At 55.7% G+C, this 56,508-nt stretch carries 57 protein-coding genes; 36 read left to right on the top strand and 21 right to left on the bottom strand.

The window, feature by feature from the left end; genetic code table 11:
* Positions 1-3: 3 nt before the first annotated feature.
* Positions 4-504, bottom strand: a complete 501-nt coding sequence (locus H6G07_RS27200) for a GlsB/YeaQ/YmgE family stress response membrane protein (RefSeq protein WP_422393874.1) — start codon at positions 502-504, stop codon at positions 4-6.
* Between the two features lie 500 nt (positions 505-1,004).
* Between H6G07_RS27200 and H6G07_RS24565 the strand changes: the two genes are divergently transcribed.
* The 4 genes from H6G07_RS24565 to H6G07_RS24550 all read left to right on the top strand — a co-directional run bounded on the left by H6G07_RS24565 (position 1,005) and on the right by H6G07_RS24550 (position 6,315).
* Positions 1,005-2,933, top strand: coding sequence for a StlD/DarB family beta-ketosynthase (locus tag H6G07_RS24565; protein ID WP_073610914.1), 1,929 nt, complete (start codon positions 1,005-1,007; stop codon positions 2,931-2,933).
* Positions 2,930-3,838, top strand: coding sequence for a DUF6999 family protein (locus tag H6G07_RS24560; RefSeq protein ID WP_073610915.1), 909 nt, complete (start codon positions 2,930-2,932; stop codon positions 3,836-3,838). Before H6G07_RS24565 ends, H6G07_RS24560 begins: the two co-directional genes overlap by 4 nt.
* Before the next feature lie 79 nt (positions 3,839-3,917).
* Complete coding sequence (locus H6G07_RS24555; RefSeq protein ID WP_073610916.1) at positions 3,918-5,735, top strand: M3 family oligoendopeptidase; 1,818 nt, start codon at positions 3,918-3,920, stop codon at positions 5,733-5,735.
* 25 nt (positions 5,736-5,760) lie between these two features.
* Positions 5,761-6,315, top strand: coding sequence for a DUF421 domain-containing protein (locus H6G07_RS24550; protein WP_073610917.1), 555 nt, complete (start codon positions 5,761-5,763; stop codon positions 6,313-6,315).
* Between the two features lie 4 nt (positions 6,316-6,319).
* On the opposite strand, the gene lepB is transcribed toward H6G07_RS24550, so the two are convergent.
* The gene (gene lepB / locus H6G07_RS24545; RefSeq protein WP_073610918.1) at positions 6,320-6,877 is read right to left on the bottom strand and encodes a signal peptidase I; all 558 of its coding nucleotides are present in this window, start codon (positions 6,875-6,877) and stop codon (positions 6,320-6,322) included.
* A 529-nt stretch (positions 6,878-7,406) separates the two neighbouring features.
* Between lepB and H6G07_RS24540 the strand changes: the two genes are divergently transcribed.
* Positions 7,407-7,616: a DUF2949 domain-containing protein gene (locus tag H6G07_RS24540; protein ID WP_073610919.1), complete on the top strand. Its 210-nt coding sequence runs from the start codon at positions 7,407-7,409 to the stop codon at positions 7,614-7,616.
* Positions 7,617-7,686: 70 nt separating this feature from the next.
* On the opposite strand, the gene H6G07_RS24535 is transcribed toward H6G07_RS24540, so the two are convergent.
* Positions 7,687-8,748 carry an AI-2E family transporter gene (locus H6G07_RS24535; protein ID WP_073610920.1) on the bottom strand — a complete coding sequence of 354 codons (1,062 nt, stop codon included), beginning with the start codon at positions 8,746-8,748 and terminating at the stop codon, positions 7,687-7,689.
* Between the two features lie 377 nt (positions 8,749-9,125).
* Here H6G07_RS24535 and H6G07_RS24530 point away from each other — a divergent pair, with 377 nt between their 5' ends.
* A complete protein-coding gene (locus H6G07_RS24530) occupies positions 9,126-10,451 on the top strand; it encodes a C1 family peptidase (RefSeq protein ID WP_073610921.1) in 1,326 nt (441 codons plus the stop codon).
* A 281-nt stretch (positions 10,452-10,732) separates the two neighbouring features.
* On the opposite strand, the gene H6G07_RS24525 is transcribed toward H6G07_RS24530, so the two are convergent.
* Positions 10,733-11,494, bottom strand: coding sequence for an iron-containing redox enzyme family protein (locus tag H6G07_RS24525; protein WP_073610922.1), 762 nt, complete (start codon positions 11,492-11,494; stop codon positions 10,733-10,735).
* A 127-nt stretch (positions 11,495-11,621) separates the two neighbouring features.
* Between H6G07_RS24525 and H6G07_RS24520 the strand changes: the two genes are divergently transcribed.
* Positions 11,622-12,611: a LysR family transcriptional regulator gene (locus H6G07_RS24520; protein ID WP_199312422.1), complete on the top strand. Its 990-nt coding sequence runs from the start codon at positions 11,622-11,624 to the stop codon at positions 12,609-12,611.
* Positions 12,612-12,633: 22 nt separating this feature from the next.
* Here H6G07_RS24520 and H6G07_RS24515 read toward each other — a convergent pair whose 3' ends face one another.
* The 4 genes from H6G07_RS24515 to H6G07_RS24500 form a co-directional block, all read right to left on the bottom strand.
* A complete protein-coding gene (locus tag H6G07_RS24515; RefSeq protein ID WP_073610923.1) occupies positions 12,634-12,819 on the bottom strand; it encodes a hypothetical protein in 186 nt (61 codons plus the stop codon).
* A gap of 90 nt (positions 12,820-12,909) precedes the next feature.
* Positions 12,910-13,860, bottom strand: coding sequence for a sulfurtransferase (locus H6G07_RS24510; protein ID WP_073610924.1), 951 nt, complete (start codon positions 13,858-13,860; stop codon positions 12,910-12,912).
* Positions 13,861-13,964: 104 nt separating this feature from the next.
* On the bottom strand, positions 13,965-15,173 hold the full coding sequence (locus H6G07_RS24505) for an NAD-dependent epimerase/dehydratase family protein (RefSeq protein WP_073610925.1): 1,209 nt from the start codon (positions 15,171-15,173) through the stop codon (positions 13,965-13,967).
* The gene (locus H6G07_RS24500) at positions 15,174-15,635 is read right to left on the bottom strand and encodes a protein tyrosine phosphatase family protein (protein WP_073610926.1); all 462 of its coding nucleotides are present in this window, start codon (positions 15,633-15,635) and stop codon (positions 15,174-15,176) included.
* Positions 15,636-15,901: 266 nt separating this feature from the next.
* Here H6G07_RS24500 and H6G07_RS24495 point away from each other — a divergent pair, with 266 nt between their 5' ends.
* From H6G07_RS24495 to H6G07_RS24485, 3 genes are all read left to right on the top strand, one after another.
* Positions 15,902-16,468, top strand: coding sequence for an MgtC/SapB family protein (locus H6G07_RS24495; RefSeq protein WP_199312420.1), 567 nt, complete (start codon positions 15,902-15,904; stop codon positions 16,466-16,468).
* 49 nt (positions 16,469-16,517) lie between these two features.
* A complete protein-coding gene (locus H6G07_RS24490) occupies positions 16,518-16,808 on the top strand; it encodes a hypothetical protein (RefSeq protein WP_073610927.1) in 291 nt (96 codons plus the stop codon).
* 179 nt (positions 16,809-16,987) lie between these two features.
* A complete protein-coding gene (locus H6G07_RS24485) occupies positions 16,988-17,203 on the top strand; it encodes a hypothetical protein (RefSeq protein ID WP_139297196.1) in 216 nt (71 codons plus the stop codon).
* A 323-nt stretch (positions 17,204-17,526) separates the two neighbouring features.
* Here the strand turns inward: H6G07_RS24485 and H6G07_RS24480 are convergent, their stop codons facing one another.
* From H6G07_RS24480 to H6G07_RS24455, 6 genes are all read right to left on the bottom strand, one after another.
* Positions 17,527-18,102 (bottom strand): hypothetical protein, encoded by a 576-nt coding sequence (locus H6G07_RS24480; protein WP_139297197.1) that lies wholly within the window; start codon positions 18,100-18,102, stop codon positions 17,527-17,529.
* The gene (locus H6G07_RS24475) at positions 18,083-19,294 is read right to left on the bottom strand and encodes an urease accessory protein UreH domain-containing protein (RefSeq protein WP_073610929.1); all 1,212 of its coding nucleotides are present in this window, start codon (positions 19,292-19,294) and stop codon (positions 18,083-18,085) included. The genes H6G07_RS24480 and H6G07_RS24475 overlap by 20 nt, the downstream gene beginning before the upstream one ends.
* 316 nt (positions 19,295-19,610) lie before the next feature.
* On the bottom strand, positions 19,611-19,886 hold the full coding sequence (locus H6G07_RS24470) for a hypothetical protein (RefSeq protein ID WP_199312418.1): 276 nt from the start codon (positions 19,884-19,886) through the stop codon (positions 19,611-19,613).
* Between the two features lie 201 nt (positions 19,887-20,087).
* Positions 20,088-20,726: a hypothetical protein gene (locus tag H6G07_RS24465; RefSeq protein ID WP_084173629.1), complete on the bottom strand. Its 639-nt coding sequence runs from the start codon at positions 20,724-20,726 to the stop codon at positions 20,088-20,090.
* Positions 20,727-20,753: 27 nt separating this feature from the next.
* A complete protein-coding gene (locus H6G07_RS24460; RefSeq protein ID WP_073610966.1) occupies positions 20,754-21,386 on the bottom strand; it encodes a cadmium resistance transporter in 633 nt (210 codons plus the stop codon).
* Between the two features lie 13 nt (positions 21,387-21,399).
* Entirely contained in the window at positions 21,400-22,155 is a 756-nt protein-coding gene (locus H6G07_RS24455; RefSeq protein ID WP_084173631.1) for a cadmium resistance transporter, read from the bottom strand.
* 168 nt (positions 22,156-22,323) lie between these two features.
* Between H6G07_RS24455 and H6G07_RS24450 the strand changes: the two genes are divergently transcribed.
* Complete coding sequence (locus H6G07_RS24450) at positions 22,324-23,259, top strand: LysR family transcriptional regulator (protein WP_073610932.1); 936 nt, start codon at positions 22,324-22,326, stop codon at positions 23,257-23,259.
* A gap of 123 nt (positions 23,260-23,382) precedes the next feature.
* Here H6G07_RS24450 and H6G07_RS24445 read toward each other — a convergent pair whose 3' ends face one another.
* The 3 genes from H6G07_RS24445 to H6G07_RS24435 all read right to left on the bottom strand — a co-directional run bounded on the left by H6G07_RS24445 (position 23,383) and on the right by H6G07_RS24435 (position 25,694).
* The gene (locus tag H6G07_RS24445; RefSeq protein WP_084173633.1) at positions 23,383-24,243 is read right to left on the bottom strand and encodes a prohibitin family protein; all 861 of its coding nucleotides are present in this window, start codon (positions 24,241-24,243) and stop codon (positions 23,383-23,385) included.
* 145 nt (positions 24,244-24,388) lie between these two features.
* Positions 24,389-24,838 (bottom strand): YidH family protein, encoded by a 450-nt coding sequence (locus tag H6G07_RS24440; protein WP_084173635.1) that lies wholly within the window; start codon positions 24,836-24,838, stop codon positions 24,389-24,391.
* 208 nt (positions 24,839-25,046) lie between these two features.
* The gene (locus tag H6G07_RS24435; RefSeq protein WP_084173637.1) at positions 25,047-25,694 is read right to left on the bottom strand and encodes a Crp/Fnr family transcriptional regulator; all 648 of its coding nucleotides are present in this window, start codon (positions 25,692-25,694) and stop codon (positions 25,047-25,049) included.
* Positions 25,695-26,113: 419 nt separating this feature from the next.
* On the opposite strand from H6G07_RS24435, the gene H6G07_RS24430 reads away from it, so the two are divergent.
* The 7 genes from H6G07_RS24430 to H6G07_RS24400 all read left to right on the top strand — a co-directional run bounded on the left by H6G07_RS24430 (position 26,114) and on the right by H6G07_RS24400 (position 31,159).
* On the top strand, positions 26,114-27,346 hold the full coding sequence (locus H6G07_RS24430; protein WP_073610934.1) for an RNA polymerase sigma factor: 1,233 nt from the start codon (positions 26,114-26,116) through the stop codon (positions 27,344-27,346).
* Positions 27,347-27,649: 303 nt separating this feature from the next.
* On the top strand, positions 27,650-28,045 hold the full coding sequence (locus H6G07_RS24425) for a YciI family protein (RefSeq protein WP_073610935.1): 396 nt from the start codon (positions 27,650-27,652) through the stop codon (positions 28,043-28,045).
* 128 nt (positions 28,046-28,173) lie between these two features.
* Positions 28,174-28,884, top strand: a complete 711-nt coding sequence (locus H6G07_RS24420; protein ID WP_073610936.1) for a DUF899 domain-containing protein — start codon at positions 28,174-28,176, stop codon at positions 28,882-28,884.
* 110 nt (positions 28,885-28,994) lie between these two features.
* Entirely contained in the window at positions 28,995-29,471 is a 477-nt protein-coding gene (locus tag H6G07_RS24415; RefSeq protein WP_073610937.1) for a DUF1579 domain-containing protein, read from the top strand.
* A 34-nt stretch (positions 29,472-29,505) separates the two neighbouring features.
* Positions 29,506-29,865 (top strand): YciI family protein, encoded by a 360-nt coding sequence (locus tag H6G07_RS24410; RefSeq protein WP_073610938.1) that lies wholly within the window; start codon positions 29,506-29,508, stop codon positions 29,863-29,865.
* Positions 29,866-30,027: 162 nt separating this feature from the next.
* The gene (locus tag H6G07_RS24405) at positions 30,028-30,432 is read left to right on the top strand and encodes a VOC family protein (protein WP_073610939.1); all 405 of its coding nucleotides are present in this window, start codon (positions 30,028-30,030) and stop codon (positions 30,430-30,432) included.
* 316 nt (positions 30,433-30,748) lie between these two features.
* Positions 30,749-31,159 carry a VOC family protein gene (locus H6G07_RS24400; RefSeq protein ID WP_073610940.1) on the top strand — a complete coding sequence of 137 codons (411 nt, stop codon included), beginning with the start codon at positions 30,749-30,751 and terminating at the stop codon, positions 31,157-31,159.
* A 293-nt stretch (positions 31,160-31,452) separates the two neighbouring features.
* Here the strand turns inward: H6G07_RS24400 and H6G07_RS24395 are convergent, their stop codons facing one another.
* Positions 31,453-31,923 (bottom strand): BON domain-containing protein, encoded by a 471-nt coding sequence (locus H6G07_RS24395; protein ID WP_084173639.1) that lies wholly within the window; start codon positions 31,921-31,923, stop codon positions 31,453-31,455.
* Positions 31,924-32,400: 477 nt separating this feature from the next.
* Between H6G07_RS24395 and H6G07_RS24390 the strand changes: the two genes are divergently transcribed.
* The 16 genes from H6G07_RS24390 (at position 32,401) to H6G07_RS24315 (ending at position 46,575) form a co-directional block, all read left to right on the top strand.
* Positions 32,401-32,808 (top strand): phage holin family protein, encoded by a 408-nt coding sequence (locus H6G07_RS24390; RefSeq protein ID WP_073610942.1) that lies wholly within the window; start codon positions 32,401-32,403, stop codon positions 32,806-32,808.
* 157 nt (positions 32,809-32,965) lie between these two features.
* Positions 32,966-33,607, top strand: a complete 642-nt coding sequence (locus H6G07_RS24385; RefSeq protein ID WP_242026974.1) for an SRPBCC family protein — start codon at positions 32,966-32,968, stop codon at positions 33,605-33,607.
* A 38-nt stretch (positions 33,608-33,645) separates the two neighbouring features.
* Positions 33,646-34,065, top strand: a complete 420-nt coding sequence (locus H6G07_RS24380) for a hypothetical protein (protein ID WP_073610944.1) — start codon at positions 33,646-33,648, stop codon at positions 34,063-34,065.
* Between the two features lie 120 nt (positions 34,066-34,185).
* Positions 34,186-35,367, top strand: a complete 1,182-nt coding sequence (locus tag H6G07_RS24375; protein ID WP_073610945.1) for a zinc-dependent alcohol dehydrogenase — start codon at positions 34,186-34,188, stop codon at positions 35,365-35,367.
* A 97-nt stretch (positions 35,368-35,464) separates the two neighbouring features.
* Positions 35,465-35,758 carry a hypothetical protein gene (locus tag H6G07_RS24370; protein ID WP_199312416.1) on the top strand — a complete coding sequence of 98 codons (294 nt, stop codon included), beginning with the start codon at positions 35,465-35,467 and terminating at the stop codon, positions 35,756-35,758.
* A 90-nt stretch (positions 35,759-35,848) separates the two neighbouring features.
* Positions 35,849-36,079, top strand: coding sequence for a hypothetical protein (locus H6G07_RS24365; protein ID WP_073610946.1), 231 nt, complete (start codon positions 35,849-35,851; stop codon positions 36,077-36,079).
* A 309-nt stretch (positions 36,080-36,388) separates the two neighbouring features.
* Complete coding sequence (gene crtO / locus H6G07_RS24360; protein ID WP_073610947.1) at positions 36,389-38,089, top strand: beta-carotene ketolase CrtO; 1,701 nt, start codon at positions 36,389-36,391, stop codon at positions 38,087-38,089.
* Between the two features lie 144 nt (positions 38,090-38,233).
* Positions 38,234-38,626: a hypothetical protein gene (locus H6G07_RS24355; protein ID WP_073610948.1), complete on the top strand. Its 393-nt coding sequence runs from the start codon at positions 38,234-38,236 to the stop codon at positions 38,624-38,626.
* A gap of 275 nt (positions 38,627-38,901) precedes the next feature.
* On the top strand, positions 38,902-39,927 hold the full coding sequence (locus H6G07_RS24350; protein WP_073610949.1) for a hemerythrin domain-containing protein: 1,026 nt from the start codon (positions 38,902-38,904) through the stop codon (positions 39,925-39,927).
* 185 nt (positions 39,928-40,112) lie between these two features.
* The gene (locus tag H6G07_RS24345) at positions 40,113-40,556 is read left to right on the top strand and encodes a hypothetical protein (protein WP_073610950.1); all 444 of its coding nucleotides are present in this window, start codon (positions 40,113-40,115) and stop codon (positions 40,554-40,556) included.
* Between the two features lie 248 nt (positions 40,557-40,804).
* The gene (locus H6G07_RS24340) at positions 40,805-41,539 is read left to right on the top strand and encodes a DUF3891 family protein (RefSeq protein WP_073610951.1); all 735 of its coding nucleotides are present in this window, start codon (positions 40,805-40,807) and stop codon (positions 41,537-41,539) included.
* Between the two features lie 232 nt (positions 41,540-41,771).
* Positions 41,772-42,899 carry an iron-containing redox enzyme family protein gene (locus H6G07_RS24335; RefSeq protein WP_073610952.1) on the top strand — a complete coding sequence of 376 codons (1,128 nt, stop codon included), beginning with the start codon at positions 41,772-41,774 and terminating at the stop codon, positions 42,897-42,899.
* A gap of 40 nt (positions 42,900-42,939) precedes the next feature.
* Entirely contained in the window at positions 42,940-43,683 is a 744-nt protein-coding gene (locus tag H6G07_RS24330) for a class I SAM-dependent methyltransferase (RefSeq protein ID WP_073610953.1), read from the top strand.
* Positions 43,684-43,991: 308 nt separating this feature from the next.
* Entirely contained in the window at positions 43,992-45,206 is a 1,215-nt protein-coding gene (locus H6G07_RS24325; RefSeq protein WP_073610954.1) for an acyl-CoA dehydrogenase family protein, read from the top strand.
* Positions 45,200-45,994, top strand: coding sequence for a PIG-L deacetylase family protein (locus tag H6G07_RS24320; RefSeq protein WP_073610955.1), 795 nt, complete (start codon positions 45,200-45,202; stop codon positions 45,992-45,994). The genes H6G07_RS24325 and H6G07_RS24320 overlap by 7 nt, the downstream gene beginning before the upstream one ends.
* Positions 45,991-46,575, top strand: coding sequence for an SAM-dependent methyltransferase (locus H6G07_RS24315; RefSeq protein WP_073610956.1), 585 nt, complete (start codon positions 45,991-45,993; stop codon positions 46,573-46,575). Before H6G07_RS24320 ends, H6G07_RS24315 begins: the two co-directional genes overlap by 4 nt.
* Here the strand turns inward: H6G07_RS24315 and H6G07_RS24310 are convergent.
* Positions 46,514-47,809, bottom strand: coding sequence for a glycosyltransferase (locus H6G07_RS24310; RefSeq protein ID WP_073610957.1), 1,296 nt, complete (start codon positions 47,807-47,809; stop codon positions 46,514-46,516). The two genes, H6G07_RS24315 and H6G07_RS24310, sit on opposite strands and share 62 nt — an antisense overlap.
* 269 nt (positions 47,810-48,078) lie before the next feature.
* The gene (locus H6G07_RS24305; protein ID WP_073610958.1) at positions 48,079-48,939 is read right to left on the bottom strand and encodes an SDR family oxidoreductase; all 861 of its coding nucleotides are present in this window, start codon (positions 48,937-48,939) and stop codon (positions 48,079-48,081) included.
* Positions 48,940-49,690: 751 nt separating this feature from the next.
* On the opposite strand from H6G07_RS24305, the gene H6G07_RS24300 reads away from it, so the two are divergent.
* Positions 49,691-52,345 carry a hybrid sensor histidine kinase/response regulator gene (locus H6G07_RS24300; RefSeq protein WP_084173641.1) on the top strand — a complete coding sequence of 885 codons (2,655 nt, stop codon included), beginning with the start codon at positions 49,691-49,693 and terminating at the stop codon, positions 52,343-52,345.
* A 55-nt stretch (positions 52,346-52,400) separates the two neighbouring features.
* On the top strand, positions 52,401-53,087 hold the full coding sequence (locus H6G07_RS24295) for a type 1 glutamine amidotransferase domain-containing protein (RefSeq protein WP_073610960.1): 687 nt from the start codon (positions 52,401-52,403) through the stop codon (positions 53,085-53,087).
* Positions 53,088-53,153: 66 nt separating this feature from the next.
* On the opposite strand, the gene H6G07_RS24290 is transcribed toward H6G07_RS24295, so the two are convergent.
* Entirely contained in the window at positions 53,154-55,598 is a 2,445-nt protein-coding gene (locus tag H6G07_RS24290; protein ID WP_073610961.1) for a PAS domain-containing hybrid sensor histidine kinase/response regulator, read from the bottom strand.
* Positions 55,599-56,508: the final 910 nt, after the last annotated feature.

Below are 56,508 nucleotides of genomic sequence, written 5' to 3'. Positions count from 1 at the left end.
TAACTAAACCGCACGCTTAGCAACTGCGTAGTAGATGAACAGAGCAACAATTGCGCCCAAAACAGCGATTACCACACCACCAATGCTGAGACCTGTTGCCGTGAGGGCTAGCGATCCTGTGGTGAGCAGGGTGTAAAGGCTACCCCCCACAAATGCACCAATCACGCCTAGAATCAGCGTGCCCAAGATGCCGCCGCTCTGATGCCCAGGATAAATCGCTTTAGCAATTGCACCCGCAATCAAACCCAGTACGATCCAAGCTAGAATGTTCATTCCTTCTCTCCAAATTTTGTAGGCAATCGGTGCCTTTTCCTTACAACTAACAATAGCCAAACAAGCTGAGTCGGCGAGACCATCTAAAGAGATAGTTAGCCTTTGTCTAAAGACATACATGAGGTTTTGATCGCTAATATTGCCGGTGCTTGGCTGGCTTTTTCGCGTTTCTCCACTCAATCCTAGGGTTAAGCATGCCCAAGGCTGATGCACGTCAGGTAGCCATGCCAACCGCCAGCGCAACGCTGAGGAACCCCGTTAGGTAGTTGGGCACCAGTTTTCTGGCTGTATAAAGCATGTGATCGATTTCGGCCCCAATCCTGCCTCAGCGTTACTGGCCCGACAAACCACAGGGTAGGGGCGGTGACGGCTGATGCTTGGGCCAGCAGCGATCAAGCGCTCAATGGATGACAGTCTCTAGACAGCATTTCTAAATTAGGGCAACAAACCGTTTGCCTCCTTGGTGATAGGGTCAAACTCTAAAGCGGCTCGGTTTGGGTCAGAGCGCTGGGCAGCGGTGCTTTACTGGGCGAATGGCTCACCTGCCAAAAGGTTCAGGGTTAAGTGAATCGGGGCATCTTGAGACGATACATCTCGTCAACTGTTTTTTGTGGATGGTTCTGCTTTGACCCCTGGCGGCGTGCTGTCAGGGCCGAGATCGATTCACTGGCTATGGCGCAGCATCGGCGGGCCGCCCAAACTGACAGTCTTACGCTTAGAGGTCTAACCCCATGCCGTCTTTCACCCCCTTCGACCGGGCTCAGCCCCGGGCGGCCTACATCACCCACATCGGCAAATGTCTGCCGGGAGAGCCGATCGCCAACGATGAGATGGAAGCCTACCTGGGCCAGGTGGGCGATCGCCCCTCCCGAGTCAAGGCTCGCATTCTCAAAAGCAACGGCATTCAGCATCGCTACTACGCCCTCGATCGCCAGCAGCAGACCACCCTCAGCAATAGCCAGATGGCGGCAGCAGCGGTGCGAGACGCCCTGGGTCAGGCTGAGCTAGATCCCAAGACCATTGACCTGTTAGCCTGCGCCACCACCTGGCCTGACCTGCTGGTGCCGGGCTTTGCCAGTATGGTGCATGGGGAACTGCCGGAGCTGGCCTCGGTGGAGGCGACCTCTCACCAGGGGGTGTGCTGCGCTGGCGTGGCGGCGCTCAAATACGCGGTAGCCCAGGTGCAGCTGGGTCAAAAGCGGCAGGCGATCGCGGTATCCTCAGAACTGGCCTCACGGTTGTTTAAGCACACCCGGTTTGAGGCCGAAACTGCCCATCAGGCGGGGGCTGCTCTGCCCTTCGACACCGAGTTTCTGCGGTGGATGCTGTCGGATGGCGCTGGGGCCTGCTTGGTCAGCGATCGCCCCAGCGTCAACGGCCTCAGCCTCAAAATCGAGTGGATTGAGTCGGTCTCCCACGCCAATTCTCACCCGCTGTGTATGTATGCCGGGGTCGATAACCCCACGGAGCTGACTAGCTGGATGGACTTTTCCGATCAGGGGGCAGCGGCAGCGGCGGGAGCGCTCAATCTGCGCCAAAATATTCGCCTGCTCGACCAGGTGGTGCAGTTGGGCGTAGAGGGCTGGATCAGGCTAATCGAAGCCGGTCGAGTACACCCCGACCAGGTGGACTGGCTGCTGTGCCACTACTCGTCACATTTCTTTCGCAGTCAAATCATTAATCTGCTCGAACAGGCGGGCTGCATGATTCCTGAGGAGCGGTGGTTTACCAACCTCTACACCAGAGGTAACACCGGCTGCGCCTCGATCTACCTAATGCTAGAGGAGTTGTTTAACTCGGGCAAGCTGCGGCCAGGGCAGCAGATCTTTTGCTTTGTGCCCGAAAGTGGCCGGTTCACTACCGCCTATATGCTGCTGACAGTGGTGGAGGCGACTGGGCCAAGTCAGGGGTCTGACGCTGAGCCGACGCTGGCCGTCGCGGCGATCGCCTCCCCTGACCATCCCCCCTCGGCAACCGCCGCCCTGGAGGCCGAAACCCCTGAGTCTACGGTCTCTGAAGCGCTGCTGCGCCAGCTAATGCTGGTGTGGCTGACCTTTGAGCGCGAGCTGCGGTCTGTCCCCATCGTCAGGCGACTGCACCGGGGAGAGTTTACCCTCGCCGACTACCGGGCACTGCTGCGAGCCTTGCGCCCCCAGGTGGTCGATGGCGCTCGGTGGATTGCCCGAGCCGCGTCGAATATGACCGACTTTGAGCTGCGATCGCACCTAATCGGCCACGCCCGCGACGAACACCGCGACTTTCAAATGCTGGAGCGCGACTATGTCTCGGTCGGGGGGCAGCTCGAAGAGATTCTGGCGGCTGAGCAAAATATTGGTTCAGAAGCCCTGTCTGCCTTTATTTTTCAGCGCGCCTCCCGCGAAAACCCGATTGATCTACTGGGCAGCATCTTCATTGTGGAAGGGCTGGGCAACCGCATGGCGGGCCAGTGGGCCGCGCTCATTCAACAAAGCCTGGGGTTAGATAAGACCCAGATCTCCTTCCTCAGCTACCACGGCGAGAACGACGAGGCCCATGTGAAAAAGCTCGACGCCTTTCTCAATGCCGACTGGATGACGGTGGCGATCGCCGCCCGCATTGTCAAAACGGCCCAGGTCACTGCCCGCCTGTACCGCCTGCAACTGGAGGAGATTGACCTATGACCTATACCCCTGTGCCCCACAACCGGCAAGACCCCAGCTACTGGGATGCCATCTATGCCGACTGGGCCATCCCCCTCGACCCCACCGCTAAGGCATACATGGTCAAAGACCTGCAAAGCTGGTCGCGCTGCTACCTGCTGCTGCCGATCAAGCTCTTTGCCAACCTGGTCATGGCTTTGATTATGACGCTCAAGCGGCTGTTGCCGTTTCAGTTTCGCAACTACTGGCTGATGCACCAGTTGGCCGTCTGGTTTCTCAACACCTTCACCACCCCCGAAGCCTGCTACCTGATTGTGCGCCACTTTAGCATTGGCTCTAATATCGTCAATTTTTTAATCGACAACGGCCCCGACCCGACCCTGCCCCACGCCACCCTTTACCCCCGCCGAGTAGAGGATCTGGCCGCCAACGCCTTTTTAGAGCACGACATCACCCTCTACAACTTTGTGATCGACTATCACCGTGCCCAAGCGCAGCACCCCAATTGGCTAAAGCATGTGCGTCAGCGAGGGCTCAGCTATAGCGGCATTCGCCCGGTGTCGGTCGAGATCGACATCAGCCGACGGGGCTGGCTCCAGGTGCTCGATATGGAGTCCTCCCTGGAGCTATTCAAAATCTGCTATTCCCTCTGGGTCACTAGCGACGAGTTTGAGCGGGCGGTGCTTTCCCTTCAGTTTGACGAAAGCTTTGCCTTCTACTTTAGCCGGGTGACTGGCGACTACGCCTGGAACCACACCGTGACAAACCGCCATCCCCTGGCTCCCAACAGCTTCTTTGGGGCAGCCCGCAATCTGCTGCTGCACGGTCTGGCCTCGGAGTCGCTCCAGTGCTATTTAGAGCTAGCCATGGCAGATAGCGGCACTGAGGCTCAAGCTGCTGTCGCAATGAACCGCGTTGCTCCCTAGAGAAGCTATCCTCCAGGGGCTTAGCAGATCTTGAGAGGTTAGGTAAGCTAAAGGCAATGCCCTTTGCTCCATTGCCTTTATGCCCATCCTCCATCAAATCTGGGATAACAGCCACTTCTTCGCGGGCAGTGATGATCCCCAAATCGCCGCAACGGTTGAGCGGATCAAAGCGGAAATTGACACCCTATCCACCCTCTGCGCCCCGTTCATCGAGCATATCGAACCTGCCGAACCGCTGGTTCAGGAACAGTTTGAGCGCTTGCTAGCTCAAGTTAGAGCTGCCCACCAGCAGCGCACTGACACCGCCAAACGTCTGGGGAACCTGCGTACCTTTATCTCGTCTATTCTCAGCGTTGACTCCCGCGATGCCAGTGCCAGCGAGTGGAAACCCACCCTACAACAGCTCAGTGCCGAAATTAGCCAGGCCACTAAAGCTTTAGACATTTTTCTGCTGCGGGTTGACGACGCCTTCATCAAAGCCTTGACTGCTAATCCGGTTCTCGAAGAGCTGAGTTTTTCCCTGCTGCACCAGCGTCAGCTTAATGACCAGCTGCTCAGTCTAGCCGAGGAAAAGCTGATCACCGGCCTGGCTGTCAACGGCTTGCAGGGCTGGGGCAACCTCTACACCGAGCTATCGGGCACGTTGCAATGCACCGTGGCGGGTGACACCGTTGGCCTGGCCAAGGCCTTTAACCTGCTCAGCTCTCCCGATCGCACCCTGCGCTCCGAAGCCTGGCACGGGGTCAATGCCGCCTGGGAGAGCCGGGCCGAGACGGTGGCCGCCGTTCTCAACGCCATCAACGGCTGGCGGCTAGAGGAAACCAAACAGCGATCGCACCACCGCAGCCTGCACTACCTCGACAAAAGCTGCCACCAAAGCCGCATCGATCGCACCACCCTCGACGCCATGATGGAGGCTACCTATCAGCGGCGTAGCCTTGGCCAGCGCGCCCTGACGGCGATGGGCAAAGTGCTCGACATTCAGCCCATGGCCCCCTGGGATTTGTTTGCGCCGCCCCCGGCGGCAGTTCAGAGCAAGGGGTTTGCCTTTGAAGCGGCGATCGAGCTAGTCGCCGACGCCTTTCGCCAGTTCAGCCCCGCTATGGGCGACTTTGCCATGATGATGGCCGAAAAGGGCTGGATTGATGCCCAGCCAACCCCCAACCGGGCCACGGGAGCCTACTGCACCAGCTTTGCCGAGCCCAAAGAACCGCGCATCTTTATGACCTTCGAGGGCAGCATGAACAATGTGCTGACCCTGGCTCACGAACTGGGCCATGCCTGGCACAACTGGGTGATGCAGGATCTGCCCCGCTACAAAACCTTTTACCCCATGACCCTGGCCGAAACCGCCAGCATCTTTGGCGAAACCCTAGTGCGCGATGCCCTGTTTGAGCAAGCCAGCACCCCTGAGCAAAAGCTCAAAATTGCCTGGGAAGAAGGGTCTGCTGCGGCCACATTCTTGCTCAATATTCCAGCTCGGTTCACCTTTGAGCAAAAACTGGTTGAGTCCCGCAAGCAGGGGTTTGTGATTGCGGATAACCTCAAGACCATGATGCGCGACAGTTGGCAGCACTGGTACGAAGACAGCTTGGCCAGCTACGACGACATGTTTTGGGCTAGCAAGCTGCACTTCTCGATCGCAGGGCTGGGCTTCTACAACTATCCCTACCTGTTTGGCTATCTGTTTAGCCTGGGCATCTACGCCCAAAAAGACCACTACGGTGCTCAGTTCAATGACCTATACACCAAGCTGCTGCGCGACACCGGCACCATGACGGCGGAGGATGTAGTGCTGCGCCACCTCCAGCAAGACATTCGCCAGCCCGAATTTTGGCAGGCCAGTCTAGATATCGTCGATCGCGCCGTCAGTCGATTAGAAAGCCTGGTGGTGTAGGCTTCTATTTTCGTTCCTTTGCGCCATGACTCTCCTTCACGATCTGTGGATACCCGATGTATCCATTCTCGAAAAAATTGTTCGGCCTATCTTGGTCTACGGCTTTTTGCTCGCTGCCCTGCGGCTGGGGGGCAAACGAGAGCTAGGGCAGCTAACGGGCTTTGACTTGGTCGTGCTGCTCATGCTTTCTAACGCCGTGCAAAACGCCATTATTGGTGCCGACAACTCGGTCTTAGGGGGGCTAGTTGGAGCCACTACTCTGCTGATTACTAACTACCTGGTGGTGCGTTTAGCCTATCGCTATCCCCGCATTCAGCAGGTGGTAGAAGGCCGCTCAACGCCGCTGCTGTTGGATGGGCAAATGATTTCAAAAAATCTAGCCAAAGAACTGATTAGCGAGAAAGAGCTACATGCGGTGCTACGCCGCCAGGGGTTTGAAAACCTGGCAGAAATTAGGACCGCGATTTTAGAAACCAGCGGCAGCATCACCGTAGAGCGAGCCACTGACTTGCCCACCCCCGTCGAGGCAGAACTGCTGCACCGACTCGACCGCATCGAGCAGCGGCTCCAGCAGCTGTAGCGCTTTAGTCGAGATCGCCGAGGCGATCGGGAGGCCAAAACCTGAAGACGGCGCGGCCAATCACATGGTCGGCTGGCAAAAAGCCCCAAAAATGGGAATCAAAGCTCTTGTTGCGGTTGTCGCCTAAGACCAGATAAGAATCGTCAGGCACCGTCACCGGCCCATACTGGTAGTCGGGCTTAGCCGCAATGTAGGGTTCTGCCTGGGGCTCGCCATTGATGTAGAGCTGGCCGTTTTTGACCTCAATTACATCTCCCGGCAGGCCGATCAGCCGCTTGATGAAGGCCTCGTTTTGGCCTAGGGCATCGGGGGGCCGAAACACCACAATGTCGCCTCGCTGAGGGTCGCCAAAGTCGTAGCTTACCTTGTCGATAATTAGGCGATCGTTAATCTCCAGCGTGGGCAGCATTGAGCCTGAGGGAATGTAGCGCGCCTCGGCCACAAAGGTGCGAATGCCCAGGGCCAGTAACACGCTGAGGCCCAAGGTTTCGACAGTTTCACGCAGAATGCCCTTGCCTGTGGGGGGCGAGGGGCGGGGCGGGGTAGAGCTGGACTCGATCATGGCTGACTCACTTACAGGGGCTGAAAGCTAACTCTCTCTGGGGCAGGATCGTCGTCAACATTGACCAGACTAATCGCACCATCGTCACTGCCACAATGCTAGCGATAAATAATCCGGTGAGCATAGGTGACCTCAAGAATGCCCTGGGGGCAGCGGGGAGTAACGACGCGATCGCTGGCTATGGTCGGGCCAATTATAGACGATAGGGCCAGGGAGCTTGGCGAACAGCAGGACAAAATTACCAGTGAACCAATCCGCTGGAGAAACAGCCCTATCGCGGCTTAAATAGGTCGAACCATCCTATCGACACTATTGATTTCTACCCATTGATTCTAGGTTAGGAGCTGGGTATGTCGTTACAGTGGCATGACTGTGACAGAGCGACCGATCTAGCCCCACGCAACCGGGCTGAAACGCCGGCGACACAGGATTGCCACAACCGCTGTTTAAGCTTTGCCTTCAAACCGGCTCGTCAGTCCACTACGGCGGCTGACGGGCGACAACGCTCCCTCACATCAGGAAACTTGCTATGACCTCACCACTGCTCAGCCGGTTGGTTAGCTTCGTGCAAACCGAGTTTGGAGTTTCTAACGAAGAAGTGGCCACCGCCTTTCACCACCACGACTCTGCCACCCAACTGCCGATGATTCTCTGGCAGTATGGCTTTATTACCACTCCCCAGCTCGATGCGCTGTTCGCCTGGCTAGAGCGGGCTAGATTCCGCTCTGTCGAGGGGTAGTGGCGAGGGGTAGCGGGCAGGGCTCGGGGGAGGGAGAGGGCTGGCGATCGCAGGTCTTTCTCCCCTTAGCTCAACCAACTGAGTTAGAGCCAGAGAGTTGCCCAGAAGGGTGATAAACTTCCTCAAAAATCCGCTTGATTGCCCCCGCTAGCGGCACGGTCATCAGCAACCCCAGTACCCCCGCTAGCTGCGAGCCAAGCAACAGCAGCACCAAAATCCACACCGGGTTTAGCCCAACGAGATCGCCGAGAATTCGGGGGGCAACGGCATTGTCAATCACCTGATCGACCAGCAGGGCCACCACGACCAGCTCTCCCCCTAGCAGAGCGCTGTTAAAACTCACGATAATGGCCGCCGTCAAGATGCCCACCACATCACCAAACGGAATTAGCGCCAGCAGGCCAATGCCAATGCCAAACACCAGCCAGTAGGGAATCTTCAGCAAAAAGAAGACGGTCGTGAGACTGGTGACCATTAGCAGTGCGATCGTAGCCTGCCCCACAAAATAGTTCTTAAACTTTTCCTGAAACGCCAGCCGAATCTGGTCGCCAAAATTTCCCGGTAGCCAGCGCAGCAGCCCACTCCAAAACTCATTCCCATGCAGCAGCAGGTAGAGCGTCAGCACAGCCGTAATCAACATTTCCAAGAGGCTGTCAGCAACACCAACAATCACCTCAAGCACCTGGTCGGGTAGCTGAGCCACCTCATCGGGCAGCATTTGCGCTAGCTGCGTTGTCAGCGCTGTGACGTTCAAAGGAATGTGTTGGCCTACTAGCCAAGCGTCTAGCGCCTGAAACTGCTCGCTACCCGACTCTAGCCAGTGGGGCAGACGAGTTCCTAAATCTCCGAGCTGCAATAGCAGGGCCGGTACCAGAGTAAAGCCCAAAACCCCGACTAGCCCACCTGTCAAAAGCAAAATTAGCGCAATACTGACACCGGGTTTAATGCCGCGCTTTTCGAGCTGCTCAATGGGATAGCTCAGCAAAAACGACAGCAGCGTGGCCGCAATCAGCATGGTAAACGGCGCTTGAAAGGTCTGAAAGACCTTGTAAAGCAGCCAAATGTTCAAGATGGTTAGAGGCAGGGCAATTTCCCACACCAGCCAACGGGGCAGCTTATCAAATGCTTGCATGGTCAATGGGCGTAGCCTATTAATACGATCCTATAAACTTAAGGTAGCGTCTTGCGATTGGGGCAAACGGCGCACTGGGGTAGAGATTAGCGGTTAGCAGATGCCTTGGAGGGTCTGCCCGAGAACGCAAAAAGCGAGAGTTCCGCTCAATCCAAATTCTTGAGGGAGACATCATCCCTGGGTAATTTGCTTTGTGTCGGCTGGTGGCCTCCTCTGGGGTGAGTAGGCGCGTAGGGGCAGTAGGCGGCAAAAGCCCTAGCAGACTCAGCTTCAAACTGCTTTACCGTTCTTTAAAGGTAGTGCAACGTTGGGGTTCCGTGCTGCGCTCGCCAGGGGTACGGAGGGAATGCTTAAGGAACCATTCCTCAAGGTTAAACATGTTTACGCAGACCCGTAAGTTTCGCATTGGCGGTTATCAGCCGGGGGAAAAGCCGGACAACGTTAAGCATCACCAAATTGGGCGGTTTGGAAAAGAGGAGTTGCCAGGTCGGGTTGATTTGCGCCACCACATGACCGAGGTCGAAGCGCAGGTGGGCAATAGCTGCGTGGCCAATGCCTTTGTGGGGGCCTACGAATATCTGGCCAAGCGTGACCTGGGCGACGCCGCCGATGTCAGCCGGTTGTTTGTCTACTACAATGCGCGATCGCAGACCGGCAGCCATAACGAAGACGCTGGCACCCGGATGTACTGTGCGATCGAAACCCTGATGCAGCATGGGGCCTGCTCCGAAGACCTCTGGCCCAACGACGAAGAACTGATCTTCACTGAGCCCGACACCGGGGCCTATGACCACGCCTCCAACTTCAAAATCATGGAAGCCGAGGCCATCGACACCGACCTAGACCTCTGGCGGCACACCTTGGCCGAGGGCTACCCGATCGCCTTTGCCCTCAACACCTTTGAATCGTTTGACGAGGCTACCCGCAACAAAGGCCGCGTGCCCAAGCCTAAGCGCTCCGACAACGTGCGCGAAACCCACGGCTGGCACGCCATGCTCTGCGTCGGCTACTCCGACAAAGACCGCTTCTTTATTGTGCGCAACTCCTGGGGGCCAGAGTGGGGCGATCGCGGCTACTGCTATATTCCCTACGACTACGTCATTCACGACGACTACAACGGCCACGACTCCTGGATTATCAAATCCCTGAGCGAACTCGACTTTAGCGCCGAAGTTTGGGAAGAGGACGAGTCGTTCTTTGCCAACGATTGCTCACTCTTGCTGTACGACTTTTATATTCATACCGAAGATCCCGAAGGCTTTACCGATGCCCTCGCTGCCCTCTGCCTCACTTATGTCGAAAGCGAAGACGACTACTACTTCGACTACGACTATAACGAAGATGAAGGCAGCCCCTATTTGCTCAACATCCTCAACTTTGATCTCAGCGTTGAAGACGGCACCGAATTTGTCGCCGAGCTAGACGCCCTCTGCCAAGAATACGCCGTCGATGAAGCCTACGGTTTTGGCTACGGCAGCAGCGACGAAGCGGAGACTGAGGAAGACGAGGCTGAAGCGGAAGAATCCGAAGAAGAGTATTCTGAGGAAGACGAGGAGTCTGAGGAAGAGTACTCCGAAGAGGAGTCTGAGGAAGAATCCGAAGAAGAAGAAGTCGAGGAAGAAGAGTATTCTGAGGAAGACGAGGAGTCCGAAGAAGAGTACACCGAAGAAGAATCTGAGGAAGAATACACCGAAGAAGAATAGCCGACTAACGGTATTTTGATTTCGAACAGCATGGCTTGCAGCGGCAAGTTTTTCCGGCGCAAGCCATGCTCATGACCGCTAAAGATGGTTGGCTATGGGTGGGTAAATGCAGAGCCACTCCGATGCACCGCACTTGAACGAGAACCGCTTTTAAACAAATTTAAGCTACTTCACAAGCAACCAAAATTCATTGGTTCTTCACCCTCGCTTTTCATAGCTCAAAACTCCCAAATACTTGCTGTCTTGCAGTATGTTCCACCCTTTTTGGGCTTTTCGCAAAGCTACCGGGATTCGTATTCATGCAGCATCGCCTCGAAATACTGCACATGTCGATCGATGCCTTGCTCAACTGACCGCATCAAATCGGCAATTTTACCTGCATCTCCTGTATAACGGGTGAGTGCTGAGCGAATAGTATCCTGAAAATGCTCGACTTCCAATTCTGCGTGCAATGCTAACCAGGTTGGGTGCTTCATGCTGCGAGCATCAAAATAATACTTGAGAATTCTCTCGTTGCGGACTGATACGCATAGCTCTCGTCCGCTGAGTGCCGCTAGTGCTTCGTAAAAATTATCTGTTTTATAGCCGAAATCGTCAAAGAATGATTGCTCATACGAGACTGTCGCTGCGCTACGCCGCGATGCTTGAATTTCGGCATCGCTAAGCCCAAGCTCGTGAAGGAATTCTAGATACATCTCACTATGACCATCCTGCAAATCTGTGAAGGTATGATCGGCTAAGGACATGATCGCTCTTTTCTGATCCGGGTCAGTACAACTTCCCGCTTTGACGATGCAGAGGCCAAACCACTGATGCAGTCGATCCCGCCACAGATAGTATTGCAGGAAGACATAGTGCATGATGTCTGGGGTTATCTCTCCATCTTTAAGCAAGCTGAAAAAGCGGCTCCGATTCAGCGATTCATTACAATAGGCGATCGTTTTATCAGTGATTGCCTGCTTCTGTGCTTTGATTTCAGGGGGTAGTTCAATCTCTCGGTCTAGACGACTGGATGTAGTGGCGATCGCTGAATTTGTCTTCATAAAGCTCTCCTTCAGGGGGCATTGGCTGGTCACAGAGATCAAAGGACAGCCTTTGAACCAGGTGCCTATGGGTATCTGATCTTAGCCAGGCTTTATAGGCTATGGCATACGGATTGCATAACAAAATATGCTCGAAGATATAGTGGCAGCGGATATGGAGTTTCAACATCTCAATCAGTTTGAGCTTCGACAAATTTGCTACTTCCTTGCCGTTGTGCAGTCCAACAACAATTTCACTGAGGCCGCAAAGCGTTTAGGAATCAAGCAACCTCCCCTCAGCCAACGCATTCAAGCGCTGGAAGAATTGCTGAGTACCGACCCAAAAACGGTAGTCGTCAAGCTGTTCGATCGCAGCAAGCGTCCGATTGAACTAACTGAAGCGGGTCAAGCCTTTCTGATAGAAGCACAGCAAGCACTCATTCATCTCGATCGAGCGGTTTCCCATGCCCGACAGGCGAGTCAAGGTGAAATTGGGCGTTTAATCATCGGCATGAACAATTCGATTGCCAACACGATTCTGCCTGAGATTGTGCAATCGTTTCAGCAGCGGTTTCCAAAAGTGGAGCTAGAACTGCATGAAGTCACGATTCAGCAGGAGATCCAGATGCTTAAGAACCATCAATTAGACATAGTCTTCCAACGATCTCCTAGCTTTGAGCAGAATGATTCAGCCTTGAGTTATCAACCCATTCTTGAAGAGTATTTTGTTGTTGCATTGCCAACCAGCCACGCCCTGGCTGAGCAAGCTAAAATTCCTTTACAGGCACTAGCCAACGAGGCAATCATCTTACCTTCTCTTGATGTATTGCCCTTCTACGAGAAAATTATTACTCTCTGTAGAGAAGCGGGCTTTGAACCAAAAATCAATCGAACTGTCACAGTTACCGGAGTCGTTACACTGCTCAGCTTGGTTGCAGCCGGTGCTGGCGTTTCAATCTTACCTAACCACGTTCAAACGCTACACCGTGAGGGAGTGGCTTATCGATCGCTCCAGAACGCAACTCTAAACCGACAAATTGCTGTTGTCTGGCGACAGGAGGATACTTCCACTGTTTTACGTCAATTTCTTAGGGTTGTTCAAGAGATCGTTAACCTATCTCTCATAGATTCTTGGTAAAAGAGTGACTGATTCTGCAAGCTTAAAATAATACTTTTTCGTCTTCGTCAGCTTCGTCGGCCTCGTCCTCGGGCTGAGTGGGGGCGCAGGAAGCAACCAGATTCACGGTGTTGCTACTAACAGTCCCGTGGGTGACCGACCAAAAACTATGTGCTCCCAGGTTGAGCGGGGTCAGAACGCTGGCAACCAGCAACAGGTGTAATAGCATACAACAATAAATTCCTTCAAAGTTAAGTGGCCCTTGCCGTTGCCATAGACAACCGCCAAAGGCCACCAATACTACAACCGATCAGCGTAATTAAACATTCGGATCGCGCCCGGTGGCCACGGGTAGGTCAGGCTGGGCCGAATACTCCGTCCAAGCCCCCTCATACAGGCGCACGTTGGGATAGCCCAGCAGGTGCTTCAGCACCACATACTGAAGCGACGCTTCGCGTCCGGTGCTGCACGTCACGACAATGTCGTCTTCGGGGCTAATTTCTCGGTGGGCCAGCAGCGCGCGAATCTCATCGAGGGTTTTGAGCTGGTGAAAGTTGTCTTCACCCACGGTAAAGCTGGGCCACGGAAGGTTGTTGGCTCCCGGAATGTGGCCGTTGCGAATGAACAGGTCTTCTTCCCCGGCAAACAGCGCAGGCGGACGCGGGTCAATGAAGGTCACGCGGGCGCTGCGGTCACGCACAATCGATCGCACCTCGTCGAGCGATACGCGAATATCGCTGTTGTCTTCCAAAGCGAAGTTGCCCTTGGCATACTCAGGGAACTCCTTCGTTACCGGCAGACCGGTATCTTTGTAGGCTTTAAACCCACCGTCGAGTATCGAAACCTCACCGCCAAAGCTGCCCCGCTCTAGCAGGTAGGCCACCTGGGTGCTGCCCAAAATGCTGTTGCCCTCCGAGTAAATCACCACGTGGCTGTCGCTGTTGACCCCAGCTTCTTGAAACAGCGCTTCAATTTTCTGCTGTTCCCAAAACTGCACCGGCAAACGGCCATTGGGGCCACGGAAGGTGTTTTCAGCAATGTTCACCGCGCCGGGAATGTGGCTGTTGATGTAGTCGAGTGGGTTGGTACGCACATCAAGAATACGCAGGCTGCGATCGCTCGAATGCTGCGCCACCCACTGGGGGGTCACGAAGTCGATAGTTGTTGCCGCTGCACCGGGCTGCACCAGCCCTGACAGGGTCGCTACGGCGATAATCGCTGCCAAAAAGGCCAATAGCTGGATTTTCCAGCGCTGTAGTTGCTTAAGCATTGAACGTGTCTCCTTTTTATTGATTGATTGTCAAAGGGAAGGGTAGGGGGTGGGGATCGTCCAGGCGAAACCCCATCCCTGCAACCAACAACCAAACTTCCTCCCTACCCCCCACCCCTCACCCATTTCGACGTGGAGGGAATTTTGCTGCGATCGCACCGCTCCGCATACTTCTCCGCCACTTCGGTCACTTCGAGCAGCAGCCCTTTGCTGAGGGTGATGGGCTCCAGGCCCAGTTCGAGGAAGCAGCGGTTTTCGACGAAGAGGTCGTTTTCGGCGGCTTCTTTGCGGGGGTTGTCGAGGTAGGTGATTTCGGCTCCGGTGATGTCGCTGACCAGCTGGGCCAGGTTGCGAACCCGGTGGGTTTCGGTCATCTGGTTAAAGATTTTCACCGGTTCCCCAGGGCTGGGCGGGTTTTCGAGCGCCAGCTGAATGCAGCGCACGGTGTCTTGAATGTGGATGAAAGCGCGGGTTTGGCCGCCGGTACCGTGGACGGTGAGGGGGTAGCCGATTGCCGCCTGCATGAGAAAGCGATTGAGCACGGTGCCGTAGTCGCCGTCGTAGTCAAAGCGGTTGATCAACTGCTCGTCGAGGCGGGTTTCGCGGGTGTGGGTGCCCCAGACCACGCCCTGGTGCAGGTCGGTGACGCGCACGCCGTCGTTTTTGTTGTAGTAGAAAAAGAACAGCTGATCCTGGGTTTTGGTCATGTGGTAAACGCTACCCGGATTGGCTGGGTAGAGAATCCGCTGGGCGATGCGCTCCCCGCTTTCGGTGGGAATTTCTACATCCAGGTAGCCCTCAGGGATTTTCATGCCCGCCGTGCCGTAGCCGTAGACCCCCATGGTGCCAAGGTGGGTGACGTGGATATCGAGCCCCGACTCGACGATGGCGCAGAGCAGGTTGTGGGTGGCGTTGAGGTTGTTGTCGACGGTGTAGCGCTTGTGGCGGGGTGATTTCATCGAGTAGGGGGCGGCCCGCTGCTCGGCAAAGTGCACCACCGCATCAGGGCGATACTGCTGAATCAGACCGAGGAGCTGATCATAGTCCTGGGCGATATCGACTCGATAAAAGGGAATGTCGTGCCCGGTCAGGGCTTTCCAGGTGGCCAGCCGGACGCCGAGGGGGGCGATCGGGGTGAGGGAGTTAACCTCTAGCTCGTTGTCGATGTTACGGCGAGAAAGGTTGTCGAGGATGACGACTTCGTGCCCCAGATTCGACAAATGCAGGGCTGTGGGCCAGCCACAAAATCCGTCGCCGCCCAGAACAAAGACTTTGAGCGGCTGGGTCGAGGGCTGACCGTTGGCAACCACCATTTACCCGACCTCCTGCCGTGCAGGCACGGGATCGCCGTAATAGTCGCGCAAAAATTGTTGAATCTGCGGTTGCTCTGGCCCCAGCCCGTGGGCGGTGGCCTGCTCTAGGAACGCGTCGCGGGAGAGCTGATCCTGGGTGGCGATCGCAATTAACGCCACCGCCGTCGCCCGTCCACCGCCCCGGCAATGAATTAGAACCGGCTTGGGCAGCCCATCCAGCGCGGCCAGGGCGGCGGCTAAAGATTCGCCCTCCGGTGTGGTTGGGCTCACCGGAGCCTGAGCATAGCCCAAACCAGCGGCGGCGACCTGCTCAGCTTCGTCGGGCAAGGTACCGGGTTCGTGGGGCGACCTGAGGTTCAGCACCGCTTGAAACTCTTGCTGGGCGGCCTGCTGAATCTGCTCTGGGGTGAGCTGACCAGCGCTGCTGTAGTCGTCGTTTACCGGGCGAATAGGGTCTGTCATGGCCTGCTTTCTCCAATAGGAAACAAGAAGCGACGCATGGGTGTGCCTCCAGGCAATTAGTGCTTCACAAATACTTAGGCGCTTACCAATCAACTAGCGGAAAGCTTCGTAGCGCTCTCGGCAAACGCATCTGAATCGTACATGAAACCAAAAATGTTTGCAATCTGATTGAAAATTATTTGATTTTGTGCGATAGTTGTCAAACATAAATGAATCACCGGTAAACCTACCGGATTTTCGGTGTATGCAATGGCGGGGGCAGTACTTTGGCGATTCAGGCTGGCTACATTGAGGCCAACGACTGGCTCAACCTGATCTTTCGGGTCGGGCTTTCCGTCGTCATCGGCGGGCTGATTGGCTTCGAGCGCCAGTGGACTGGCACCAACCGCTCTGCCGGGGTTCGCACCCACATGGTGATTAGCCTAGGGGCAACGCTGTTTATTCTGCTGCCTATTCAGATTCCCCAAGACTATTCCTCCGTGAACGCCCTCAGCCGCACCATCCAGGGCATTGCTACCGGGGTGGGCTTTATTGGGGCGGGGCTAATTTTGCAGCAGTCCCACCGGGGCAAAGTTAAGGGACTGACCTCGGCGGCGGCGATTTGGGCCACGGCAGCCCTCGGCACCGCGATTGGCTTGGGCTATTGGCAACTCGCTGTAGTGGGCACTGTGGCCATGCTGCTGGTGCTCAGCGGCGTCAAGCAGGCCAAACGGCCGATCGCCGTGCGCTTAGGGCGATCGTCCTCATCATCGAAAAAGCGTTCCGCCGATGCACCGTCACCCACGCCAACTGACCGGCGCGCTCACCCATCGTTTTTTTTCCAAGATGACTAACCTCTAGTCCTTCAGACGTTCACCCGTTGTTTCTATTGGTTTACGCACCATGACAACCACTCAGACTCAGCTCAGGCTCAGAATTTACGGTTCTCCCCAGCTCTCCGTTAAAACGCTGCTCGAAGATCTGGCCGAAAGCTGTCGGGTTGTGGTGCGAGCCATTGCGTTGAACGGGCAGCCAACTACGCTTTCGATCAGCAGTTCGGCCCAGTCAACGGCCCTAGAAGTTGAGCTATCTGGCCCGCTCAATGCGGTGCAGTGCTGGCTCAGTCAGCTGCAAAAATATCCCCTCGTTATTCAGGGCAAAGGCAACCCCGATGGCGACGGCTGGCATTACTGAGCAGCGCAGGGCCATTAGATTTTCCTCGCCCCCAACCTGGGGCTCTGCTGCGGAGTACAGCAAACCCCAATGCAAAAGGGGGAACCCTAGGGCGATCGGCTCAACCCTTGGTCTCAAGCTTACTCCATCTCTTTCCTAGACAAGTTTTCCGTTGTTCTCTTCTCTCTCCACTTTTTGCTATGACTTCCTTCTCGCTTAACCAATCTGAAATTCAGGCCTCCTACCTTGCCACTTCCTTTACTAGCCACCCTCTGGATAAACCTTTAAGAAACCGCTGGAGCCACGGTCGCGGCTATGTTGTAATCGCCCTAGTTGCGCCGCTGTTGCTGGGTAGTCTGCTGCTGGTTTATCTACACAACGCCACCAAAACGCGACTCAGCCTGTGGCGAACTTAGTCTATACATCTTTGCCAAGCAGTGAGGAGTAGGGAGTGAGGGGTAAGGAATAGAACGACTGATTCTGAAGACTTACAAAGCCCTTCACCGCTCCACCCCCTCACTTCTTACCCCATGTCTTACCTCCACCTGGTCTCACCCATACCCAGCTTTACGTCCTACCCAATCCCCTAGAGCTGGGCGACATCTTAGGTGCAGGTGGCCTATCGCACTTGGGGAGAGCTGAGCGATCGCGCCGACAATGCCGTGCTGGTCTGCCATGCCTTCACCGGCACCGCCGATGTCGATCGCTAGCTGAAAGACAACCTCAACAGCCCCAACGCTCAACGCAGCGATTTTCCTTTGCTGAATGCGGCTAGGGCGGCGATCGCAGCCACCATCCCCCCAACAACCCCGCCGACAATCCAGGCAGGGGAACGCACCTCAGGCGCAACCTCCTGATCTGGGGCTGGGGTAGTGCTACGGGCACCCCCAGCGACAACGGTGGTATAGCTGAGTTCAAAAGGGGCAAAGGTAGCATCGGCTCGGGAGCGACCGGTCAGCACCAGGCGGTATTCACCCAGGGCAGGAAACGTGATGTCGGCCCCAGGAATGTTCTGAAACCGCTCGGGCGACATAGCTTGCAGGGTGGGCTGCACAACCGGAGCGGCATCGGGCTGGTTGGTGGCATAGACGGCGAGGGTACAGTCACACTGCTCTAAAGAAATGACCCGTCCCCCCTGTTGAGTGAGGGCCACCCACACTCGCGCTGGTTCTCCGGCTTTGGGGCTGTGGTTGGGTTCCAGGTGCCAGGTGCCCGCGACATCGCCCGACACCTCGGTTTTGTGGGCCTGGGCAGGCAGCACGGCCAGGCTGCCGATCAATAGCCCGACCATCAGGCTAAGACTTGGCGGGCGCATAGTACTTCTCCAGAGACAACAGCGCCCAAAACCCCCGCCAGCGCAACAGCAGCGCCAGCAACGCCAGCGTCACAAGGGCCACGGCTACCAACCAGTGGCGGGTAGAGCGCTCAAACCCGCCCAAATAGCTCGAACCCAAGAGCAGCGTATGGGTCACGGCTAACACAAAAATGGGGAGGCTGAGCAAATGGAGCCGTCGCCAGCCGCGGCCCAAGCGAGTTTGCGCCCGATTGAAGCTGGTCAGGGCCAGGGGCACCATCAGTCCTAGGGCAACAATGCCCGTCCAGCCGCCCAGTTGCAGAGTTGGCAGGAGAAACGGCAAAGCGGCCAGATTCCAACCCATGGTGACCATGTGGGCGACATGGGCCACAGAGAGCACAAAGGCCCCCACTCCCAGAGTGCGACGATAGATGAGTAAAGCTGGCCAGAGACGGCTGAGGGGGCGAGCGATCAGCGCCAGCAGCAACAACCCCAGCGCCCCGTGGCCGGTGAAGTCGACCATGTCGCTGCCCCGCAGCAGGGTCAGGATGCCAATCAAGAGGGTAATCCAACCGCCCAGGCGAAATAGCTGTCCCCGGCGATCGCTGCTGACCCAGGCCGTCGATACCCCAACGCCAAGCATCATCGGCAGGGTGCCTACCCCAAAGGCCAGCATGGTGGCCGCCCCCCACCAAAGATTGGTGGTTTCTGCCGCCTTCAGCTGAGCCGCGTACAAAAAACCGCAGGGCATCAGCCCCCAGGCTAACCCGAGCAGCAGCGGCGTCCACCGCTGGGGGTTGAGAGAAAGGGCCTGCATGGCACGGCTCAGCCGACCGTGCCAGCTCGCCTGGGCCATGGGGTTGAGCAGCGGCACTTGGGGCACCTGGCCAGGGCTAATTTGGGCTAGCCCAAACCAGATCAGCAGCAGCCCGGTCACCAGGGCCACCCCTCGCCGCAGGGGGCTGCCAATGCCAGCCATTTGCCCGCTGGCCACAAGCACCGACCCCAGCGCCCCAATCATCAGGCCCACTAGGGCGTAGCTCACCAGCCGCCCCAGGTTGAGCAGCAAGTGAAACCCAATCTGCTGCCAGCGATCGCGCTCGGTATCTGGCTGAGACAGCGAAAAGGCGACGGTGATGGGGCCGCACATGCCCAGGCAGTGGCCAAAACTGCCTAAAAATCCTAAGCTGGCCATGAGCAACAGGTCGAGCATGCTGGCGTTGAGGCGCTGATGGACGACTTTTCAGCGTAACACCCCGCCTGACCAGTGTCTTTCGACCGCCTGTCTATTGACCTGAACCCTTGTCTGCTCCCGTTGTAGTGCTCCCTAGGGAAGAGCGGCTGACAATGTGAACACCTTAGACAAAAGGCATCAAAAGGGCGTAATCACTTCGATAATTACTGCGGCAGGAAGGGCCTGTGAACGTTGCTCCAAGAAACTACCGATCAATTTTGAAGGCACCCTACGGCCCCTTAGTTACAACAGCCAAATTTTGGCTGCCCACTGTAATTCCCGCAGTCTACAGGACTCACCCAACACCATCGTCGATTAGCTCGACTAGGCGTGAGAACCAGTAGGTGATTTCTGGATCGCAGCAGGTGGTGAGGCGAGCAATTTCTCGGGCCAGCTGAAAGGTTGCCTCTCCCTTGGGATGGTGGGTCATACCCGCGTGGTCCAGCAGCGCTGCCTTGAGGTCGCCCGGGTAAACAGGCAATTTTTGCCCGTCGGCCAGGTGCATTTGGTTGAGAATAGGCTGCCAGTCGACAGCCTGTTTGGGGCGCTTGGGAGGGAGAGGAGTTTTCATTGTAGGCCTGCTTTTTATAGGTTTATTTATGCTTAGTTTTCCCGCCCGGGGCAGGGAGAAAAACAGGCGGGGGAGGGAAACAGATGGTTGAAGGGTAGGGGGTTTAGGGTGTAGGGAGTAGGGGGTAGGGGGAATGCAAAATTAGAAAGGCAAAATTTTGAACTTCCCACTCTCCACCCCCTACTCCCCACCCCCGACTTTCTAGTCAACCGGGGCTGTTGCCACCTGGGTTGCTACATCGGCCAGGGTGAGTTCGGGCAGAGGTAGGGTGGTGTCGGCGGCTTTCAGCACCTTGTAGATTGGGGCATCGAACTCGATCGCACCAGTGATGGGGTTCTCGCTGATGGTGAGACGGGTGCCGTCGACGAGGGAGGCGATCGCCCCCTCACCGCCCAGGTCAATGCCGGTTACTGAGGCATCGCTGGGCAGAAACACGCCGGTACAGGCCCAGTCGTCGTCGGTGGTTTGGTTAGCACCCAAGTAGGCAATTTCAGGGGTGGCATGTTTGTGGTCGGGGTCATAGCCGTAGACGCCGACGGTGCTGGCCGTGGTGTTGCTGCAAATGCCCCAGTCTTCGCTGGTGTCTTGAATGTACTTTTGAAAGCGTAGGTCGGAGAGTTTTTGGGCGAGCGAGTCCGCCGTATACCCTGCCGCTTCAAGGTCAGTGTCGGGGTTGGATTGCAGCTGTTGCAGATCGGTGAGCGCTTGGGTGATTTCGGCGTATTGAGAGCTTTTTTGGGCAATGGGGTCGGCAAAGGCCGGGCGGGCTACGCCAACAAGCACCAGCAAAATTCCGGCAAACAATAGAAAGCTCAGAGCATTTTTGATTGTGCGAATCATAGGAAAAGTCTCCTTTTAGAGTGAAAGCTAGAGGCCGATCAAGCGGTAGGTGCCGCTGTCGACCAAGATGAACAGGCCCAGACCAATCAACACCAGGGGCATCAGCCGGTGACCGACGGCGGTCAGGCGATCGCGGACCCCAGGCTGGCCAACAAACCCCCGAGCCAGCCAGTACCAGAGGGCGACCAGCACCCCAAACACCAGCAGGGTGAGGCCCAGCTCGGCCCAGGTTTGGCCCGCAAACAGCGACACATAGATGCCGATGTTGTCGCCGCCGTTGGCCAGGGTAATGCCTGCGATCGCCGCTACCTGGCCATTTAGCAGGGGCAGCTCGGGAAGCACAAACTGCCCTGGAGCATCGTCTTCTCGTTTGAGCAGCTGCCTGAGGCCAATGGCAATGGGCACTAGGCCCAGCAGTCCCACGTAGGCTTTAGGCAGCACCAGACCGCCAAAGAAACCGGGCAGGCTAAGGACAACCAGGGCGGCAAAGCCAAGGTAGCGACCCCAAAAAATTTGGCGGTGGGAGAAGCGGCTGGGCACCTGAGAAAAGAACACCATAAGTAGGACAAAGTCGTCTAGGTTGGTGGCTACAAATGCGACTCCCGCCGGAATCACGGTGTGAACTGTGGCCTGAGTCAGAATTTGCAGGAGCGAGGGCATGGGGGCAAAAACGCTACCCATCCATTCTCTGGGCGGCGGGCATCGGTTCACCCGCAGCAACCGCTGCAGAGAGCCGCATCGCCGTCCGCAGCAGATGAATCACGCAGATGCCGATCAGGGTGAGGGCCAAAGCCGTCAACCCCCGGTACTCTAGGGTGTGACTATCGACCAAAATCAGCCCACCCAGAGCCATCAGCACAAAGGGCACAACCTGAGAGCCGTAGCGGGTGAGCAGAGCCGCGATCGCTTCCACCTGGGTCAGTTGGTAGGCCACAAAGCACCACACCCCCACCAGCCCAAAAAACACCGCCAGCGTTACTCCCAGCCCCAGGCCGTCGCTGCTGGCAAACATAGGCATATAGATACCCACGTTGTCGCCGCCGTTGGCCATGGTAATAGCCGCCACGCTACTGGTCTGGGGCGACAGCCAGCTAGATCCGCCGCTGGTGGGTGCTAGCAGCACCTCCCCGGTGTCTTCACCACTTGCTTCGTCGGTTACCGCCGACAGCAGCTGGCTCAGACCAATGACAATGGGCACAACCCCCAGCAGTCCAATCCAGGGCCGGGGAAAGAGCAAACTGCCGAAAAATCCCGGCAGACTCAGAGCCACGAGACCCGCAAAACCCACGTACTGCCCCGCCACAATGTGGCGCTTGCTCAGGGCTACCCCGACTTGGGAGAAAAACAGCATCAAAATGACGATGTCGTCGAGGTTGGTAGCGGCAAACGCCATGGAGCTACGCCCCAGGATGGTCAGTAAGTCGGTCACGATCGCAGCACCTCATCAAGGGAGTCAACAAACTTTGCCAATTGACCCTTACCTTAAGTTGGATAAACAGGGGAAGCAAACACTCTTTTTTGTGAGTTTGATAAATAGAATTTATGCAATAATTGAGCAGATCTTTTTGACTGTTTAGCCATTACAAAATTAGCTCCTATGAAGCTTGAGCAACTCAGGGTTTTTTTGGCAGTGGCCGAACATTTGCACTTTACCCGAGCGGCAGACTCTCTCTACATTACTCAGCCTGCGGTGAGTGCATCTATTCAAACCTTGGAAGAAGAGTATGGGGTAAAGCTATTTCACCGCATTGGCAGACATATTGAGCTGACTGACGCTGGCGAAATGCTTCAGATTGAGGCCCAAAAAATTCTCGATCAGGTGGAGCTAACTGCCCAGGGTTTGCGCGAGTTAAACGATCTCCAGCGGGGCGGCCTAAAGGTCGGCAGTAGCCTTACCGTGGGCAACTACTGGCTACCCCATAAAATTAGCCACTTCAAGCAGCAGTACCCCGGCATTTCAATCCATTGCACCATTGCCAATGCAGAGGAAATTGTCAGCGGCACCGTGAGCGGTTTGTTTGACCTGGGGCTAGTCACCGGAGAGGTAAAGGCCTCCCTCAGCCAAAATCTGTCGGTATCGATGATTGGTCAAGATGTGGTGACTATTGTAGTCGGCCAAAGTCACGCCTGGTTTGGGCGCGATCGCATTTCCCTCGCCGAAATTACCGATACAGCCTGGATCATGCGAGAACCTGGATCGGGCTCTCGCTATATGTTTGAGCGATCGCTTCAGGGTTGGGGCGTTGACCCCAGCACCTTAGAAATAGCGCTTATTCTCACCACCAGCGAAATGATTAAAGCCGTAGTCGAAGGGGGCATTGGGGCAGCAGCTCTACCCCGATCGATCGTGCGATCAGAGCTAAAACTCGGCACCCTTAAAGCGATCGAAATTGTCGATGATACCGACGCGCCTCAACACATCTATGAAATGACTCAACCGGTGATCTTGCTGCGCCATCAAAAGCGATTTCGCACCCGCATTTCTAAAGCCTTCGAAGAGGTTTTGGTGGAGCCGGAAAAGGTTCTGGTTTAAGTATTTGGGGATAGAAGGGGTGGAGAGAAAGCTCCTAGTGTTGAGTTTTGAAGGTTGAGTTTTGAGTGTCTATCATACGAAGAAGACTCAGCATTCAAAACTGAGAACCCAAAATTTTCTTTACTACTCTTTACTTGGCAGCAAATCATCTAATTCAATCACGGTGCTCGTTCCTTCTCCGCTAATCATAGGCAGTCGCCCATCCCACTTTTGTAAGGCTTCATACCTCAGCACGCTGGGTGTCAAAGTTTCCATCAAAATTTGATGAGCTTCGGCGGTTCCCCTGGCTAAATCGATTTCGATTTCGGCCTGGCGCAGGGCTTTTTTAGCAACAAATTCTGCCTGTTTGGCCTCCTGCACGGCAATTTGCTTAGCTTCTACCGCATCGCGAAACTGCTGCGAAAAATGAATGGTAGTGAGTGATACATCGTCAACGGCCAGGTTGTAGGGGGCCAGGCGCGATCGCAGCCCGGCATCGACCTCAGCCTTCACCTGGTCGCGCTGGGTGATCACCTCTTCGGCGGTGTAGTGGGCCATGACAGCCTTGATTATCTCTTCGATGGCGGGGTTGATGATGGAGCGCACCACCGCAGGCTCGTCGCCAATTTGCCGATACACCATGTTGGCCTTGTCGGGCAGAATGTGCCAGTTGAGAGCCACATCGCTAAACACATCCTGCAAGTCTTTTGACGCCGCTTCGGTGGCGATTTCCTGCTTTTGCACCCGCGTGCTGAGGGTCTCTACCGAGTCGACTAGGGGCAGCAAAAAGTGCAGCCCCTCGGCAAGAATCTCCTCCTGCACCTGGCCAAAGCGCATCCACACGCCACGCTCGCCGGCAGGAATGACCACCCAAAAGCTGGCCACCAGAGCCAACCCCAGCAGCGCTAGCAAAACCCAGGCCGCTAGGGTGGCCCCGCTCCCCCATGGGGAAGCAGTGACTGGCCTAGCGGCGCGATCGCGTCTGTCGCTACTGAGATCGACCAAGGGTGACGGACTCCTGAGATAGGTGGGTAGGGCGTGGATAGGTAGGGGGTTAGGAGTAGGGATGGGAGGTGTCAGCAGGTCGGCCAGCTTTGGATGTTGAATTCGCGCTTCAAATTAGCAGCCTTAACCCCCTACCCCTCACTCCCTACATCATCGAAAACCCCTTCACCGTCGCTGGTGCTGAAAACAGCACATACAGCACCCCCGCCCCCAGTAGCGTGACCACCAGACTAAAGAGAATCACCCAGCGGCGACTGGGTTCGTAGGTGTTGCTCTCGATGGCGTCAAGGACTGCAAAGTAGTGCCAGGTCGATAACAGCACGGTAACTAAGCCAATAGAAGATAGGCCTAGCCCTACCAGCCAGCCCTGGCCGGTGCCGGGCACATCGGGTGAAACCAAATAACGCAGGCGAGCAATCAGAACGCCAAAGCCAATCAGGGCGATCGCGGTACGCATCCAGGCCAGGTAGGTGCGCTCGTTGGCCAGGTGATCGCGGGTGCGAGAGGCGGGTTTTGGGGATGGGGCAGGGGCGGTGGTGCCCTGGGGGCGATCGCCTATGGGCGGAGAGTCAATTGTTTGAGAAGACTGGGTCATTAACGCAGCAGGGAGTCAGGACAGGCAGCACTGGCGGGCCAAACCTGACCAGCCTAGGCTAAAGCTTACAGCAGCTAGATTCAATTTGCGATCAGTTTGTGATTTATTTTCAATTTAATGTCCTGTGGATTGAGTTGCAAAGCTCTGTGCCCTGCCCGTCGCCACAGCAGTACCAAGCTCGTTCGCCGCGTTCTCACCTTGGCCCGGGCTAAATTTCGTAGTGCCAGTGGTCGCTAGACTCAGCCAAGATTAGCTGGCGCGATCGCCGGTAGATCAGTCCTTGTTCTTCAAACTGGCGCAGCAGCCGTGTCACCGTCACTCGGCTGAGGCCACTAAAGTCGGCTAGATCTTGGTGGGTGATTTTGAGGTCAATTAAGCAGCCGCGCTCAAGCTGTAGCCCAAAACGGTTGGCCAGCCACTGCAACAGCCCGAGCAAGACGGCCTCGGCCCGGCGGTGGGTGCGCACCACCATCAGCGCCTCGGCGTGCTTTAGGTAGCTGGTGATCACGTCCACTGGTGGCTGCCAGTCAGATAGGGAGATGCAAACCGCTTCAACATCGTTGACGGCTTCAATTAAGTAGGGCTCCGCATTGGAGAGAAATTTTCCCACCACGTCGCCCGCACTCCAGAGGCCCAGGGCGATCGCGGTGCCATCTTCTAAGTAGGTTAGGGTGCGCACTGCCCCTGCTTTGATCAGCCAGAGGCGATCGCTGGCAGCGGGCAAATAGCCACGCCGCCCAAAATGACTCGACCCAGACACCGGCAGCCGCCGTAGCTGCTCTAATGAAAGGCCCTGCAACCGAGCAGCCACCGGCAGGTCTGACAGACCCGCTACACCATCCAGTTGTCTCAGCATTGAGTGACTCCTATGTGAGGATTTGTGAAAAATCCGAGCTGCAGATGCCTTTAGGAAAAGATTGCAGGCCCTAGGTTTGACTAGTCCTTCTGGGGATTAGCGTTGGCCATCCAGCCTATGCTCCAAGCCAGCCGCTCAGCTAGCAAAGGGCTAGGAGGCAGCTCCAGAACCATTCCTAAAAATTTATCTCCGGAGCATAGCTCAATTTCAAAACATTTTCAAACGAAATTCGTTTTGACCTGACTCTCATTTGCCTAAAGCGTATACAGGGCAATGCTCTGGGACAAGATGGCGACTGAGTCAGGCTTTCTTAACAGTTGAATGACTAAAATTAACGATCAAGTTGGCTATATGTCAGTACAATTGCACTACATTAAAATGAATTTAGCTGACCGACTTTGCTGGCAGGAGCGCTAACCATGAACGACCCCCTCCAGATACAGAGGCAAGTAGATGCTATCTATCGGGCTGAGTCGCGTCGGGTTTTTGCCACGCTGATTCGCCTACTGGGGGATTTTGACCTGGCCGAAGAAGCGCTGCACGATGCCTTCGCCGTGGCGATGGCTCAGTGGCCGCGAGATGGGGTGCCAGCTAAACCAAGGCCGTGGCTGGTGTCGGTGGGTCGCTTTAGGGCGATCGATAACCTGCGCCGCCGCACCCGCTTCGATGCGTCATTGGCCGAGCTAGCCCAAAAGCTCGATGCCCAAGCCGACCTGCCCGACGATGATCTTGAGGACGATCGCCTGCGGCTGATTTTCACCTGCTGCCACCCGGCTCTGCCCCAGGAGGCCCAGGTAGCTCTCACCCTGCGCGAGGTCTGCGGCCTCAAGACCGAAGAAATTGCCAGCGCCTTTTTGCTAGCCCCACCCACCCTGGCCCAGCGCATTGTGCGGGCCAAGGCCAAAATCCGCGCGGCGGGCATTCCCTACCAGGTGCCCGCCCTAGAAGACCTGCCCGATCGCCTAGACACCGTCTTGCAGGTGATCTATCTGGTGTTTAACGAAGGGTATGCGGCTTCCTCTGGCCCATCGCTGACGCGGGCCGACCTCTCAGGCGAGGCGATTCGGCTGGGGCGACTGGTGCTAGAGCTGCTGCCCAGTGCCGAGGTGATGGGGCTGCTGGCGTTGATGCTGCTGCAAGAGTCGCGCCGTCAGGCCCGCACCACTCCCTCGGGCGATCTAATTCTCTTAGCCGATCAAAATCGCGCCCTGTGGAACCAGGAGCAGATCGCCGAGGGGCGATCGCTGGTGCAGCAGGCCCTATCCTCAAGGCAGGTGGGGCCTTATGGGGTTCAGGCAGCGATCGCCGCCGTCCATGCCGAGGCCCCCGACCCGACCGCCACCGACTGGGCGCAGATTGTCGGGTTATACAGCCTGCTGGCCCAGATCGAACCGACCCCCGTCGTCCACCTCAACCGAGCCGTAGCCGTGGCGATGCGCGACGGCCCCCAGGCGGGCCTGCACCTGCTAGATGAGATTCTCGCGGAGGGCGATCTAGCCCACTACCACCTGGCCCACGCGGCCCGAGCCGATCTCTGCCGCCAGCTAGGAGAAACTGCTGAAGCCAAGGCGTCCTATCAGCGAGCGCTCGATTTAGTCAAGCAAGAACCCGAGCGCCGGTTTCTCGAAAGCCGTCTGCGCGAACTGGTCTGACTGGCGTTACCGAACAGGGACAGAAATTCGTCTAACCCTTAATCCTCGGTTCTTAAGCCCTCCATTGAATGATTGATTTAGCTCCGTAGTCAGGCATTCCAAAAAATTTAGAAAAAACTTTTTCGCTGCTGTCGATCTGCCCTCCAGCCAAACGACTAATTCACAAAGGTGAGAAATTCAGGCCAAATTCAAAGTCAATCGCCTTGCTGCCAACCTAATGTCTTGAAGGCGCAGGCGATGCGCCCCTACAACGCGGGAAACGCAGACAGGATTTGGCATTAGACCTAAATTTTGGAGGCAATTATGAAATTCATCTGTCTAGGCTATTTCGACGAAACGCAGTGGGATCGGCTTTCTGAAGCCGAACAGGGAGAGCTAATGGCCGACTGTTTTGCCTACGATGACGAACTGCGGCGGGGCGGTCACTTTATCGGTGGAGAAGCGCTGCAAAGCGTTCGCAATGCGGCGACGCTGCGATACCAGAACGGTCAAGTTGTCGTCACCGATGGTCCCTTTGCCGAAACCAAGGAGCAGATCGGCGGCATCTTGATGCTGGAGGCCCGCGATCTCAACCACGCCATTCAGCTGATGTCACGCCATCCCGGAGTGCGCAACGGCCCTTTTGAGATTCGTCCAGCGGATGAAGAGATTAACGCCCAGGTTAACCAAAGCCAAACCCTCCAGACCAACCTGCACTGAGCGCAAATCAAGCCTTGTGTAGGTTGGGTGAAACGCAGTGCAACCCAACCAAGCCCGCCGCCGTTGGGTTCCGCTAGCGCTCTACCCAACCTACCAAATTCCCCTTAGAAATTTACGGAGAGATTGCCATGACTACCACTACTCTTGCCCATCCGCCCGTAGTGTCGGCTGACACCTGGCTGGCGGAACGAAAAGCGCTTTTAGCGGACGAGAAAGCCCTGACTAAACAGCGCGATCGCGTCAATGCCAAGCGTCGCCGCCTGCCCATGGTCAAGCTAGACAAAACCTATATATTCGCAGGGCCGGAAGGTGAGACTAGCCTGCTCGATCTGTTTGAGGGTCGCCGGCAGCTCCTGGTCTATCACTTTATGTTTGACCCCGAGTGGGAGAACGGCTGCTCGGGCTGCACTGGCCTGGTCAATGCCATCGGCGATCTGAGTCTGCTGGGCGATCGCGACACCACCTTCGTGCTCATATCCCGTGCGCCGCTAGCCAAGCTTGAGCAATACAAAGCCCGCCAAGGCTGGACTCTGCCCTGGTTTTCGTCCTTTGGCAGCGACTTTAACTACGATTTTCACGTCACCCTTGATGCGGCGGTAGCCCCGGTGCAGTACAACTACCGCGATCAGCAGGAACAGCACTTCATGCAGGGCGAAAGCCACGGCATGAGCGTGTTCTTTCGCATTGACGATGAGGTTTTTCACACCTATTCGACCTATGCTCGCGGCTGCGAAGGCTTAACCGATGCCTACAGCCTGCTCGATCTCACCCCCTATGGTCGGCAGCAAGACTTTGAAGATTCTCCTGCGGGCTGGCCGCAGCGACCAACCTATGGCTAACGCCTTTGACCAACGGGTGGGAGCAGGTCAACGCCAGCTCGGCTAAACCTAATTCCGACCGCTGATTGATTTAACCCCGTACGTAAAAAGTAAAAAACTGGAGGAACATTATGCATATTGAACCGCAAGCAGAACACCAGTGGCTTGACCGGCTAGTTGGCAGATGGGTCAGCGAATGTGAGTGCAGCATGGGGCCAGATCAGCCGCCTTCAAAAACTCGCGGCACAGAAGTGGTTCGCACCCTGGGCGGCCTTTGGGTTGTAGCTGAAGGTGAAAGCGAAATGCCCGACGGTGACACCGGCACTACCCTGATGACCCTGGGCTACAATCCCGAAACGCAGCGCTATATCGGTACTTTTGTCGGCTCCATGATGATCCACATGTGGGTTTACAACGGTTCTTTAGATGAGGCTAGGCAGACGCTAACCCTAGACACTGAAGGGCCTGATTTTAGTCAAAACTCGATGGCTCCGTACAAAGACATCATTGAATTTGTCAGCGATGACCACCGGATTATGACATCGCAGATTCTCACTGGCGAGGGGAATTGGCATCAGTTTATGACTGCCCACTACTGGCGGCAGTAGTCGATTGTCAGCCGTCAACCTTAGGAGCTAAACCATGAAATATATGCTGCTAATTTACAGCGACGAAAACGTTTGGAGTGAGGGCGAGCAGGAGCGCTGCTACCAGGACTCGGTCAAACTGACCCAGGATCTCCACGCCAGCGGCCAGTATTTGGGCGCGTCGCCCCTGCAATCGGTGGCTACAGCTACCAGCGTGCGAGTGCGCGACGGCAAACGCCTGGTGACCGACGGCCCCTTTGCCGAAACCCGAGAACAGCTCGGCGGTTATTTTCTGATTGAGGCGGAAGATTTGGATGATGCGATCGCGATCGCGGGTCGCATTCCCTCTGTTCACAAAGGCACCGTCGAAATTCGCCCCTTAGTGGAATTGGTCGGCCTGCCATCGGGCCAGTAGAAACCGATCTTTGTCGTTCTTTCTCAAAAAAGTACCTCTACCTGTCGATCTCGCTAACCTCCGTTCGACTAACTAACAAAGCAGGGCGGTTCTAGTTATAAATATCCCCCTGCCCTCAACTCGATCCCTGGAAATAGTTCCATAACTAAAAGGAGACCCACCATGGGCCGCAAAATTTTTGTTAACCTGCCGATTAAAAACCTCGATCAGTCGGTTGACTTCTTTAGTCAACTTGGCTTCACGTTTAATCCTCAATTCACCGATGAAACCGCTACCTGCATGATCGTCAGCGATGACATTTACGTCATGCTTTTGACCAACGATAAGTTCAAAACCTTTACGCCTAACGCGATCTGCGACGCAACCCAAAATACCGAAGTTTTGCTGTGCCTATCCTGCGATAGCCGCGAAGAGGTTGATAGCCTGGTCGGCAAAGCCGTCAGCAGCGGTGGATCAACCTATAACGACCCCCAAGATTACGGATTTATGTATGCCCACGGCTTCCAAGATTTAGACGGTCATATTTGGGAGCTGATGTATATGGAACCCAGCGCTGTCCCCCAGTAAATGTTTATCGGGTGTGTCATCAATTCGCGCGAACCCGCCACACCTGCCTTCGCGATGCGTTTTGCCCATTGGTTCTTTCTACTAGCTGAGTTCTTGATCGCTTGACCCTGAAACCCAGTTTCGATTCACTAAGGCGTTGCTGAATTGAGGAATGAATCTGCAAAAGCAACGGTTGCTGCATCGGCTCCCCAACCCCCCAATTTTGGGGGACTTTGAGGTTGTCTGGTTCCCCCAGAATTGGGGGATTAGGGGGGCAAATCATACTGCTGATCAGCAACGCCTCGATTCACTAATTTTTTAGCCCTAGGAGGGCGTTATGAAACTGTATTCTTACCTCAACTTTAATGGCAATTGCGAGACTGCCTTTGCGTACTATGCCCAGGTCTTAGGCGGCAAAGTTGGTGACAAGATGACCTATGGAGAATCGCCCATGGCCGACCAAGTGCCTGAAGAGTGGCGCGACAAAATCATGCACTCTCAGCTAATCCTAGGCGATCAAGAGCTTATGGGAGCTGACAGCATGCCAGGATACTTTGAGGAGCCTAAAGGCCTGTCGGTCTTAATCAACGTTGAAGATCCTGAAAAAGCAGAGCACATCTTTGCTGCCCTGGCCGAAAACGGCACGATTAAGATGCCTATTCAGGAGACGTTTTGGGCAGCTCGGTTTGGTATGGTAGTCGATCAGTTTGGCACACCGTGGATGATCGATTGCGATCGCGCCGCCTAGCCCTTTCAAGAAGCTGCGTGAGGGCTGCTGTCAGTGGCGACCCTCACGCTACATCAATGATGGTTGCGAAGGCTTGACTTCACTGAGCATGAATTAGTCTCAAATAATTATGTCTGTGGCTAAAGAAAGTTTCTTAGGCTGCTTCCATATACTCCTATATTTATTGCATGCGCTACTGGGCGAGATTTCTTGATTTCGGGGGTCAATAAACGAGAATAGTAGAATTTTGAGCTGATTTAGGCACAAAAAAATCGGCGGTGCGCCGCCGATTAAATAGGTCTTTTATCTGTTGCCTATTGAGTGATTTCCTTGAGACCTAGATCGTAGGAAACCTCATGTACTCCAGGAATAGACTTGACATCTTCGATGATGGCTCGGGCTGTGTCGCGACTTTTTACCTTGCCCGATAGCTGTACAGCACCGTTAGAGACGCCAACCTTGAGGTTGTCAGGAACTTTGCTCATAATTCTGTCGGTGATTTCCTGATCGCCCAAAGGAGTGCCTTTGACATCGGCATACTCGATGCCCTCATATTGACTGTCGTTGGGCGTGGACTGAAGCGTTTCGTTGAGGTCTTTTTGCTCATCGGTCAGTGCAGCACCATTAACTGCGCCAGCGAAGGCGGGCTGGGTGAAGCCAACCAGCATGACAGCCAAACAGGCCATGGCTACTAAGCCAGACCGCCCAGCTTTGGGGAGACGCACCAGCATTAGGGCTAACCCTAAACCGACCACCACCATTCCAATTGATAACGATATCAACATAGGTCTACTCCAATCAAAATTTGTAGGTGAAGGCACAGAGCGATCGCGTTTCGCTAGCGCAATTCACCGCTTAACTCAGCAGTTTACACAACCCGGCCAAATTCTATATCTCCCGGCGGCAGTAAGGTGACTATGTCAAAAGACATAGCCTGTCGATCGCGTCTTCTTTTTTCGCCATGGTTGGAAAATTTTGGCTTTCAGTCGGCTTTCTGAGCAAGGAAGTGTTTCGATTTCTGGTGTTTCGTGGCCAGCAAGATCTCTGATCCTTGGAAAGACACCAGGACAGATTTTGGACATATTTTGGGCTTATCTATCCAATAGTAGACACACATGCCGGCATAGGTTTTTACCGTGGAATTAAGCGAAGCAAATTAAACCATTTGCAGTTGCTCTGGCTTTTTGAGGTGTCAACTACTTCAATTCGGCCCGGCAAAACTTCACTTATCCAAGGCTTGTAGTTTTTCAGGAGATGACACTATGTGGAGCATTCTTTTATCTGGCTTGGCAACGGCCCTTAGCCTGCTGGTCGTGGATCTCGTTGTGCCTGGGGTTACCATCGACACCCTCACCGCAGCGGCGATCGCGGCTGTCTCAGTCGGTTTGGTCAACGCCTTTGTTAAGCCAGCGCTGCAAACAGTGACCATGCCCATCAACGCTGTTAGCTTTGGGGCATTTTCGCTAGTGCTAAATGGCCTCTGCCTGTGGGTGGCCTCCCTAGTGGTGCCTGGCTTTTATATCAGCGGCATCATCGGCTTTTTGGTAGGCCCGCTGGTGCTATCGGCGGTGAATACCTTCATCAACAACTACTTCGACAAGAAGACCCCTGCCTTCCTGCGCGACGGCACGGGCTCTGAGCTCAGCACCGATCGCTCGTCTCAGCTCTAGTGTCTAGACCCAGCCCGCTCGATGGCTCTGAGCTACAGCTACTGGCCGTCGAGCGGGCTAGGTACCCAGCCCATAAACACAGCGTTTTTGCCTAGAGGTTATCGAAGTGGAAGATTCCGTTAGCACGCAACCGTCAAAGGATACGGAGGCAAGTAAGTTGGAGCGGTGGGCGTCAATCATCAGCGGTGGCGCTCTGGTGCTCAGCGGCTTGCAGCAGCGATCGCTGCGGGGGATCTTGATGGCGGCTGCCGGTGGTGGCTTAGCCTATCAGGGTGTTCAAAAGAAAAGCACGCTCAAGCAGGTGGGCGAAGCCGTTGGCATCGAAAAAAGCATTCTGGTTGAGAAAACCGTCACGATCAATCGTCCGGCAGCAGACCTCTACAGCTTTTGGCGAAATTTCGACAATTTGCCCCAGTTTATGCGTCATGTCAAGTCTGTGCAGGTTCACGACGCGCAGCATTCCCACTGGGTAGCCCACGCTCCCCTCGATCAGAGCATCGAATGGGATGCGGTAATTGTGGACGACCAGCCCGATCGCCTGATCGCCTGGACCTCGACCGATGATGCCGAAGTGAACCACTCAGGGTTTGTGCGGTTTCAGCCCGCTACCGGCGATCGCGGCACCGAGGTCAAAGTCGTCATGGAGTATGAGCTGCCGGGCGGTGCTATGGCTGCTGCGATCGCTAAGCTCTTTGGCGAAGAACCCGAACAGCAGATTGGCGACGACCTCAGCCGCTTTAAGCAGTTGATGGAAACCGGCGAAATCGCCACCACCGAAGGTCAGCCCAAGGGAGCCTAACCTGGCGCTGACTACCAATGTTTTTAAGACCTAGTGCCATGAATTCTTTGTTTCATTCTCTCGTCTCATTCGCTAAAACTGCCGTTGGAAAGGCGCGGCTCGGTCGGCGGGTAGCATGGGCTGCCCTGGCGATCGCCCTTTGGGTGGGGTCGGTCGGCTACATGCCCAGTGCCCAGGCGGCCAATGCACCCCGCACCGGAGCCGGTGACACTAGCGCCGTGCGCCCGACCCGCAACCCAGTCAGTAACGAAAACTTTCAGGGCGGCGTCGATCTAACGGCGATCGATCGCCAGGGCAAAAACGTCCAGCCACCGGCTGAGTCAGAACCTGGCATTGGCGATCGGCTCAAAAATCTGATACCGGGGCTGTCTTCAGAGAAGTTGCCCGCCGATGCGCCCCGCAGCACCATTCAGCCCAAGAGAAACCCTACTTTAGATCGTTATACCAATCAAGATTGAGATCCTGCTGAGCTACCGAACCCCCTTAGGCATTGTCTATTTCCCAACCCCTGGGTAATGCGTCATTGTCACGAGCGTTAACCGAGATTCGCTGAACGTAACTACCTCAGGAGAAGTTTAATGAAAGCAGTTTGTTGGCATGGCACCCACGATGTTCGGGTAGACACTGTGCCCGACCCGACAATTTTGAACCCACGCGACGCCATTATCAAAGTCACCTCGACGGCGATCTGCGGGTCTGACCTACACCTCTACGACGGCTTTATTCCCACCATGCAGTCGGGAGATATTTTGGGCCACGAGTTCATGGGGGAAGTGGTCGAAACCGGGTCAGGGGTGAGCAACCTCAAACAGGGCGATCGCGTTGTCGTGCCCTTCACCATTTCCTGCGGTAGCTGCTTTTTCTGCGAGCGTGATCTGTGGTCGCTGTGCGATAACTCCAACCCCAACGCCTGGATGGCCGAGAAGTTTTACGGCCATTCGCCGTCGGGTTTGTTTGGCTACTCTCACTTAATGGGGGGCTACGCGGGGGGCCAAGCCGAATATGTGCGGGTGCCCTTTGCCGATGTCGGCCCGCTCAAGGTGCCCGATGGCCTTACCGATGAGCAGGTGCTCTTTCTGACCGACATTTTTCCCACTGGCTATATGGCCGCCGAAAACTGTGACATTCAGCCCGGCGACACGGTGGCGGTATGGGGCTGTGGCCCGGTGGGCCAGTTTGCCATTCGCAGCGCCTTTATGCTCGGCGCTGAGCGGGTAATTGCCATCGATCGCGTGCCCGAGCGGCTCGCCCTAGCCCAGGCCAGCGGGGCCGAAATTCTCAACTATGAAGAGCTTGACCCTGGGGAAGCCCTGAAGGAAATGACCGGCGGTCGCGGCCCCGATAGCTGCATCGACGCTGTCGGCATGGAAGCCCACGGCACCGGCCCCATGGCGCTCTACGACACCGTCAAACAGGCGGTGCGGCTAGAAAGCGATCGCCCTCAGGTGCTACGGCAGGCGATCGCCGCCTGTCGCAAGGGGGGCAAGGTCTCAGTCCCCGGCGTCTACGGTGGGTTTATCGACAAAATGCCGATGGGTGCTTTTGTGAATAAAGGCTTGACGATGCGATCGGGCCAAACCCACGTCCACAAGTACCTCAAGCCGCTACTAGAGCGGGTGCAAAAGGGAGACATCGACCCCTCCTTCTTGATCACCCACCGTCTGCCCCTCGAAGAAGCTCCCCGCGCCTACAAAATCTTTCGCGACAAAGAAGACAACTGCATCAAGGTCGTTCTCAAGCCCTTTGCTACCGCCGCCTAAGTAGACGAAGAAATAGGCCAGCGCCAGGTTAATTAGACACAGTCTAGTTGACTATGATCAAGGCTCTACATGGGCAACTATATGAGGAACAAAGCCGATGGCAAACAATAACGAAAGCGAAGAAAACGAACTGATGGCAAATGTTGACGACAAAGAAAGTGAACAAAACAAGCTGCTAGAAGAAGTCGCCGATAATCCGGGCGCTAGAACTGCTGCCATTCATCAGAATCCAGAACTGATGCAGCAAGAAGCCCGCAACGCTGCCGCTGGCGAAGGGCCAAATGGAGCTGGTGGGTCTGGGGCATCCTCTGAAGCCGAAGACTATGTGCCCAGTAGCTCCGATCCCGAGTCAACTGATTTGCCAACGGCTAACTCTCCCCGCCGAGGCTAGCCTACAGCCTCAACCATAAACTCTCCTTTGAGAGAGGGAGTCAGCCCAAAATAGAGTCACAGTAAGTACAGAATTTGGAGGTAATTTGCTATGACTACCGGAACCCAATCTCAGCAAGTTGTGAGCAATTTAGAATACGACTGGCTGACCGTTATGCAAAGTAAAGCTGAAGCTTTACACGCTTACGACAAGTATATTCAAGATGCTCGCGAAGCTAACTCTGAGGAATGCGTTGAGCTGTTCAATCGGCTTAAGCAGACTGAGGCAGAGCAAATTCGAGAAATTCGCCAGCACCTCACCAAAACCATGTCGGCTAGCTAAAGAGTTGTTCCATTTGCTCCAAATCAGTTAACTGCTTAGTCCCCCTTCTCTACCTAAGTAGAAGAAGGGGGTTTATTGTGTTGATAATGCCGTAGAGAAACCTAGCTGCTATCTTGAGTTGAGCGATCGCATTTCTTTTAGCGGCAAACAGCTATTTTTTTGGCAATCCATAGCCATTGCTACTTTGCCTCGGAAATCTAACTAAGGCAGAGTTGAAGGAGCTATTTCTAGCGAATCTATGCCTCGCGACAGGTCGCTTCTAGGGAACAGATTATTTACCATCAGGTCATCATTGTGAGCGATCGTCCTATGCAAACGTTTGATGTCATCCTTATTGGTGCAGGCCACAATGGTTTGGTTTGTGCCGGTTACCTGTTGAAAGCGGGCTACAGTGTTCTGTTGCTAGAGCGACGGTCAATTCCAGGTGGGGCTGCTACCACTGAAGAAGCACTGCCAGAGGAAGCCCCCGGCTTTCGTTTTAATCTCTGCGCCATTGATCATGAGTTCATTCATCTAGGGCCAGTCGTTGACGAGCTAGAGCTAGAGAAATACGGGTTAGAGTATCTCTTTTGCGACCCGATTACCTATTGCCCCCAAGCCGACGGCAGGGCATTTTTGGCCCACCGCTCGGTTGATAAAACCTGCGCCGAAATTGCTCGCTACAGCGAAAGAGACGCAGCGCAATACAAAGAATATATGGCCTTTTGGGATAAGCTCACCCAGGCCATTACTCCTATATTTAATGCACCGCCAAAATCTATCGTCGACATTTTAGGCAATTACGGCCTGCACAACATCAAAGATCTGCTGTCGATTCTCGGAGGCGTAGACAAGACGCTGGATCTGGTGCGCACCATGCTCAACAGTCCCGAAAACGTTCTCAACGAGTGGTTTGACACCGAAGTGGTCAAAGCTCCCCTGGCGCGACTGTCGTCAGAACTCGGGGGGCCACCCTCTGAGAAAACTCTGGCTGTCGGTTCGATGATGATGGGGCTGCGCCACAACCCTGGAGTCGCTCGCCCCCGTGGCGGCACCGGAGCCCTCGTCTCTGCCCTAGTGCGAATGGTTGAAGATCATGGGGGCACTATTCTCTGCGATCAATCGGTAGAGCGGCTGTTGATCAACGCCGAGGGCCGAGTCGAAGGGGTGCGAACGGCTGATGGCCAAGAATATCGAGCCACCAAAGGGGTGATTTCAAATATTGATGCCCAGCGGGTTTTTCAAGACTTGGTGCCTGCCGCTGATGCCCAATCCTTTGCCCCTGGCCTAGGCGAGCGGCTCGAGCGCCGCATTGTCAACAACAACGAAGGCATTCTCAAAATTGACTGTGCTCTATCAGAGATGCCCCGCTTTGAGGCCTACAATCACCAAGACGATTACCTGATTGGCTCTGTTCTGATTGCCGACACGGTAGCTCAGGTGGAAACAGCTCACACCATGCCCATGCAGGGGTTGATTCCTGACCACGACCCCTCGCTATATGTGGTCGTTCCTACCGTTATGGATCCGTCGATGGCACCTCCGGGTCAGCACACCCTATGGATTGAGTTTTTTGCCCCCTATCAAGTCAAAGACGCTGAAGGCACGGGGTTACTGGGCACGGGCTGGACGGACGAGCTAAAGAATAAAGTTGCCGATCGCGTGATCGACAAGCTAGCGGACTACACCCCCAACCTCAAGCAGTCGATCATCGCTCGCCGGGTCGAAAGCCCGGCTGAGCTGACCCAGCGCATCGGGGTGCGCAAGGGCAACCACTACCATATCGATATGACCCTCGACCAGATGGTGTTCTTTCGCCCGCTGCCCGAGTTAGCCAACTATCAAACTCCCATTGAGGGGCTGTTTTTGACCGGGGCAGGTACCCACCCAGGCGGCTCGATTTCGGGTATGCCGGGGCGCAACTGTGCTCGGGTGTTTCTCAGTGTGCAAGAACCCCTGGCTTACAACCTAAAAGAAGCGGGCAATTGGTTAAAGGATCGATTTATGTCTGTGGCTAGCTTAGGTCGCTAGATACTCCCAATTACTCTTAATGAAAGGAGTTTTGTGTCGATTGATAGACAAGGTTGAGGACAGGGCTACAGACGCAAACGATTATCAAGCTTAGGCAGATCAGTTGCAGTACCTTAACTATCCTTTAGTAACCTGGTTTGAATCATGACTTGGCACAACAAAATCGATTTTGACCACTGTGACGATAGCCCTGCCCATGGGGCTGCATCCCACAGCTCCATGACTCCAGGGCTTACCAACACCTACGACGATGAACTGAGAGAGAAGGCGGGTATGCACTCGCCGCCGCCGCCGCCTGAGTGCATGGGCCTAGAGGGGGAATACGACTCTTTTGGGCTGGTGCGGCGGCTGGCTCAAACTCTCGACCAGCAGCCCGATCTGGCCTCCATCGACACCCTAACTCTGACCCAGCACGGCAGCGCCCTCTGCTTGGCTGGCTCGGTGGACGGCACGGCTCTAGACCGCATTGTGGATATTGCTAGTCACCTGGATGGCACCCGCGAGGTCGATGTCAGCCGGGTGGCTGTGACCCACTAGCTGGTAGATTTATCGCGGCGAAAGTTGCTCTTAACCCCACAAAACAGGGTTAAGGGCAACTTTTGCTGCAAATGGGGCCGCCGGGATAAAACAGTCGGATTGCTTTGCCTGGCTAAATTTAATATTGCCCTTATTTTTTGGGAAAGTTTTAGAGCTGTGCCTAGGGGAAGAGATTGCATCGGTAATATTTAGATTTAATCAGCTCTATCGGCAGATATCGCCTTGGTTTAGAACTTTTAGACTGTGAGCGAATTCTCGGATGGAGCCCCTCCATAATGCCTGCCACACTTACCGATCAAAAGCGAACTGCGATCGCAGAAAAGCTAGCCGACATCAAGGCTATTCAAGGTTTAATTATTGAGAATGAGCAGCAGTTTCTCAGCCAATGCAGCGACAACCATCTGCGCCAGCGTCTGGAAGACATGCTCGAAGATGACCAAAAGAACTTAGATATTGTTGAAACCGCCATCACCCAATATGGCATACAGGCCGAGCCCAAACCGACGGTGCAAGAGTTTGTCAGCCAGGCCAAAAACACCCTCGCCAGCTCTCGCCTGAGCCTGTACGAAAAAATTGCCCAGCACGAGCTGTTAAAGCACGGCCAGGTGATGTCGGGGCTGGTGGTTCACAAAGCAGCTCAGGTGGTTGGTAAAGACATTGAGGCGGCGATCGCCCCCCTCAATACCGTCAACTTTGAAAACCGCGCCCACCAAGAGCAGCTCAAGGGCATGCTTGAGTATCTAGGCACCCTTGAACTCACCGGTCAGGAGCCTAAGCAAGGTCTGTGGGCTCGGGTGCAAGATGCTGTTGCTGCCGCCACTGGCGTTGTGGGCAGTGCCACCACCCAAGCCTCTGATAAAGAATCCGCCGACGTCATGGATCTGATCTTCATGGATCACCAGAAGGCCAAAACCCTGATGAGCGAAATCAGAAACGCCGACAACGCTGACCAAATCAAAGTGTTGTTTGGCCAGCTCTACAAAGATCTGCTGGTGCATGCCAAGGCCGAAGAAGCCGTAGTCTACCCAGCCATAAAGCCCTTTTACGGCAACGACACCCAAGAGCTCTACGCTGAGCAAGCCGAAATGGAAACTCTGCTCAACGAACTCAAAGCCATGCCTTCGGCGGGCGACGAGTTTATGGCCAAGCTTAAGCAGCTCAAGGCCATGGTGGGCGACCACACGCGTCAGGAAGAGAGCACTATGTTTGCCGCCATTCGCAAGAACATGTCAAGCGAAGAGCAGCAGCAACTGGGCATGCGCTTTAAGGAGAGCAAGCAGTCGCTACAGAGCCAAATGTAGAGCCGCTTAGTGCGCTGAAATTTGTGGGTAGGCCAATCTTTCTTGATTTTGAACTGCTTTTTGGCTCAAGGCTCAAGGTCAAGAAAGATTTTATCGACAGCCTTTTTTCCCAAAAATTTCTCTCCAAGATTTTCTCCCAAAATTCACAAATTGTCCAAATTTAGTTCTTCAAAGGAGCATTAGTTATGCAAACCCTAAAACGCATTTTCAATCCCAACGCTTTGCGGCAGTGGTTGGTGATCTTTTTGGCGGGCCTGGTCGTGCTGACGACCACCGCCTGTGGTGCCACCCAGGCCGCAGTGCCGCCCAGCAACGGCTCTGGCAGCATCAACCCGCCCAAGAGCGAGGGCATGTATCCCCACAAAGACACCGACATGGATACCCGTGGGGCTGATGCCAAGGCCGATCGCATGATTCGCCAAGCCGAGCAGCGGATTCAAGAAAACGTTGACAAACCCCTGGGGCAGCGAGCTAACGAAACTCGCAAAGACGTTGGCCAGTCGGCTCAGCAAGCCGCCAAAAACATCGGTCAATCAACCCAGCGCGCCGCTGATAACGCGGCTGACAACGCCCGAGATATGGTCAATGGGGCCGCCGACACCGTCGATCGCCTTACTCCCAGCCGCTAATCTCTGGCTTTAGCAAAGCGAGTCATTAAACTCATATCCAGACGGAGGTAAGTTGCCATTTTCCGTCTGGATATCTGCTGAATGGGTGAATCTAAACCCTAACTGGTTTCGGCTTCGACATCTACAGCGCCGCCAGTACGCTACAACAGAAATAACCCTCCGGTTATCCTAGGAATTTCTCATTTTGCACTTTGAACTCCGCATAGCGGCACTAGCTTTACCCACGTTATTTCTTCAAACCAAGCTCTATGATCGTCAATCTTCAAACCGATGGCTGGGAGATCATTTATCACCGTGCCCATGCTCTTTTAGCGGCCCAAATTGCTGGCCACTGGGACTTTAGCAAAAAGACCTATCGCCTTTATGAAACTATTGCTGCGATCGCCCACCACGACCACCTCGAAAAAGAGTGGGAAGGCGACCAACTCACCGAGGCCGGTGCACCCCTAGACTTCACCCTTGACAAAGAATCGTCGGTTGAAAAACTCCAGCAGCACGCCGATGAAGCGCTGTATCAGGGCCGCTGGGTCGCAATGCTGATCTCCATGCACCTGTGCTATTTGAACCAGGCCAAGGGAGAAGACGACCCAGAAATGGCCAGCTTTCTCAAAGAACAGCGCCGCCGCCAGGCCCAGTGGCAAGCCGAGCTTGACATTAAGCCTGAGGATGCCGAAAAAGCCTATACCTATATGCGATGGTGCGATCGCCTGTCGTTAATCTTGTCCCAGCGGCAGATACCCGTCGGTGGTCGCCAGCTCGAAATTACCAATGGCCCCGACGGCACTCGCTACAGCATTTATGAGCTTGACTCCGGCGATTTAGGTGTAACACCTTGGCCATTTTCCTGCGACAAGTTTACGGTTAAGGTCGATGCCTCTTATCTCTCCCAGCTTCAGTTTGACTCAAATGAAGCACTAAAAAAAGCTTTGGTAGAGGCTCCCCGCAAAACCCTGTCTTGGACGTTAAGAAAGCCTGATCAATAAAAGGGAGTCATCAAAGTAGCCTTGAAGCAATTATCTTCCCTTTACTAATGAAAGGGAAGATAAATTTTTAGTTGACAAAAATGGATCGTCAAACGTTTTGTTTCCCAAGCTATCTCTGCTGTGCTTACAGGAGAACTAAAACAAGTAAGGCGAAGGTTCTGCCTGGAGATGGATAAGCTATTGTGTGTTGTTCGTTACAGTTAACTAGTAAGAAAGATTCCTAGGGAGATCCATGTTTTCCGTTATAAACAAACGTGAATTGAGGACAGAAAACGAAAAACGTGGCTCCTCAACCGTCGAAGATTTTAGCTTTGCCGCCGCAGAAAAACAGCTAATCGAGTTGCTCAACCTCGAAAATCTCGATCAGCAGATTACTCAAATTCCTGACTGTACCCAAGCGCTAGAAACCGCCATTTCGGTGGCGATACCCCTAGCCTATGCAGATCCTTCTGAGCCTGGCAACGACGACGCCCATCGGTTTCTTCAGCGCGTTTTGTATCGCATTAATCGCCTCAACTTGTTTTGGTACGACGACTTATCTCATTACAAGAACGAGCGATCGCTCTATTTGCAATGGGTGCGCGATCGCATTGAGTCGGTCTGGCAAGCCTGGGAACTGGGGCAGATCGATGTCAAATCGCTTCAGCAACAGAATGTAGAGCAAACCCTGCAGGACTGGTATGAGGCCGACTTAAACCCACCCGTCACCGAAAATAGGCGCTTCCTGCGAGAGGAACTCGATCGAGAAGGCTATCGACGTCTGTTGGCGATCGCCTCCCTAGATGGCCTAGTAGAAGCCAGCCGCATGTCGCGCATTTTGGGCGGGGCAAGCAATGAAGTGCAGGCCATGCTAATTCGCGTTTTGATGGAAGAGTATGGCAACGGTCGTTTGGCCCGCAAACACTCGACCTTTTTTGCAAAAATGATGGCCGAAATGAGCCTGAATACAAAAGCAGAGGGGTATTTTGACCTCGCCCCTTGGCAACTGCTGGCCAGCATTAACCACAATTTTTTGCTGACCGAATGCAAGCGCTATTTTCTGCGCTATAACGGCGGGCTGACCTACTTTGAAATTGTTGGCCCTTCGATTTATACCGACTATTTGATGGCGGCTCAGCGCCTGAATCTCAGCGAAGAGTCGTCGGGCTATTGGGAACTGCACATTCGCGAAGATGAGCGCCACGGTCTGTGGATGCTGCAAGATGTAGCGCTCCCCTTAGCAGAGCAGTACCCCGACAACGCTTGGGAAATTTTGCTGGGCTACGCTCAGGAAAAATACATTGGCGATCGCGCTGGTGATGCCATCATTCAGGGCATTAAGCAGGCCACGGCTTCCCTACCCCAGATCACCTTGGCATAACGCCTCTATTTGCTTTTCACCTCCTTATCTTTTTCTTGCCATGAACAAAACTGTGTTAGCCTCTGATGCTGCGATCGAGGTTAAGTCTCCCAATCAGGTCTTTTTTTGCCCTGAAGAGTCTCAATTTTACGCCCAGTGTCTAGAGAAGATGGTGCTATCGCAAAGCACTTCAGCAGACACCATCTTTGAGTTTGGTTGCGGCGATGGTAGCCCTGTTATTCAAGCTTTGCTCAGAAGTGCCTTTAATGGCACAGTTCAAGGCTATGAGCTAAACGCCGATGCCTATCGTTTGGCAAAGCTTAGAATCGAGGAGTATGGCCTAACACCCTATTACCACGTTCACAATGCCTGTTTCTTTAATAGTTCCCCAGAAAAAGCGCGCTACCTAGTGGCAAATCCGCCTTACCTGCCAGCTCCAGATAACCAGTTATATATGCCGTCTTTGCACGGTGGTGCTGACGGGGCGGGGATTACAAAGCAGCTTTTGTCACTGGGTTGTGAGCAGGTGATGTTGATGATCTCAGCCTATTCTAACCCTGTTGATACCGTTAACCATGCGGTGCAACAGGGTTATGATGTGGTCGATTTTATGGTCACTCCGCTAAAGTTTGGCTATTACAGCTCTGAGCCCAAGGTTAGAAACACCATTGCAGAGCTTCAGCGCTGCGGGCAAGCCTTTTTCTCGGAAAAAATTTACTTTTTGGCTGGGGTGCTGTTTCGTCAAAAGAGTGCGACAACCTCATGCCTGTCAGAGGAGTTTCTAAAAGTGATGACGGCTTTGTAACTCTATGCACCGTCGAGGTATTGATTTAGCAGCTAGTACCGCTATGCGGAGTTCAAAATGCAAAATTCAAAGTGGAAAAATCGTTAGGGTAGGTGTTTCAAGCATTCTGAACAGTGGGATCATTCTTGCTACTGCGTACTAACTTTTTGGTGCCCCACAGCGGCGAGGATTAGACTTTGCCTGGTTAAGCGTTAGCCAGCTTTCAAATACCTCGAAGGGTAGAGGGGTGCAGGTCAGACATCTGTCATTCTTAGGAGCATCCCCAATGTCTCAGCGTGAGTGGGGATAGATGTCTTTTGTCTATTGTAATGCCTGTCTCAGGAGGTGTTCTTATTACTGCCGAACTGTTAACGTTGCCGCTAGCGCCTGAGCTGGCGATCGCCGATCTGCTGCCACTGGCTGGGCAACTGGCCGACGATTTTGCCGCCCAGGCGGCGGCGGTCGATCAGCCTGGGGCGTTTCCGGTAAATGAGTTTGAGCAGTTGGCCAGGGCGGGGTTTTTGGCCGCGCCGCTGCGTACTCACTTAGGGGGCTGTGGTTTGGGCATTGAGTCGGCTACAACCCACGACCTGCTGCGGCTGCTCAAGCATATTGGCCGGGGAAATTTGGCGATCGGGCGGGTGTATGAGGGCCATGTGAATGCGCTACAGCTAATTCAAACCTTTGGCACGGCGGAGCAGGTTGAGCGCTATGGCCGAGAGGCGCGGAATCAGCACAAGCTATTTGGCGTTTGGAATGCTGAGGATGCCGAAGGTCTGCACCTGGTGCCCACTGGCCCCGATCGCTACCGACTGGAGGGGGCCAAGACCTTTTGCTCGGGGGGCGGCCATGTGGAGCGCCCCTTTGTGAATGGCAAACTACCCGATGGGTCGTGGCAAATGTGCATTGTGCCCATGGAAGCGGTGGGCACGCGCTGCGATCGCGACTGGTGGCAGCCCATGGGCATGCGGGCCACTGCCAGCTACAAGATTGACTTTAGCGGCGTAGAGGTGGGGGCTGAGGCGCTGATTGGCCAGCCGGGCGACTACCTGCGGCAGCCCTGGCTGACGGCTGGAGTGGTGCGGTTTGCGGCGGTGCAGCTAGGCGGGGCCGAGGCGCTGTTTGACCTCACCCGGCAGTATTTGCAGGGCGAGCAGCGCACCGAGCACCCTTATCAACAAGAGCGGCTGGGCCAGATGGCGATCGCTCTGGAGAGCGGCAACCTCTGGCTGCGCGGGGCCGCCGATCGCCTGGCTGACTATGACACGCAGTTTGGCGGCACCCCTGACGTGGTGCATCCTCATCAGGCGCGGCTGGTGGCCTACGCCAACATGATGCGAACGGCCATTGAGCAAATCTGTATCGACACCATGCAGCTGTGCCAGCGATCGGTGGGCACCCGAGGGCTGCTGCCGCCCCACGCCATGGAGCGGGTGATTCGTGACTTGACGCTATATCTGCGGCAGCCTGCCTTTGACGCGGCGCTGGCGGGGGTGGGGGGCTATGCCCTGGCGCAAACAACTCCCGCCGATCGCCTATGGTGAGTCTAGATTGTTCACCAACCCCATCGCCCTTTGCGGCGGCGGCGCTACCGCTGCAATTGACTACCCTCAGCGCTCCGGTGCTGGTGGTGGCACCCCATCCCGACGACGAAACCCTGGGCTGTGGCGGCGCGATCGCCCAACTGCGAGCTAGGGGCTGCCCAGTGCATGTGCTGGTGGTTAGCGACGGCACCCGTTCCCACCTGCGATCGCAGCAGTACCCGCCCCCGCGACTCAAGCAGGTGCGCCAGGCCGAGACCCTGGCCGCCCTGTCGCTGTTTCAGGTGGAGGCTGAACATGTAACCTTTCTGGGTCTGCCTGACGGGGAGGTTCCTCATCTGTCCCCACCTGATCACCGCCCCCCGTCCTCCGCTGCCCAGATTGTCCTAGAGCGGTGCCAGACCTATCTGCGTCAGACAGCTCCCCAGACGATTTTTCTGCCCTACCGATTTGACCCCCACCGCGACCATCGGGCGAGTTGGCAACTGGTGCAGGGGGCGATTCGCGAAGCGATCCCTGCACCAGTTGCCAGCCTTCTCCAACCGCCTCGCTGCCTCGAATACCCGATTTGGGATTGGGACCCTGGCCAGCGCCGCCCCCTGGCCGAGGGCTATAAAGTCTGGCGGCTCGATGTGGCGGCCCAGGTAGATCTCAAGCGGCAGGCGATTCACTGCTACCGCTCCCAAACCACCGATCTGATTGCGGATGACCCCACCGGGTTTCGCCTGCTGCCCGAGCTAATCGCCAACTTTCTCCACCCCTGGGAAATTTATCTAGAGCCAACCCCATGACCGAGCAATCCCTCGCCGCCGATTTTTTTGACACCCTCTACCAGGCCGACCCCGACCCCTGGCGGTTTGAAACCAGCGACTACGAAGCGGCTAAATATGCCGCCACCCTGGCGGCGCTGCCCAAACCGCGCTATCGCTCGGCCTTTGAAATCGGCGGCTCGATCGGCGTGCTCACCGAGCAGCTAGCCCCCCGCTGTGACGGGCTGCTGTCGGTAGACCTGTCGGCCCTGGCCCAGGAGCGGGCCATCCAGCGTTGCCAACACCTGAGCCAGGTACGCTTTCAGCTAATGAATGTGCCCCAGGACTACCCAGACGAGAGCTTCGATTTGGTCTTGCTGTCAGAGGTGGGCTACTACTGGTGCCAGGCCGATCTGTGTCGGGCGCAACAGCTCATTTATGAGTCGCTAGAGCCGAGTGGGCAGCTACTCTTGGTGCATTGGCTGCACGAGGCCCCCAGCTACCCCCTGCGGGGGGATGATGTGCACAATGCCTTTCAAGCCTTTGCGGCGATCGCACCGCTCAACCATTTGTACAGTCACCGTACGGCAGACTACCGCCTCGACCTCTACGAGCGTCCGTAACGGAGTACTGTGCCGTCTGCTGGCGCTGCTGGTGAAGACAGAGGCGCAGATCGGCGATCGCCCGCTCTATGGGGACTGCCGTCCACTGCTGTTGCCAGATCCCCATCACCTGCTGACAATACTCAACCCGCTGAAACAGCTCTCCAAAGGTCAACGACTGTTCGATCGCCTCGTGGAGTTCGGCCATGGGCACCGCCAGCCGATTCGCTAACTGGGCCAATCGCTGAGGTGCCAATGCCGCCCGCAGCTGGCCGCTGGTGGCCTGCACCCAGCAGCGGCGCAGATCGCGACGCACCAATAGCTTCGCCCTCACCTCTGCAGCCGACTCGACTAAAAACGACTGCTGCCGCTGCCCCAGTGTTTGAAACTGACAAAGGCGATCGGCCAACCCCATCGTTGCTCGTCCCTGGTGGCGGGCCGAAGTGGTCACCCGCATCAGCGTACTGTGGCGCACCTTGGCCCCTACTTTGACGATCGCCCGGTGAAAGGCCACATCCTCAGAGGTGGGTATGGGGGGCATGCCCCCGGCTAGGGCATACATCTCGTGGGTGACGGCGAAGTTAGCGCCAAAAAATTGGTAGTGCCGGGGTGCCCGATCAAACGGGTCAGGATCAAGGCAGTCTTCTAGCTGCTTGACGAGGTATCGGTAGCCCACAAAGCGCAGGTAAGAGGTTTTCGTCGCCCGATCGAGGGCCGCCCGCTCGGCCCGGTGGGTGACCGTGCGCCCGCCCACAGCATCGGCCCCCTGGGCGATTTCATGCTGCATGGCCGCAATCCACTGGCGATCGACCTGGCTGTCACCATCGGTGGAGGCAATAATGCCGTGGCGCTGCCCCAGCCCCTTGAGCCGCCGATGGGCTTCATCCATCAGCAGGCGGCGCACTTGCCCAATGTGGGCCTCTGACGGCGGCAGGGTTTGCTCAATCACATGGAGTTGAAACTGGGGATGCTGCTGGGCAAACTGACGGGCGATCGCAGCCGACGCATCCGTACAATTGTTGGCAAACACAATTACTTCGTAGCTTTTAGCATCTAAACAATGGCCCTCAAAATCGCTCTGATCGGCCAGGGCTTGCAGTGTCTTAGGCAGCATTTCTGCTTCATCGCGCACCGGCACAATCACAGAAACTCGCGTCTGGGGCAGCGGTGGTTTAGCAATTAGGGCAGTGGGGATATCATCATCCAGTTGCTCAGCAACAAAACTGGGAATTGCTGTTAAGCAATTGCCTTGCATAGCGATCCTTTTGCAAAAAAAACTTAGGATAGAACCTAGGATAGATAACTAAAGACCTATCGCACTATCAATAATAAGTTCCCGCAATCTAAGAAAAATCACTCCTCTGGGGGAGCTGAGAAAATCCTTGAGATAGATAATCAGGGCAGGGCGATAGGAACATTGGACAATTTCTGGTGGGCTGATATAGAGCCACTAATACGTCAGGGAGAGGTTGCGATCGCAACCTCTCCCTCATGCTTAAATTTGATTAAACTGCCAGCGCCGCCCTATCCATTAACGACTACGCCGCCGTTGGGGTGCAGCACCTGCCCTGCCATATAAGACGCATCTTCAGAGGCCAAAAAGACAAAGCTCGGCGCAACCTCCTTGGGTTGTCCAGGCCGCTGCATCGGCACTTGTTTGCCAAAGTTGGCAACATCGTCCCCCGAAAACGCATCGGGAATAAACGGCGTCCAGATCGGGCCGGGGGCGACGCCGTTGACGCGAATGCCCTTTTCTAACATCGGCTCAGCCAGGGAGCGGGTAAAGGCCAAAATCGCCCCCTTAGTGGTGGAATAGCTCAGCAGACTGGGGTTGCCCTTGTAGGCATTGATCGAGGTGGTGTTGATGATCGAGCTACCCGGTTTCATATGGGGAGTAGCCGCTTTGGCAAAGTAAAACATCGAGAAGATATTGGTGGCAAAAACATCCCCTAGGCGGGCCGCATCGATCTCGTCGAGGCTGGGCTCTTGATACTGCACCGCCGCATTGTTGACCAAAATATCGATCTGGCCAAATTCTTTGATGGTCTTTTGCACCGCCTCACGACAAAAATCTTCGCCACGAATATCGCCCGGAATCAGCAAACAGCGACGACCATAGTCTTCTACCGCCTGCTGGGTCTCCTTGGCGTCGTCGTGCTCATCAAAATAGACAATGGCAACATCGGCTCCTTCTTTGGCGTAGTAGACCGCCACAGAACGGCCAATGCCGCTGTCGCCGCCCGTAATCAGGGCAACTTTGTCTTGCAGTTTGCCGCTGCCCTTATAGTTGGGGTCGTCGTACTGGGGCCGGGGCACCATTTCTGACTCTAGGGCCGGGGTGCGCTTTTGGTGCTGGGCGGGAATTTGATCGGGGGTAATAGTCATAGATTCTGCTCCTTGTGATTGATTACAAATGCGGTGTGCTGCTGAACTAAATCCGAGTTTCTGATCCGGTAAAGCTAGACCTAGTACTGCTGCGCGGAGTTCAAAATGCAAAATTCAAAGTGAAAAATCCCTAGAGTAGGGGTGTTTCAAGCCTTATGAACAGTAGGATGGTTTCTGCCTCAGCGTACTAGCCGCTGCTCTGGGCTCAGTCGAGGGTGGCATTTGGGTTTACATTCCGCTTGCTCTTTGCGCCGCAAAAGTTCACCAGCGCCAGTGAAAGGGGACAAAATTTGGCTGCGGCTGCTTGTTTGGAAAACGGTTTAGGGAGCCTTAGTTCTGCCCCCAGACCTGTAGGCTCTGCGCTGGCAACGCCTAGGCAAATATCGCCTTGATTAAGCATCTGGCCTCACTGTAGCGATCGCGCCTGGCAGGGTTATCTTTCTGTGGGGTGAACCCAATTGAGCAGAGCACCCTAGGGCCAGCGCTCAGGGTTTATCGGCTAGCTAAACAGGGAATGGTTGTAGCTTTAAGGGCGGCTTTGTAGAGGGCGGGCGGGATCGATGCGATCGCCCTGTGCGATCGGTGCAAATACCTAATTTATGTCTGGGGGTATATGACTAGCGTCAAGTGCCATCCCAAGCTAGAGCTAGCTGAAAGATGCCAGAGCAGGCATGGTTAGAGGGTTTTGCGCGTGGGCTGTGGGCTGGAGCAGCTTGCTGTCGTCCTAGATGCTTCATACCGTCAGGCTGCTATGAACGTTCATCTCTATTTGCGTCCTAAAACCTACGGTATAGCGGTTTTGAGCGTGACGATGGCGCTCCTTCTCATGGGGTTGCTGAACCCAATAGCCGATATGGCTATGACCCCATTTTTACTGTTTTTTGGGGCTGTAGTAGTGGCGGCCTGGTGGGGCGGTGCCGCCAGCGGCATTCTGACTACGGGGCTATCGGCCTTTGTCAGCAACTACTTTTTTATGGCCCCCCAGTACAGCTTGAGCTTAGAGACTCCGGCCCTGGTTCGGATCGTGGTATTTGTGGCGCAGGGTGTGGTTTTGAGCCTGATGTGTGGTTCGTTGCGGGCGACCCGCTACCGCCTAGAGCACAGCTCCCTCCAGCTGCAAGAAAGCGAGTTCTCCCTGCGCTCCGCCAACCAGTGGGTGACGGCCATTTTAGAGAGCGTTACCGACGGCTTTTATGCGGTCGATTTGCAGTGGCGGTTGGTGTATATCAACCCCCAGGCGCAGCACCTGTTTCATCGACCCCTAGAGGTGCTGCTGGGGCAGTCGATTTGGGAGGTGCTGCCCAATCTAGCGGGCAGCGCTATGGGGGAATCGTTTCAGCGGGCGATGGCCACTCGACAGTCACTCATTGTGGAAACTCCAGGGGTGGCAAACCCCGATCGCCTGTTTGAAATGCACATCAATCCCCTGGCCAGCGGGCTGGCCATTTATTTTCGCGATGTGACGGAGCGCAGAAGCAGTCAGCGCCAGCTCTACCAGCAAATGCAGATGCTCGATCTGGCCAACGACAGCATTATTATTCAAGACCTCGACACCGCCACCATCACCTACTGGAACCAAGGGGCGGCGCGGCGCTACGGCTGGTCGGCGGCGGAGGCGATCGGCCAATCGACCACCGAGTTGCTCAAGACCGTTTTGCCCGAGCCGATGGAAGCCATTCGCGAGGCCATTTTGCAGGAGGGCTACTGGACGGGGGAACTGATGCAAACTACCCGCGATGGCCGCTCAATCGTCACCAACAGCCGCTGGACGCTCCAGTCTACCCCAGCGGACGAACCCGACGCGGTTTTGGAGATCAGTTCTGATGTGACCGAGCAAAAGCAGGTTGAGGCGGCCCTGCGCAAGAGCGAACTGCACTTTCGCACCCTGGCCAACTCGATGCCGCAAATGTTTTGGACGGCGCTGCCCGACGGCCAGCTCGAGTACTGCAACCAGCGCTGGTACGACTACACCGGCCTGAGCCCGGCCCAGAGTTTTGCCGAGGGCTGGCTGGCGGTGCTGCACCCCGACGATCGCGATCGCGGCCAGACCGCCTGGGATGAGGCACTGCAAAAGGGCCTGCCCTTGACCCTAGAGACTCGGCCCCAGCGGGCCGCCGATGGTCAATATCGCTGGCATTTGGTACGGGCGTTTCCCCTGCGGGATGAGCGGGGGGAGGTGCTGCGGTGGTTTGGCTCATCGACCGATATTCACGACCAAAAAATGGCGCTGGTGGAGCGCGATCGCGCCCTGGAGCAAGAGCGTGTGGCCCGCGAAGAGGCCGAGGCGGCCAACCGCATTAAAGACGAGTTTTTGGCGATGCTCTCCCACGAGCTGCGCACGCCCTTGAACCCCATTTTAGGCTGGGCCTCGCTACTGCGATCGCGCCCTTTCGATGAGGCCACCCGCACCCGCGCCCTCGAAACCATTGAGCGCAACGCCAAGGTTCAGGCCGAACTGGTCGAAGATTTGCTCGATGTGTCGCGCATTTTGCGGGGCAAGCTACCGCTCAACGTTCAGTCGGTAAGTTTGTCTGGCGTGGTGCAGGCCGCCCTAGAGACCGTGCAGCTCTCGGCCCAGGCCAAGGCTATTACCCTAGTCACCGAGTTTGACCCCGACCTGGTGCTGGTGGCGGGCGACCACAACCGCCTCCAGCAGATCGTGTGGAATCTGCTCTCCAACGCAATTAAGTTCACCCCCAAGGGCGGTACAGTTACCATTCAACTGCGCCAGGATGGCAACTACGCCGTCGTTGAGGTGGCCGACACCGGCCAGGGGATTAGCGCCGATTTCTTGCCCCACGTATTTGAGCGCTTTCGCCAGGCTGACAGCAGCAGCACCCGGGACTTTGGCGGGCTCGGGCTGGGTTTAGCGATCGTGCGCTACCTGACCGAGCAGCACGGCGGCGAGGTGACGGTAGCCAGTCCCGGAGTGGGGCGGGGGTCGACCTTTACGGTGCGACTGCCCTTGCAGCCCGCTACACCCTCCCCCTCTCCGGCATTCGCCCTCCCTGGCGTCCTCACCTTGACCGGGCGGCGAGTCCTAGTTATTGACGACGATCTCGACTCGCTGCACCTGTTGACGGCTCTGCTGGAAGACTACGGCATGGAGGTGCTGATCGCGGACTCTGCGGAGGTGGGCCTGCACCTAATCGAGCAGCACCATCCCGACGTGCTGATCAGCGACATCGGCATGCCCGATAAAGACGGCATTATGCTGATTGAGACCCTGCGACAGTGGCCAGCGGCGAAGGGCGGCCTGACCCCGGCGATCGCCCTGACTGCCTACGTCGATGGTCAAACGCGCGATCGCGCGATCGCCGCCGGGTTTCAGCGCCACCTAAGCAAACCCCTCGACCTCGATCAGCTCAGCCAGGCCCTAGCCGAACTGATTGGGGGTCAAACCTAGGCCCCACTGCTGCTGCCACCGCCATTCTCAATTGATCCAACGTAAGGAATAACCCATGAAAATTTTGATGATTTTGACCTCCCACGACCAGCTAGGCGACACCGGCAAAAAAACCGGCTTTTGGCTCGAAGAATTTGCCGCCCCCTACTATGTATTCAAAGATGCCGGGGCCGAGATTACCCTGGCCTCGCCCCAGGGCGGGCAACCCCCCCTAGACCCCAAAAGCGACGCCCCCGACGCCCAAACCGAGGCCACCGATCGCTTTAGCCAAGACCCTGAGGCCCAACAGGCCCTCGCCAACACCGCCGTGCTGGCGACGCTGTCCGCCGCCGACTATGACGCCGTGTTTTACCCCGGTGGCCACGGCCCGCTGTGGGATCTCGCCAACGACGCCCACTCCATTGCCCTGATCGAAGCCTTCTACGGGGCGAATAAGCCCGTGGCCGCCGTGTGCCATGCCCCTGGGGTGCTGCGCCACGCCAAGGCAGCCGATGGCTCGCCTCTGGTGCAAAACAAAGGCGTCACCGGCTTCACCAACAGCGAGGAAGCCGCCGTGGGCCTCACCGACGTGGTGCCCTTTTTGGTAGAAGACATGCTGACGCAGAACGGTGGCCACTACTCCAAAGCCGAGGATTGGCAGGTGCATGTGGTGCACGACGGCCTCCTGATCACCGGGCAAAATCCGGCCTCCTCCGAGGCCGCGGCCCAGGCCCTGCTGCAAGCGCTGAGTGTTGCTCAATAGAGGTAAAAGGGTGAGGGACACGGTCTAAAACATCACCCCTCACCCTTTACCCCTTTTCCACCTCGGCTACGAATGCGCCTGGGTGAGTTCGACCACGGCCTGCACTAGCTTTTCAAGATCCAGGGGTTTGCTCAGGTGGCGTTGGTAGCCGCTGGCCAGGGACTGCTGCTGATCTTCGTCGCGGGCGTAGGCGGTGAGGGCGATCGCCGGAATATCTCCCCCCTGGTCGGGGGGCAGGGCGCGCACCCGGCGAATCAGCTTATAGCCATCCATATCGGGCATGCCGATGTCGCTGATCAGCACGTCGGGGTGCAGGGTCTTGAGGGCGGCGAGGGCTTCGCTGGCCGAGCCAGCGGTAATCACGTTGGCCCCGTACTGCTCTAGCAGCACCGTCAAAAACTCACGGGTGTCAGCCGAGTCATCCACAGAAAATATCCGAATGCCGCTTAAGTCGAGGGCCGATTTGGGCAGGGCAGCGGTGGGGTCAGCCAACGCTGGCCCCGACAACTGCGGGAGCCGCACGCTAAAGGTGGCTCCCTGCCCCTCGCCAGGGCTGCGAGCGGTAATGGTACCACCGTGAATATCCACTAGCTGACGCACGATCGCCAGCCCCAGCCCCAGTCCGCCATGCTTGCGGGTGATCGAAACATCCTCCTGCCGAAAGGACTCAAACAGGTGGGGCAAAAACTCTGGACTAATGCCAATGCCCGTGTCGCTGACGCTAATTTCGGCCTGGTCATCGACGGATTTTAGGGTGACAGTGACCCGGCCCGCGCTGGGGGTAAATTTAACGGCGTTGGAGAGCAGGTTGCCAACGATCTGCTGGAGCCGGGCCGCATCCCCCGCCACTTGAATCGTGGGTGACAGGTCGAGCTTGAGGGCAATGGTTTTGGCCGTTGCCGAGGCTTTTACTGTCTCTACCGCCGATTCGACCACGCTAGCCAGATAGACCGGCACCGGGTTGAGGTGGAGTTTGCCGCGCAAAATTTTGGCCAGATCGAGCAGGTCATCGACTAGCTGGGTTTGCAGCAAGGCGTTGCGCTCGATGGTAGCGAGAGCCTGGGCGGTTTTAGCGGCATCAAAGCTGCGGGTTTGCAGCAGCTTGGCCCAGCCCAAAATCGGGTTGAGAGGCGACCTCAGCTCGTGGGAGAGCACTGCCAAAAACTGGTCTTTGAGCCGGTTGGCCTGCTCGGCCTCTTCGCGGGCGATGCGCTCGCGCTGGAGCAGTTGTTCGCGATCGCGCTCACTCTGCTTAAAGGCAGTAATTTCGACAAAACCGGCGATCGCACCTCGCACCTCACCGCTGGGGTCGTAGAGCGGCACTGCTTTGCCGTAGATGGTGCGCACCGTGCCGTCGGGGTAGACAAACTCGATTTCATCAGTGACCTCCTGCCCGGTGCGAATGGCCTTTTGCATCGGCAGATCTTGGGGCAGCAGTTCTTGCCCCTGTTTGCATTGCTTAAAGGGCAGCGTACTGCCGTCGGCCCACGAGGTGGCGGTAGCTAGCGACCCTGGCTTTGTCTGCATGAGCTGGTGGGCCATGCGGTTGGCCGTCATCTGGCGGCAATCGACATCGTGGGCAATCCAGATGGCGGCGGGGGTGGTTTCCATCAGGGCGGCCAGCTCTTCGGCCTGGGTGCGGGCAATGGCTTCGCTGCCGATGAGAGCTTGTTCAAAGCGCTTTTGCTCGGTGACGTTCATGGCGATGCCCGTCATGCGGACGGGGTTGCCCGCAGCATTGTAGAAGGTCTGCCCCCTGACCATCAGCCAGCGCCGACTCTCCTTGGGGTGGGCGATGCGAAAACTGGTCTTGAGGTTTTTGCCCAGCTCAATGGCCTCACGGACTTTTTGTTCGACGTGGGGGCGATCGAGCGGCGAGATGCAGGCCAGCCAGTTTTCGTAGGAGGGCGTCACCGTCAGGGGTAAGCCATAGAGGTGATAGTACTCCTCCGACCACGTGACCTGATTGGTGACCATGTCCCAATCCCACAGGCCGACTTCAGCGCCCTGCTGGGCCAGGCGCAGCTGCTCTTCGCTTTTGCGCAGGGCTCCCTCTGTCGAAGGGCAATGGGTGGCTTGGCCAGTGACAAATACGCCACCGATCTGGCCCGCTTCATCCCAAATGGGGCTACAGGCCCAGTGATGCAGGGCAGCAGCCTGCATCAACTCGAAGGACTGCGATCGCCCGGTGGCAAATACCTGCTCAATGGCGCTATCCATGGCGCTGCCTGCTGTTCCCCAGCCATCAATAGCGGCGAGGGACTGGCCCTGGGCATGATCGGCGGGCAGCAAAGTGGCACAGGCCAAGTTGTGTAACAAGACGCGATCGCCGCCCCAAACGCACGCCATTGGTGTCTCAGCGCTGAGCACAATGCCCAGGGTGGTCTTGAGGGCAGCGGGCCAGGTGGTGGCGTCGCCCAGCGGGGTTTGCGACCAATCGCGCGATCGCAGCAGCGCTGCCAGCGGGGCGGGGCCAGCAAAAACAGCTTGAGTGGTTCCCTGAAGGGGCATCCTATTCTCCCGTAATGCCTAATGCACCTTAGCGCCAGCAGCCCTTAACCCTGGAGGAATATGGCTGCTCAGCACTGCTATGTTGCAGCGGCGAATCATCAATCGGCTAAACCAGCGATCGGGATGGTCTTACAGACCTAAACCTGATTCAATTCAAGTTTCGACTGTCTCAATAGACTAGATTAATTTTAGAGACCTATCTCGTTAGCTATAGTTGCAACACTACAGCTATGACTGATGATCAGTCTTTTTATAGAAAGGGTGATCTATCTTAGGGTAGAAACCTTTTTTACTTTTAATTACGTTGACCGCTCTCTACAACCTGATAATGACTTCTGCTGATGCCAATTAGGTAACAAAGCTTTAAAAATATAGGCGACAAGCACTCAACTCAAATTTGCCGCCCACCACAGCCACGCTCTTTGCCTAAAGGTGGGCAGCTAGCCCAATCGTTGAGAAGCGGCTATAAGGGCATCTGCGATCGCCTATGTTGTCGAATGATTTCCTATTTCCTGATTAAGCAAATAATTTATTTAGGTTAACGGCTTCCTTCCGCATCACCTTTGGACTGCCAAGAAGCGAAGTATTTTATAGAATTTTTGATTTTTCCGCCAGGAGCAGTGACTTTCAAAACCCTAAGTAAACCAGATAAGCGATGGTCTTTTAGTCACCTAAACTGGCGCACCAGACCTTAAATTGATCGCTCTTTCAGCGCTGAATCTAAGGTGCTTGGTTGGTGAAGTTTAAAGTATTAAAGAATGCATTCATGAGCAGATGGACTGACAAAAATATTTCCTTTAGGGGTTCTAAGAGGGCGTTTGAAAAGGGGTAGGGGTGTAGCCAATTAAGCCAAGCGCCTGAGCATGATGCGAACCATAGCAATCTGGAGCATAGCCTCAGCGTTTTCAGG

This window comes from Phormidium tenue FACHB-1052 (assembly GCF_014696675.1).
Lineage (GTDB): Bacteria > Cyanobacteriota > Cyanobacteriia > Phormidesmidales > Phormidesmidaceae > Nodosilinea > Nodosilinea tenuis_A.
This window is presented reverse-complemented; position numbering and strand designations above follow the sequence as displayed.

Coding starts and splice junctions, on each gene's coding strand:
- H6G07_RS24565 (WP_073610914.1), top strand. CDS start 1,005: ATGCCGTCTTTCACCCCCTTCGACCGGGCTCAGCCCCGGGCGGCCTAC.
- H6G07_RS24560 (WP_073610915.1), top strand. CDS start 2,930: ATGACCTATACCCCTGTGCCCCACAACCGGCAAGACCCCAGCTACTGG.
- H6G07_RS24555 (WP_073610916.1), top strand. CDS start 3,918: ATGCCCATCCTCCATCAAATCTGGGATAACAGCCACTTCTTCGCGGGC.
- H6G07_RS24550 (WP_073610917.1), top strand. CDS start 5,761: ATGACTCTCCTTCACGATCTGTGGATACCCGATGTATCCATTCTCGAA.
- lepB (WP_073610918.1), bottom strand. CDS start 6,877: ATGATCGAGTCCAGCTCTACCCCGCCCCGCCCCTCGCCCCCCACAGGC.
- H6G07_RS24540 (WP_073610919.1), top strand. CDS start 7,407: ATGACCTCACCACTGCTCAGCCGGTTGGTTAGCTTCGTGCAAACCGAG.
- H6G07_RS24535 (WP_073610920.1), bottom strand. CDS start 8,748: ATGCAAGCATTTGATAAGCTGCCCCGTTGGCTGGTGTGGGAAATTGCC.
- H6G07_RS24530 (WP_073610921.1), top strand. CDS start 9,126: ATGTTTACGCAGACCCGTAAGTTTCGCATTGGCGGTTATCAGCCGGGG.
- H6G07_RS24525 (WP_073610922.1), bottom strand. CDS start 11,494: ATGAAGACAAATTCAGCGATCGCCACTACATCCAGTCGTCTAGACCGA.
- H6G07_RS24520 (WP_199312422.1), top strand. CDS start 11,622: ATGCTCGAAGATATAGTGGCAGCGGATATGGAGTTTCAACATCTCAAT.
- H6G07_RS24515 (WP_073610923.1), bottom strand. CDS start 12,819: ATGCTATTACACCTGTTGCTGGTTGCCAGCGTTCTGACCCCGCTCAAC.
- H6G07_RS24510 (WP_073610924.1), bottom strand. CDS start 13,860: ATGCTTAAGCAACTACAGCGCTGGAAAATCCAGCTATTGGCCTTTTTG.
- H6G07_RS24505 (WP_073610925.1), bottom strand. CDS start 15,173: ATGGTGGTTGCCAACGGTCAGCCCTCGACCCAGCCGCTCAAAGTCTTT.
- H6G07_RS24500 (WP_073610926.1), bottom strand. CDS start 15,635: ATGACAGACCCTATTCGCCCGGTAAACGACGACTACAGCAGCGCTGGT.
- H6G07_RS24490 (WP_073610927.1), top strand. CDS start 16,518: ATGACAACCACTCAGACTCAGCTCAGGCTCAGAATTTACGGTTCTCCC.
- H6G07_RS24485 (WP_139297196.1), top strand. CDS start 16,988: ATGACTTCCTTCTCGCTTAACCAATCTGAAATTCAGGCCTCCTACCTT.
- H6G07_RS24480 (WP_139297197.1), bottom strand. CDS start 18,102: ATGCGCCCGCCAAGTCTTAGCCTGATGGTCGGGCTATTGATCGGCAGC.
- H6G07_RS24475 (WP_073610929.1), bottom strand. CDS start 19,294: ATGCTCGACCTGTTGCTCATGGCCAGCTTAGGATTTTTAGGCAGTTTT.
- H6G07_RS24470 (WP_199312418.1), bottom strand. CDS start 19,886: ATGAAAACTCCTCTCCCTCCCAAGCGCCCCAAACAGGCTGTCGACTGG.
- H6G07_RS24465 (WP_084173629.1), bottom strand. CDS start 20,726: ATGATTCGCACAATCAAAAATGCTCTGAGCTTTCTATTGTTTGCCGGA.
- H6G07_RS24460 (WP_073610966.1), bottom strand. CDS start 21,386: ATGCCCTCGCTCCTGCAAATTCTGACTCAGGCCACAGTTCACACCGTG.
- H6G07_RS24450 (WP_073610932.1), top strand. CDS start 22,324: ATGAAGCTTGAGCAACTCAGGGTTTTTTTGGCAGTGGCCGAACATTTG.
- H6G07_RS24440 (WP_084173635.1), bottom strand. CDS start 24,838: ATGACCCAGTCTTCTCAAACAATTGACTCTCCGCCCATAGGCGATCGC.
- H6G07_RS24435 (WP_084173637.1), bottom strand. CDS start 25,694: ATGCTGAGACAACTGGATGGTGTAGCGGGTCTGTCAGACCTGCCGGTG.
- H6G07_RS24430 (WP_073610934.1), top strand. CDS start 26,114: ATGAACGACCCCCTCCAGATACAGAGGCAAGTAGATGCTATCTATCGG.
- H6G07_RS24425 (WP_073610935.1), top strand. CDS start 27,650: ATGAAATTCATCTGTCTAGGCTATTTCGACGAAACGCAGTGGGATCGG.
- H6G07_RS24420 (WP_073610936.1), top strand. CDS start 28,174: ATGACTACCACTACTCTTGCCCATCCGCCCGTAGTGTCGGCTGACACC.
- H6G07_RS24415 (WP_073610937.1), top strand. CDS start 28,995: ATGCATATTGAACCGCAAGCAGAACACCAGTGGCTTGACCGGCTAGTT.
- H6G07_RS24410 (WP_073610938.1), top strand. CDS start 29,506: ATGAAATATATGCTGCTAATTTACAGCGACGAAAACGTTTGGAGTGAG.
- H6G07_RS24405 (WP_073610939.1), top strand. CDS start 30,028: ATGGGCCGCAAAATTTTTGTTAACCTGCCGATTAAAAACCTCGATCAG.
- H6G07_RS24400 (WP_073610940.1), top strand. CDS start 30,749: ATGAAACTGTATTCTTACCTCAACTTTAATGGCAATTGCGAGACTGCC.
- H6G07_RS24395 (WP_084173639.1), bottom strand. CDS start 31,923: ATGTTGATATCGTTATCAATTGGAATGGTGGTGGTCGGTTTAGGGTTA.
- H6G07_RS24390 (WP_073610942.1), top strand. CDS start 32,401: ATGTGGAGCATTCTTTTATCTGGCTTGGCAACGGCCCTTAGCCTGCTG.
- H6G07_RS24380 (WP_073610944.1), top strand. CDS start 33,646: ATGAATTCTTTGTTTCATTCTCTCGTCTCATTCGCTAAAACTGCCGTT.
- H6G07_RS24375 (WP_073610945.1), top strand. CDS start 34,186: ATGAAAGCAGTTTGTTGGCATGGCACCCACGATGTTCGGGTAGACACT.
- H6G07_RS24370 (WP_199312416.1), top strand. CDS start 35,465: ATGGCAAACAATAACGAAAGCGAAGAAAACGAACTGATGGCAAATGTT.
- H6G07_RS24365 (WP_073610946.1), top strand. CDS start 35,849: ATGACTACCGGAACCCAATCTCAGCAAGTTGTGAGCAATTTAGAATAC.
- crtO (WP_073610947.1), top strand. CDS start 36,389: ATGCAAACGTTTGATGTCATCCTTATTGGTGCAGGCCACAATGGTTTG.
- H6G07_RS24355 (WP_073610948.1), top strand. CDS start 38,234: ATGACTTGGCACAACAAAATCGATTTTGACCACTGTGACGATAGCCCT.
- H6G07_RS24350 (WP_073610949.1), top strand. CDS start 38,902: ATGCCTGCCACACTTACCGATCAAAAGCGAACTGCGATCGCAGAAAAG.
- H6G07_RS24345 (WP_073610950.1), top strand. CDS start 40,113: ATGCAAACCCTAAAACGCATTTTCAATCCCAACGCTTTGCGGCAGTGG.
- H6G07_RS24340 (WP_073610951.1), top strand. CDS start 40,805: ATGATCGTCAATCTTCAAACCGATGGCTGGGAGATCATTTATCACCGT.
- H6G07_RS24335 (WP_073610952.1), top strand. CDS start 41,772: ATGTTTTCCGTTATAAACAAACGTGAATTGAGGACAGAAAACGAAAAA.
- H6G07_RS24330 (WP_073610953.1), top strand. CDS start 42,940: ATGAACAAAACTGTGTTAGCCTCTGATGCTGCGATCGAGGTTAAGTCT.
- H6G07_RS24325 (WP_073610954.1), top strand. CDS start 43,992: ATGCCTGTCTCAGGAGGTGTTCTTATTACTGCCGAACTGTTAACGTTG.
- H6G07_RS24320 (WP_073610955.1), top strand. CDS start 45,200: ATGGTGAGTCTAGATTGTTCACCAACCCCATCGCCCTTTGCGGCGGCG.
- H6G07_RS24315 (WP_073610956.1), top strand. CDS start 45,991: ATGACCGAGCAATCCCTCGCCGCCGATTTTTTTGACACCCTCTACCAG.
- H6G07_RS24310 (WP_073610957.1), bottom strand. CDS start 47,809: ATGCAAGGCAATTGCTTAACAGCAATTCCCAGTTTTGTTGCTGAGCAA.
- H6G07_RS24305 (WP_073610958.1), bottom strand. CDS start 48,939: ATGACTATTACCCCCGATCAAATTCCCGCCCAGCACCAAAAGCGCACC.
- H6G07_RS24300 (WP_084173641.1), top strand. CDS start 49,691: ATGAACGTTCATCTCTATTTGCGTCCTAAAACCTACGGTATAGCGGTT.
- H6G07_RS24295 (WP_073610960.1), top strand. CDS start 52,401: ATGAAAATTTTGATGATTTTGACCTCCCACGACCAGCTAGGCGACACC.
- H6G07_RS24290 (WP_073610961.1), bottom strand. CDS start 55,598: ATGCCCCTTCAGGGAACCACTCAAGCTGTTTTTGCTGGCCCCGCCCCG.